The organism is Dactylosporangium sp. NPDC051541 (assembly GCF_044454505.1).
In the GTDB taxonomy this organism is placed as follows: Bacteria; Actinomycetota; Actinomycetes; order Mycobacteriales; family Micromonosporaceae; genus Dactylosporangium.
In genome coordinates, this window is sequence record NZ_JBITDU010000002.1 from 602,423 (window position 1) to 657,827 (window position 55,405).

General features: G+C 73.1%; 55 protein-coding genes and 1 pseudogene (1 of these 56 only partly in view). 28 read left to right on the top strand and 28 right to left on the bottom strand.

Annotation, left to right across the window (positions count from 1 at the left end; all coding sequences use genetic code 11):
- Positions 1–10: 10 nt before the first annotated feature.
- The 5 genes from ACIA8L_RS10865 to ACIA8L_RS10885 form a co-directional block, all read right to left on the bottom strand.
- The gene (locus ACIA8L_RS10865) at positions 11–1,192 is read right to left on the bottom strand and encodes a zinc-dependent alcohol dehydrogenase (protein WP_395902845.1); all 1,182 of its coding nucleotides are present in this window, start codon (positions 1,190–1,192) and stop codon (positions 11–13) included.
- On the bottom strand, positions 1,189–1,992 hold the full coding sequence (locus tag ACIA8L_RS10870; protein ID WP_395902847.1) for an SDR family NAD(P)-dependent oxidoreductase: 804 nt from the start codon (positions 1,990–1,992) through the stop codon (positions 1,189–1,191). The genes ACIA8L_RS10865 and ACIA8L_RS10870 overlap by 4 nt, the downstream gene beginning before the upstream one ends.
- A gap of 94 nt (positions 1,993–2,086) precedes the next feature.
- Complete coding sequence (locus tag ACIA8L_RS10875; protein WP_395902848.1) at positions 2,087–2,551, bottom strand: SRPBCC family protein; 465 nt, start codon at positions 2,549–2,551, stop codon at positions 2,087–2,089.
- A gap of 67 nt (positions 2,552–2,618) precedes the next feature.
- Entirely contained in the window at positions 2,619–3,257 is a 639-nt protein-coding gene (locus tag ACIA8L_RS10880) for a ubiquinol-cytochrome c reductase iron-sulfur subunit (protein ID WP_395902850.1), read from the bottom strand.
- 3 nt (positions 3,258–3,260) lie between these two features.
- Entirely contained in the window at positions 3,261–3,803 is a 543-nt protein-coding gene (locus ACIA8L_RS10885; protein ID WP_395902852.1) for an RNA polymerase sigma factor, read from the bottom strand.
- Positions 3,804–3,904: 101 nt separating this feature from the next.
- Here ACIA8L_RS10885 and ACIA8L_RS10890 point away from each other — a divergent pair, with 101 nt between their 5' ends.
- Entirely contained in the window at positions 3,905–5,089 is a 1,185-nt protein-coding gene (locus ACIA8L_RS10890; protein WP_395902854.1) for a vanadium-dependent haloperoxidase, read from the top strand.
- A gap of 31 nt (positions 5,090–5,120) precedes the next feature.
- Positions 5,121–6,329 (top strand): sugar efflux transporter, encoded by a 1,209-nt coding sequence (locus tag ACIA8L_RS10895; RefSeq protein ID WP_395902856.1) that lies wholly within the window; start codon positions 5,121–5,123, stop codon positions 6,327–6,329.
- On the opposite strand, the gene ACIA8L_RS10900 is transcribed toward ACIA8L_RS10895, so the two are convergent.
- A complete protein-coding gene (locus ACIA8L_RS10900) occupies positions 6,301–7,761 on the bottom strand; it encodes an FAD-dependent monooxygenase (protein WP_395902857.1) in 1,461 nt (486 codons plus the stop codon). The genes ACIA8L_RS10895 and ACIA8L_RS10900 overlap by 29 nt on opposite strands.
- A 21-nt stretch (positions 7,762–7,782) precedes the next feature.
- Here ACIA8L_RS10900 and ACIA8L_RS10905 point away from each other — a divergent pair, with 21 nt between their 5' ends.
- Both ACIA8L_RS10905 and ACIA8L_RS10910 read left to right on the top strand, forming a co-directional pair.
- Positions 7,783–8,367, top strand: coding sequence for a TetR/AcrR family transcriptional regulator (locus tag ACIA8L_RS10905; RefSeq protein WP_395902860.1), 585 nt, complete (start codon positions 7,783–7,785; stop codon positions 8,365–8,367).
- Between the two features lie 5 nt (positions 8,368–8,372).
- The gene (locus tag ACIA8L_RS10910; protein WP_395902862.1) at positions 8,373–8,810 is read left to right on the top strand and encodes a VOC family protein; all 438 of its coding nucleotides are present in this window, start codon (positions 8,373–8,375) and stop codon (positions 8,808–8,810) included.
- A gap of 18 nt (positions 8,811–8,828) precedes the next feature.
- On the opposite strand, the gene ACIA8L_RS10915 is transcribed toward ACIA8L_RS10910, so the two are convergent.
- Positions 8,829–10,037 carry an erythromycin esterase family protein gene (locus ACIA8L_RS10915; RefSeq protein ID WP_395902864.1) on the bottom strand — a complete coding sequence of 403 codons (1,209 nt, stop codon included), beginning with the start codon at positions 10,035–10,037 and terminating at the stop codon, positions 8,829–8,831.
- Between the two features lie 26 nt (positions 10,038–10,063).
- Between ACIA8L_RS10915 and ACIA8L_RS10920 the strand changes: the two genes are divergently transcribed.
- On the top strand, positions 10,064–11,035 hold the full coding sequence (locus tag ACIA8L_RS10920; RefSeq protein WP_395902867.1) for a hypothetical protein: 972 nt from the start codon (positions 10,064–10,066) through the stop codon (positions 11,033–11,035).
- Here ACIA8L_RS10920 and ACIA8L_RS10925 read toward each other — a convergent pair.
- On the bottom strand, positions 11,008–12,249 hold the full coding sequence (locus tag ACIA8L_RS10925; protein ID WP_395902869.1) for an MFS transporter: 1,242 nt from the start codon (positions 12,247–12,249) through the stop codon (positions 11,008–11,010). The genes ACIA8L_RS10920 and ACIA8L_RS10925 overlap by 28 nt on opposite strands.
- A gap of 114 nt (positions 12,250–12,363) precedes the next feature.
- Here ACIA8L_RS10925 and ACIA8L_RS10930 point away from each other — a divergent pair, with 114 nt between their 5' ends.
- From ACIA8L_RS10930 to ACIA8L_RS10945, 4 genes are read left to right on the top strand one after another with little or no spacing between them, the layout of a single operon-like run.
- Positions 12,364–13,383 (top strand): chemotaxis protein CheB, encoded by a 1,020-nt coding sequence (locus tag ACIA8L_RS10930; RefSeq protein ID WP_395902872.1) that lies wholly within the window; start codon positions 12,364–12,366, stop codon positions 13,381–13,383.
- Positions 13,380–14,117 (top strand): ATP-binding protein, encoded by a 738-nt coding sequence (locus tag ACIA8L_RS10935; RefSeq protein WP_395902874.1) that lies wholly within the window; start codon positions 13,380–13,382, stop codon positions 14,115–14,117. The genes ACIA8L_RS10930 and ACIA8L_RS10935 overlap by 4 nt, the downstream gene beginning before the upstream one ends.
- A 9-nt stretch (positions 14,118–14,126) precedes the next feature.
- Positions 14,127–15,983 carry a CheR family methyltransferase gene (locus tag ACIA8L_RS10940; RefSeq protein ID WP_395902876.1) on the top strand — a complete coding sequence of 619 codons (1,857 nt, stop codon included), beginning with the start codon at positions 14,127–14,129 and terminating at the stop codon, positions 15,981–15,983.
- A gap of 22 nt (positions 15,984–16,005) precedes the next feature.
- On the top strand, positions 16,006–17,136 hold the full coding sequence (locus ACIA8L_RS10945) for a SigB/SigF/SigG family RNA polymerase sigma factor (RefSeq protein WP_395902877.1): 1,131 nt from the start codon (positions 16,006–16,008) through the stop codon (positions 17,134–17,136).
- Between the two features lie 39 nt (positions 17,137–17,175).
- On the opposite strand, the gene ACIA8L_RS10950 is transcribed toward ACIA8L_RS10945, so the two are convergent.
- Positions 17,176–18,570: an aldehyde dehydrogenase family protein gene (locus tag ACIA8L_RS10950; RefSeq protein WP_395902880.1), complete on the bottom strand. Its 1,395-nt coding sequence runs from the start codon at positions 18,568–18,570 to the stop codon at positions 17,176–17,178.
- Positions 18,571–18,674: 104 nt separating this feature from the next.
- Between ACIA8L_RS10950 and ACIA8L_RS10955 the strand changes: the two genes are divergently transcribed.
- The 11 genes from ACIA8L_RS10955 (at position 18,675) to ACIA8L_RS11005 (ending at position 30,257) form a co-directional block, all read left to right on the top strand.
- Entirely contained in the window at positions 18,675–20,357 is a 1,683-nt protein-coding gene (locus ACIA8L_RS10955; RefSeq protein WP_395902882.1) for a carbamoyltransferase, read from the top strand.
- Positions 20,354–21,241, top strand: coding sequence for a glycosyltransferase family 2 protein (locus ACIA8L_RS10960; RefSeq protein ID WP_395902884.1), 888 nt, complete (start codon positions 20,354–20,356; stop codon positions 21,239–21,241). Before ACIA8L_RS10955 ends, ACIA8L_RS10960 begins: the two co-directional genes overlap by 4 nt.
- Positions 21,238–22,797: an HAD-IIIA family hydrolase gene (locus ACIA8L_RS10965; RefSeq protein ID WP_395902886.1), complete on the top strand. Its 1,560-nt coding sequence runs from the start codon at positions 21,238–21,240 to the stop codon at positions 22,795–22,797. Before ACIA8L_RS10960 ends, ACIA8L_RS10965 begins: the two co-directional genes overlap by 4 nt.
- Positions 22,794–23,738 carry a glycosyltransferase gene (locus ACIA8L_RS10970; protein ID WP_395902889.1) on the top strand — a complete coding sequence of 315 codons (945 nt, stop codon included), beginning with the start codon at positions 22,794–22,796 and terminating at the stop codon, positions 23,736–23,738. Before ACIA8L_RS10965 ends, ACIA8L_RS10970 begins: the two co-directional genes overlap by 4 nt.
- Positions 23,723–24,919, top strand: a complete 1,197-nt coding sequence (locus tag ACIA8L_RS10975; RefSeq protein ID WP_395902891.1) for a glycosyltransferase — start codon at positions 23,723–23,725, stop codon at positions 24,917–24,919. Before ACIA8L_RS10970 ends, ACIA8L_RS10975 begins: the two co-directional genes overlap by 16 nt.
- The gene (locus ACIA8L_RS10980) at positions 24,916–25,494 is read left to right on the top strand and encodes an SIS domain-containing protein (protein WP_395902892.1); all 579 of its coding nucleotides are present in this window, start codon (positions 24,916–24,918) and stop codon (positions 25,492–25,494) included. Before ACIA8L_RS10975 ends, ACIA8L_RS10980 begins: the two co-directional genes overlap by 4 nt.
- Complete coding sequence (locus tag ACIA8L_RS10985) at positions 25,491–26,846, top strand: PfkB family carbohydrate kinase (RefSeq protein WP_395902895.1); 1,356 nt, start codon at positions 25,491–25,493, stop codon at positions 26,844–26,846. Before ACIA8L_RS10980 ends, ACIA8L_RS10985 begins: the two co-directional genes overlap by 4 nt.
- Before the next feature lies 1 nt (position 26,847).
- On the top strand, positions 26,848–27,528 hold the full coding sequence (locus ACIA8L_RS10990) for an SDR family oxidoreductase (RefSeq protein ID WP_395902898.1): 681 nt from the start codon (positions 26,848–26,850) through the stop codon (positions 27,526–27,528).
- On the top strand, positions 27,525–28,487 hold the full coding sequence (locus ACIA8L_RS10995; RefSeq protein ID WP_395902901.1) for a glycosyltransferase family 9 protein: 963 nt from the start codon (positions 27,525–27,527) through the stop codon (positions 28,485–28,487). The genes ACIA8L_RS10990 and ACIA8L_RS10995 overlap by 4 nt, the downstream gene beginning before the upstream one ends.
- A gap of 97 nt (positions 28,488–28,584) precedes the next feature.
- Positions 28,585–29,442: an alpha/beta fold hydrolase gene (locus ACIA8L_RS11000; RefSeq protein WP_395902904.1), complete on the top strand. Its 858-nt coding sequence runs from the start codon at positions 28,585–28,587 to the stop codon at positions 29,440–29,442.
- Positions 29,443–29,525: 83 nt separating this feature from the next.
- Complete coding sequence (locus tag ACIA8L_RS11005) at positions 29,526–30,257, top strand: hypothetical protein (protein WP_395902906.1); 732 nt, start codon at positions 29,526–29,528, stop codon at positions 30,255–30,257.
- Between the two features lie 44 nt (positions 30,258–30,301).
- Here the strand turns inward: ACIA8L_RS11005 and ACIA8L_RS11010 are convergent, their stop codons facing one another.
- The 3 genes from ACIA8L_RS11010 to ACIA8L_RS11020 form a co-directional block, all read right to left on the bottom strand.
- Complete coding sequence (locus tag ACIA8L_RS11010) at positions 30,302–31,447, bottom strand: RNA polymerase sigma factor (RefSeq protein WP_395902909.1); 1,146 nt, start codon at positions 31,445–31,447, stop codon at positions 30,302–30,304.
- 6 nt (positions 31,448–31,453) lie between these two features.
- Positions 31,454–31,861 carry a YciI family protein gene (locus ACIA8L_RS11015; protein ID WP_395902911.1) on the bottom strand — a complete coding sequence of 136 codons (408 nt, stop codon included), beginning with the start codon at positions 31,859–31,861 and terminating at the stop codon, positions 31,454–31,456.
- Positions 31,862–32,004: 143 nt separating this feature from the next.
- Positions 32,005–34,311 (bottom strand): putative bifunctional diguanylate cyclase/phosphodiesterase, encoded by a 2,307-nt coding sequence (locus ACIA8L_RS11020; protein ID WP_395902913.1) that lies wholly within the window; start codon positions 34,309–34,311, stop codon positions 32,005–32,007.
- A 100-nt stretch (positions 34,312–34,411) separates the two neighbouring features.
- Here ACIA8L_RS11020 and ACIA8L_RS11025 point away from each other — a divergent pair, with 100 nt between their 5' ends.
- Positions 34,412–35,278 carry a Rieske 2Fe-2S domain-containing protein gene (locus tag ACIA8L_RS11025; protein WP_395902916.1) on the top strand — a complete coding sequence of 289 codons (867 nt, stop codon included), beginning with the start codon at positions 34,412–34,414 and terminating at the stop codon, positions 35,276–35,278.
- 14 nt (positions 35,279–35,292) lie between these two features.
- On the opposite strand, the gene ACIA8L_RS11030 is transcribed toward ACIA8L_RS11025, so the two are convergent.
- The 14 genes from ACIA8L_RS11030 to ACIA8L_RS11095 all read right to left on the bottom strand — a co-directional run bounded on the left by ACIA8L_RS11030 (position 35,293) and on the right by ACIA8L_RS11095 (position 48,199).
- Positions 35,293–35,763, bottom strand: a complete 471-nt coding sequence (locus ACIA8L_RS11030) for a chemotaxis protein CheX (RefSeq protein WP_395902918.1) — start codon at positions 35,761–35,763, stop codon at positions 35,293–35,295.
- A gap of 58 nt (positions 35,764–35,821) precedes the next feature.
- A complete protein-coding gene (locus tag ACIA8L_RS11035) occupies positions 35,822–37,408 on the bottom strand; it encodes a methyl-accepting chemotaxis protein (RefSeq protein ID WP_395902920.1) in 1,587 nt (528 codons plus the stop codon).
- A gap of 57 nt (positions 37,409–37,465) precedes the next feature.
- On the bottom strand, positions 37,466–38,674 hold the full coding sequence (gene manD / locus ACIA8L_RS11040; RefSeq protein ID WP_395902922.1) for a D-mannonate dehydratase ManD: 1,209 nt from the start codon (positions 38,672–38,674) through the stop codon (positions 37,466–37,468).
- Position 38,675: 1 nt separating this feature from the next.
- Positions 38,676–39,503: an ABC transporter permease gene (locus ACIA8L_RS11045; protein WP_395902924.1), complete on the bottom strand. Its 828-nt coding sequence runs from the start codon at positions 39,501–39,503 to the stop codon at positions 38,676–38,678.
- A complete protein-coding gene (locus tag ACIA8L_RS11050; protein ID WP_395902926.1) occupies positions 39,500–40,372 on the bottom strand; it encodes an ABC transporter permease in 873 nt (290 codons plus the stop codon). The genes ACIA8L_RS11045 and ACIA8L_RS11050 overlap by 4 nt, the downstream gene beginning before the upstream one ends.
- Positions 40,372–41,424, bottom strand: coding sequence for an ABC transporter ATP-binding protein (locus tag ACIA8L_RS11055; protein WP_395902928.1), 1,053 nt, complete (start codon positions 41,422–41,424; stop codon positions 40,372–40,374). Before ACIA8L_RS11055 ends, ACIA8L_RS11050 begins: the two co-directional genes overlap by 1 nt.
- The gene (locus tag ACIA8L_RS11060; protein ID WP_395902930.1) at positions 41,421–42,611 is read right to left on the bottom strand and encodes an extracellular solute-binding protein; all 1,191 of its coding nucleotides are present in this window, start codon (positions 42,609–42,611) and stop codon (positions 41,421–41,423) included. The genes ACIA8L_RS11055 and ACIA8L_RS11060 overlap by 4 nt, the downstream gene beginning before the upstream one ends.
- Before the next feature lie 19 nt (positions 42,612–42,630).
- Entirely contained in the window at positions 42,631–43,617 is a 987-nt protein-coding gene (locus ACIA8L_RS11065) for a LacI family DNA-binding transcriptional regulator (protein ID WP_395902932.1), read from the bottom strand.
- Positions 43,618–43,874: 257 nt separating this feature from the next.
- On the bottom strand, positions 43,875–44,573 hold the full coding sequence (locus ACIA8L_RS11070) for a hypothetical protein (protein ID WP_395902934.1): 699 nt from the start codon (positions 44,571–44,573) through the stop codon (positions 43,875–43,877).
- Between the two features lie 52 nt (positions 44,574–44,625).
- Positions 44,626–44,817, bottom strand: a complete 192-nt coding sequence (locus ACIA8L_RS11075) for a CsbD family protein (protein ID WP_395902936.1) — start codon at positions 44,815–44,817, stop codon at positions 44,626–44,628.
- A 44-nt stretch (positions 44,818–44,861) separates the two neighbouring features.
- Entirely contained in the window at positions 44,862–45,854 is a 993-nt protein-coding gene (locus ACIA8L_RS11080; protein ID WP_395902938.1) for an aldo/keto reductase family protein, read from the bottom strand.
- A 263-nt stretch (positions 45,855–46,117) separates the two neighbouring features.
- Entirely contained in the window at positions 46,118–46,366 is a 249-nt protein-coding gene (locus ACIA8L_RS11085; protein ID WP_395902939.1) for a hypothetical protein, read from the bottom strand.
- Positions 46,363–47,304, bottom strand: coding sequence for an LLM class F420-dependent oxidoreductase (locus ACIA8L_RS11090; protein WP_395902941.1), 942 nt, complete (start codon positions 47,302–47,304; stop codon positions 46,363–46,365). The genes ACIA8L_RS11085 and ACIA8L_RS11090 overlap by 4 nt, the downstream gene beginning before the upstream one ends.
- A 49-nt stretch (positions 47,305–47,353) precedes the next feature.
- Complete coding sequence (locus ACIA8L_RS11095; RefSeq protein ID WP_395902943.1) at positions 47,354–48,199, bottom strand: helix-turn-helix domain-containing protein; 846 nt, start codon at positions 48,197–48,199, stop codon at positions 47,354–47,356.
- Between the two features lie 102 nt (positions 48,200–48,301).
- Between ACIA8L_RS11095 and ACIA8L_RS11100 the strand changes: the two genes are divergently transcribed.
- Genes ACIA8L_RS11100 through ACIA8L_RS11110 form a run of 3 tightly spaced genes read left to right on the top strand, consistent with a single transcriptional unit; the run spans position 48,302 to position 50,980 of the window.
- The gene (locus ACIA8L_RS11100; RefSeq protein WP_395902945.1) at positions 48,302–49,159 is read left to right on the top strand and encodes an oxidoreductase; all 858 of its coding nucleotides are present in this window, start codon (positions 48,302–48,304) and stop codon (positions 49,157–49,159) included.
- Between the two features lie 44 nt (positions 49,160–49,203).
- Positions 49,204–49,542 carry an STAS domain-containing protein gene (locus ACIA8L_RS11105; RefSeq protein WP_395902946.1) on the top strand — a complete coding sequence of 113 codons (339 nt, stop codon included), beginning with the start codon at positions 49,204–49,206 and terminating at the stop codon, positions 49,540–49,542.
- A gap of 28 nt (positions 49,543–49,570) precedes the next feature.
- The gene (locus tag ACIA8L_RS11110; protein ID WP_395902948.1) at positions 49,571–50,980 is read left to right on the top strand and encodes an adenylosuccinate lyase family protein; all 1,410 of its coding nucleotides are present in this window, start codon (positions 49,571–49,573) and stop codon (positions 50,978–50,980) included.
- Here ACIA8L_RS11110 and ACIA8L_RS11115 read toward each other — a convergent pair.
- Positions 50,911–51,138, bottom strand: coding sequence for a hypothetical protein (locus ACIA8L_RS11115; RefSeq protein WP_395902950.1), 228 nt, complete (start codon positions 51,136–51,138; stop codon positions 50,911–50,913). The two genes, ACIA8L_RS11110 and ACIA8L_RS11115, sit on opposite strands and share 70 nt — an antisense overlap.
- Positions 51,139–51,379: 241 nt before the next feature.
- Here ACIA8L_RS11115 and ACIA8L_RS11120 point away from each other — a divergent pair.
- Both ACIA8L_RS11120 and ACIA8L_RS11125 read left to right on the top strand, forming a co-directional pair.
- Positions 51,380–51,700: pseudogene (locus ACIA8L_RS11120) on the top strand (cellulose binding domain-containing protein); the annotation flags it as partial.
- Positions 51,701–51,937: 237 nt separating this feature from the next.
- Positions 51,938–52,915 carry a GDSL-type esterase/lipase family protein gene (locus tag ACIA8L_RS11125; protein ID WP_395904186.1) on the top strand — a complete coding sequence of 326 codons (978 nt, stop codon included), beginning with the start codon at positions 51,938–51,940 and terminating at the stop codon, positions 52,913–52,915.
- Here the strand turns inward: ACIA8L_RS11125 and ACIA8L_RS11130 are convergent.
- A complete protein-coding gene (locus ACIA8L_RS11130; RefSeq protein WP_395902952.1) occupies positions 52,898–53,656 on the bottom strand; it encodes an SDR family NAD(P)-dependent oxidoreductase in 759 nt (252 codons plus the stop codon). The genes ACIA8L_RS11125 and ACIA8L_RS11130 overlap by 18 nt on opposite strands.
- Before the next feature lie 84 nt (positions 53,657–53,740).
- Here ACIA8L_RS11130 and ACIA8L_RS11135 point away from each other — a divergent pair, with 84 nt between their 5' ends.
- Together ACIA8L_RS11135 and ACIA8L_RS11140 are read left to right on the top strand one after the other, a co-directional pair.
- Positions 53,741–54,340, top strand: a complete 600-nt coding sequence (locus ACIA8L_RS11135) for a TetR/AcrR family transcriptional regulator (protein WP_395902954.1) — start codon at positions 53,741–53,743, stop codon at positions 54,338–54,340.
- 481 nt (positions 54,341–54,821) lie between these two features.
- Positions 54,822–55,405, top strand: partial view of an RDD family protein gene (locus ACIA8L_RS11140; RefSeq protein ID WP_395902956.1) — the start only. The gene runs 949 nt beyond the window's last position; only the first 584 of its 1,533 coding nucleotides appear in the window; it begins with the start codon at positions 54,822–54,824; the stop codon falls past the right edge of the window.

The following is a 55,405-nucleotide window of genomic DNA, read 5'->3' on the forward strand; positions in this document are numbered from 1 at the left end:
ACCAGCCCCGCTAAGGCTTGAAGAGCACTTTCACGGTGCCGTCCTTCTTCTCCTGGAACGCCTCGTACGCGCCCGGCGCGTCCGCGAGGGGGACCCGGTGGGTCGCGAAGCTCTCCACGCCCAGCGGGTCGCCGCTGCCGGTCAGCAGCGGCATGATGTCGTCGATCCAGCGCTTCACGTTGGCCTGCCCCATGCGCAGCTGAATCTGCTTGTCGAACAGCACCATCATCGGCAACGGATCGGCTGTACCCCCGTAGACTCCGGACAGGGAAACCGTCCCGCCGCGCCGCACCGCGTCGATGGCGAGGTGGAGGGCGTTGAGGCGGTCCACGCCGGCCTTGTCGATGAACTTGCGGGCGGCCGCGTCCGGCAGGAACCCGGCCATGGTCTGGGCCAGCTTCCCGGCCGGGGAGCCGTGCGCCTCCATGCCGACGGCGTCGATGACGGAGTCGGGGCCGCGGCCGTTCGTCAGCTCCCGCAGCGACTCGGCGACGTCGTCGTGCTCGCCGAGGTCGAGGGCCTCGACGCCGTTGGCCCTGGCCCGGGCCAGCCGCTCCGGCACCAGGTCGACGCCGATGGCCCGGTAGCCGCGGTAGGAGGCGATCCGGGTGCACATGTCGCCGATCGGGCCGAGGCCGAGCACGGCGACGGTCCCGCCGGGCGGCACGGCGGCGTACTCGACCGCCTGCCACGCGGTGGGGAGCACGTCGGAGAGGTACACGAAGCGGTCGTCCGGCGGGCCCTCGGGCACCACGATCGGGCCGAACTGGGCCTGCGGCACCCGCAGGTACTCCGCCTGACCGCCCGGCACCTGGCCGTAGAGGCGGGTGTAGCCGAACAGCGCCGCGCCCTTGTCCTCGGCCCGCACCTGGGTGGTCTCGCACTGCGTCATCAGGCCCTGGGTGCACATGAAGCAGTGCCCGCAGGAGATGTTGAACGGGATCACCACCCGGTCGCCGGGGCGCACGTTGGTGATCTCCGGGCCGACCTCCTCGACGATGCCCATCGGCTCGTGGCCGAGGATGTCGCCCTCGGCCATGAACGGCCCGAGGACCTCGTAGAGGTGCAGGTCGGAGCCGCACAGGCCACTGGAGGTGATCCGGACGACGATGTCGTTCGGCTGTTCGATGCGGGGGTCGGGGACCTCGTCGACGCGCACGTCGCGCTTGCCGTGCCACACGACGGCCCTCATGACGCCGACCCCGGCTCGGCCATCTTGCGGTGCATCTCGGCCTTCGCGGTGTCCGGCACGACCTTGCCCGCGACCGCCTGGACCTTGTTCATGAACGAGCCGGCGACCACGTGGTCGTCGCCGTCCATGAGGGCCTTGAAGCCCTGCTCGGCCACCTTCGCCGGGTCGTCCTTCTTCCCGGCCCCGACCTTGGTGTCCATCATGTCGGCGCGCTCGAAGAAGTTCGTGTCCGTCGGCCCGGGCATCAGCGCCGTCACCGTGACGCCGGTGTCCTTGAGCTCGTTGCGGACCGCCTCCGAGAACGACTGCACGAACGCCTTCGACGCGTTGTAGACGGCCTGGTAGGAGCCGGGCATCGTGGAGGCGATCGAGGACGTGAACAGCACCTTGCCGGCGCCGCGCTGGACCATGCCGGGCAGCACCCGCTTGGCCAGGTGCACGGTCGAGGTGACGTTGACGTCGATGATGTTCAGCTCGTCGCGCAGGTCGGTCTCGCGGGTGAAGTCCCCACCGGCGCCGCGGCCGGCGTTGATCGCGACGGCGTCGATCGGCCGGCCGGTCGCGGCGATCGCCTGGCACAGCGTCTCGACGCCCTCGTAGGTGGCCAGGTCGGCGCGGCAGGTCTCCACCGCGGCCCCGCCGTCGCGGCGCAGCTCCAGCCCGGCCGTTTCCAGGCCGCTGTCCTCGGCCGCGATGAGCACGTCGAAGCCGTGCTCGACGAACTGTCTGGCCAGTTCATATCCGATGCCGCTACTCGCGCCGGTGACGACGGCGAGCGGGCGTTCCGTCACCTGGTTCATACTGGGCCGGTACCCGGGCGGTTCACCCGAAAACAAAGACGGCCGCACGCGAAACGGCCCCGCACGAGGCGGGGCCGTTCACTGCGACAGGCGATTACACGCCGGGGCGCGGTACGTCGCCGCGCCACGTGCCGGTGGCCTGGCCGCGCTGCTCGATGAACTCCTTGAAGCGCTTCGTGTCGGCCTTGACCTGCATCGAGTCGACGCCCACGGCGCTGCCGGCCTTCTCGACCAGGCCCTGCGGCTGCCAGTCGAGCTGGACGGTGACCCGGGTGTCGGTGTCGCCGAGGCGGTGGAACGTCACGACGCCGGCGTGCTTCGTGTCGCCGGTGGTGCTCTTCCAGGCGATCCGCTCGTCCGGGTGCTGCTCGGTGATCTCGGCGTCGAACTCGCGCTCCACGCCACCGATCTTCGTCACCCAGTGGGTGCGCCGGTCGTCGAGCTGGCGAATCGACTCGACCCCGCTCATGAACTGCGGGAAGGACTCGAACTGGGTCCACTGGTCGTAGGCCGTGTGCACGGGAACGTGCACGTCAACGGACTCGGTGACCGTGCTCATGTCAACCTCCTTGCATCGCGTACTCCTATCGAGTGCCCGGCACAGGACGGTGAAAACGTAAGCGGCGTCACGAAGTGCGCGGCACGAAGACCTCGATCCGCCCGTCGGTCTCGCGGGCCTCGATCAGTGGCAGGCGGGCCGGGGCCGGTGACAGCTGCGAGCGCAGGACCGTGCCGTCGAAGCCGAACGCGGTGCGGTGGCAGGGGCAGTCGAGGCGTTGCTCGGGCTGGTTGAGGCGCAGGCGGCAGAACTGGTGGGTGCAGATGCCGGAGCGGGCCGACACCTGGCCCGCGCTCCGGCTGACGAACCCGGACACGATGCCGGTGTCGAACGCGAGCGCCGCGCCCTCGGCCAGCTCGTCGGATCCGAACACGGGGTGCCAGACGCCGTCGTTGGGGCTCAGCGCGGTCAGTCCGGGCGGCCCGCCGATCAGGGCCCGGTCGACCACCACGGCCGCCGTCGCCGCCGCGGCGGCCGCACCCGCCCCGGCCAGGAACACGCGGCGCCCTTTGCGAGCCGGCTCCATCCCGGCGACGCGGTCGGCCACGCGTTCCCGCAGCGACGCGACGAACTCGGGCCGCACCGAGGACTCACCGCGCAGCGCGATCGCGGCGCGCATGGCCGCGGCCTCGTCGTCGGTGGGGACGAACGGGCGGGGGCGGCGGCCGTCCAGCAGGCGCTGGACGAAGGCGGTGACACGGCGCACGGCTCAGCTCCCATCCGAGTCGAAGAGTCCCGCTGCGTGACGCAGCGCACGGCACTGCAGGACCTTGGCGTTGGCGATGCTGACACCCATCTGGCGGGCCGCCTCGCGGATCGTGGCCGACTCCAGGAACCGCAGGCGCAGGATCGTGCGGTACCGCTCCGGCAGCGCATCGAGGACCCGCCGCACCTGCTCGGCCCGGTCGGGCCGCGGGTCGGGGGCGGCATACTCGTCGGCGACCGCCTCCAGGTCGATCTCGGTGACCTGGCGGCCGAGCGTGCGCCGCCAGTGCTCGGCGAGCACGGTGCGGGCCACACTGAGCAGGTAGGCGCGGACCTCGCCGATGCTCAGGTCCAGCCGCACGCGCGGTACCGCCGCCAGAAAGACCTCGGCGGTCAGGTCCTCGGCGTCCTGGCGGTCGCCGACCCGGGCGAACATGAGCCGGTAGAGCCGCTCCACGTTGTCCGAGTAGGCGTCCTCCCACGAGCCGTACGCGGCCTTCGGCACCAGCCGGAGCAGCTTCGCGGGCCGTGGGTTCGGCGCGGTCACTGGCACTCACCTCCGCTAGGAGATACGGGCCCGGGTTACACGCACCGTCCGACCGTAACCCGGTCCCGTATCTGTTCTCGACCGAGCATTGGAGGTACAAGATGACGGGAATCCGACGCCGAAGCCTGATCGTGGCCGGTGGTGCCGCGGCGGCCCTGCTCACGACGGGTGCACCGGCATTCGCGGGGGCGCGCCGGCCCGAGCCCGGCGGTGAGCTGGTCACCGGCTGGAACGCCGAGCTGCTCGCGGCCGTCCGCACGCCGGGCACGCAGCCGGCCACCGTGCACCCGACCCGCGGTTTCGCGCTCATGCACCTGGCCGTGCGGGACGCGACAGTCGTGTGCGACCGCCGGGCGTCACCGGCCGCGGCCGCCGCCCAGGCCGCACACGACGTCCTGGCCGCCCTGTTCCCTTCGCGGGCCGCGGTGTTCGCCGAACGCCTGGCCCGGGACCTGGCCGCCGGGCCCGACGGCACCGCGAGAGCCCGTGGCATCCACAATGGACAGACAACGGCGGCGGTGGTACTGCATGAGCGGGCCACCGATGGATCGAGCGCGACGCCACCGGCGATCCCCGCGGGCACCCGGCCCGGGCAGTGGCGCCCGGCCCCGCCGTCCTTCGCCGCGGCCGTCTTCACGCACTGGCCGGACGTGCGCCCGTTCGCCCTGGCCCGGGCGAGCCAGTTCCGCCCGGCCCCCTATCCCCCGCAGTCCGACGCCCTCATCCGCGAGGTGCGCCTGCTCGGCCAGGACACCAGCACCGCCCGCACCGTCGACCAGACCGAGCAGGCGAAATTCTGGGCGGCGCCGATCTGGAATTACTGGTTCGAGATCGCGCAGGGCCTGACCACCCGGCACCACCTCGGTGTCGTCCCGGCCGCGCACGTCTTCGCGCGGCTGGCCACGGTGCTCGCGGACACCGTGATCGCGTTCTACGACGCGAAGTACCACTTCCGGATCTGGCGCCCGATCACCGCCATCCGGGAGACGTCCGACCCGCAGTGGACGCCCCTGGCGGCGACCCCGGCCGATCCGTCCTACGTCGGTGCGCACAGCGCCGTCGGCCAGGCCGCCGCGACCGTCCTGGCCGCGACGTTCGGCTCCCGCCCGGAGCTCACCGTGACCTCCGAGTCGCTACCCGGGGTGACCCGGACATTCCGGACACTGCAGGCCGCGGCCGACGAGGCCGGGCGCAGCCGTATTTTCGCGGGCCTGCACACCCGGGTCGACCACCAGGCCGGGCAGGAGCTGGGCCTTCACGTGGCGCGATACATCCGGGTGTCGTAAATCAGTTGTCCTGACCGGTAAAGTACCGGCCGTGACGACGACCGCCGAAAGTACCACCGGGCGGCGGCCCGGGGGCCTCGCCCGGACCCTGCTGCCGCTGAGCGTGATGTTCCTGGCCGTCGGCATGGGCACGGCCGTGGTGTTCCCGTTCATCGCCCTGTTCCTCAGCACCGAGGTGCACGCCGGCCCGGCCCGGGTGACCGCGTTCCTGGTCGCCTCGCCGCTGGCCGGCGTGCTCGTCACGACCCTCATCGGCCGGTTGTCGGACCGCGGGCCCTACCGCCGGCTGATCCTGATCGCGGCGGCGCTGGGCGGCGTGGCCTGCACCGGCCTCTACGCGGTCGTGCGCGACTACTGGGTGCTGCTGGCGCTGTCGGTGACCGCGTTCGCGCTCTCCGGCTCCCTGTTCCCGCAGACCTTCGCGTACGCCCGCCAGGTCCTCGAGCGCGACAGCCCCGACCGGGCCGCGTTCGGCATCAGCGCCATGCGCACCGTGTTCTCCCTGGCCTGGGTCGGCGGCCCGGCCCTCGCCGCGCTGCTGCTGGAGATCGGCGGGTTCCGGCTGCTGTACATCGCGGCGGCCGCCCTGTATCTGAGCGCCGCCCTGGTCGCGGCGCTGCGCCTGGAGACGCTCCCGGCACCGCCCCGCGAGCGGACCGACGACGAGTCCTCGTCCCCGCTCACCGTGGCCCGCTGGCAACTCTGGGCCACCGTGGCCGCGTTCGTCCTGCTCCAGACCCCGATGACCCTGGCCGTGCAGGCGCTGCCGCTGTTCATCAGCAACGACCTGCACGGCGAGGCATCCTCCGCCGGCCTGATCCTTGGCCTGTGCGCGGCCCTGGAGATCCCGCTGATGCTCGGCCTGGGCGCCCTGACCACCCGCTACCGCCTGAGCACGCTGATCCGCATCGGCGCCGCCTGCGCCGTCGTGTACTACGCGATCGGCTGGGCCACCCCCAACCTGTGGGTCCTCGCCGCCGCCCAGCCCGTCAACGCCGCCTTCATCTCCGCAATCTCCGGCGTCGGCATCACCTACATGCAGGACATGATGCCGGGTCGCCCCGGCCACGCCACGACCTTGTTCACCAACACGTTCCCGATCGGCGCGATGCTGGCCGGCTCGCTGCTCGGCGTCGCCACCCACGTCGGCTACCGCTCGGCCTGGGCCATGAGCACCGGGCTGTGCCTGGCCGGCCTCGTGCTGCTGGTGCTCACCCGGGCGCGGCGAACGGAGCGATGACCAGGGCGGCGCTTGAGCCGAACCAGGTCGTGAGCGCCTTCTCGAGGCCGTCGGTGCCCTCGCCACCCCAGGCCACGATGCCGTCCGGGCGGATCAGCAGGTTCTCGGGGCCCGGGACGGTCCGGACCCGGCCCGCCCACCGCGCGGCCAGTTCGGTCGCGGACCGGTCCGGCGTGGCGTCCAGGAGCAGGCCGCCGGGCTCGCGCAGCAGCTCCCAGAGCCGCGTGGCACCGATGGGGCGGTCGGCGACGATCCGGCCCGCCTGGGGGTGGTCGCTGTCGATGGCGTACGGCCGGTCGACGCCGCTCATGAGGCGGGTGAGGTGCGCGTTGGGTTCGTCGTAGGCGAGGAGGTCGGTGAACACCGCGCGCAGGGCGGCGCTCTGCGGTCCGGGGCGCATCAGCGCGACCTGGGCCCGGGTGTTGGCCAGGGCCGCCGCCGCGACCGGAGCGCGCTCGTCGTGGTACGTGTCGAGGAGGCCTTCGGGTGCCCGGCCGTTGATGGTGGCGGCGAGCTTCCAGCCGAGGTTGACGGCGTCCTGGAAGCCGAGGTTGAGCCCCTGGCCCCCGAACGGCGGGTGCACGTGCGCCGCGTCCCCGGCGAGCAGGATGTTGCCGCGGCGGTACGGTGCCGCTTGACGCGTGTTGTCCGTCCACCGGGTGCCGGTGATGAGCCGGTCCACCACGACGGCGCGGCCGGAGACGCGGCGCAGCGAGCCCTCGATCTCGGCCCGGTCCAGCGGCCGGTCCCGGTCGGCGGCCGGCGGCGGCCCGTCGAACTCGACGGTGAGCACCCGCTGCGGCCCCGGCCCGAACACGATCACGCCGGTGTCCGTGTGGTGCCAGCCCTTGTCCAGGGGGTTGGGCTCGGCCAGCTCGACCAGGGCCTGCCGGCCGGTGATCGTCGCCGGTGTCCCCGCGAACGCGAACCCGGCCAGCCGCCGCACGGTGCTGCGCCCGCCGTCGCACCCGACCACGAACCGGGCCCGCAGGTGCACCGTCGCGCCGTCGTGCTCGGCCGTGACCCGCTCCCCGTCGAGGCCGGTCACCTCGTAGCCGCGCAGCACCGGGAGGCCGAGGTCGCGGGCGTGCGCCTCCAGGACGGCCTCGACCTCGGGCTGCGCCGCGAAGATCGGCAGGGTCCGCAGCTCGGGCGCGCCCCGCAGCAGCCACAGACCGGCGAAGTGCCCGACCGGCAGGTTCTTGGGGAACATGCTCAGGTCCGGCTGGGCGAACCGGTCCAGCAGGCCCCGCTGGTCGAAGATCTCCGCCGACGGCGACCCGACGGACCCGGCCTTGATCTGCTGCGAGGGCTCGGCCAGCCGCTCCAGCACGGCCACATCGACACCGAACCGGTGCAGCTCCGCGGCGAGGAACAGGCCCACGGGCCCGGCGCCGACTACGATGACGTCGTACGAATTTTTGAGTAGCACAAAATTTAGGGTAACCCAAAAATGCTCCGTGAGGAAAAGAAGGCCCGGGCCCGGGCCGCGATGGCCGACGCGGCCGCCGAGCTGTTCGCCGCGCACGGCTACGACAGCGTGGCCATGGCCCAGGTCGCGCGGGCCGCCGGCGTGTCCGAGCAGACGCTGTACAACTACTTCCCGACGAAGGAGAGCCTGGTCTTCGACCAGGCCGACGCGTTCGAGGCGACGATGCTGGCCACCCTCGCCGCGCGCGGCCCGGACACGAGCGTCGTCGACGCCTACGGCCGCTGGCTGCAGGCGTTCCTGCTCGGGCCGGACGCCCGCCGGGCCGTCGAGACGCCCGGCGGCATGGTCCGCCAGATCGCCGTCAGCAACACCCTGCACCGGGCCATGCTCGACCTGGCCCACCGCGTCGCGACCGTCCTCGCCACGCGCCTGCGCGCGGCCGAGGGCTACCCGCCGGCCGCGGCCACGACCCTGGCCGACGCCCTGATCGCGGTGTTCGTGCGCACGGTGGAGCGGCTGAGCACGGCCCCGAGCACCCGGGCCATCCCGGCGATCAGGCGGCAGGCGCGGGAGGCCGTCGAGGCCCTCCGCCCGCTGTTACGGTGATGACCATGGAACAGCGGATCACGCTCGTCACCCTCGGCGTCACCGACCTGGCCCGCTCCACGGCGTTCTACGAACGGCTCGGCTGGCGCGGCCAGGAGAGCGACGCCACCGTCTTCTTCCAGGCCGGCGGCTCGGCCTTCGTCCTGTGGGGCCGCGACAAGCTCGCCGCCGACTCCGGCGTCGCCGACCCGGCCGCGGGCTCCGGCGCGTTCGCCGGCTTCACCCTCGCCCACAACGTCCGCACGCCCGCCGAGGTCGACACGATCCTGGCCGCGGCGGCCGAGGCCGGTGCCACCGTCACCCGCCCGGCCGCGGAGACGTTCTACGGCGGCTACGCGGGCTGCTTCGCCGACCCCGACGGCTACCTGTGGGAGATCGCGCACAATCCCGGCTTCCAGCTCAACGAGGACGGCTCGCTGACGCTGCCCGACTTCGGCGCCTGACCCGGCCCGCAGCGCCGGTCAGGCGGTGACCTGCTCGGTGGTGGAGCTGTGCGGGAGGTTGGCGACGAAGTCGTAGGCGTCGGCGATCGGCGCCTCCTGGTAGCTGTTCATGATGCGAATCCGGTCCGGTCCCCCGGCCCGGCCCCGGGTCGCGCGCAGGTCGGTCAGGGACGAGACCGGGTAGGCGGCCTCGACGCTGCCGTCGACCGGGGGCTCCAGCTCGGCCGCGGCGATGGCCACGCCGCTCGGGGCGTCCGGGTCGGCGCGGTGCGACGAGGTGGTGCCGGCCGCGGCGGTCACGGCGATCGTCAGATACTCCTCACCGAGCTGGTGGGCCAGGTGGTGGCCCATCGCGGACAGGGCGAACGCGGGGGTCCGCACCGGGGTCCGCTGGATGTGGCTGTTGTGTGCGCCGAGGACGATGCGGGTGTCCGGGCCGAGGTTGTCCAGCAGCCACCGGACCGACTCGGCCATGCCGAGATCGCGGGCGGCGACCTTCGGGTGGCTGGTGTCGCCGGACACCCGGGCCGCGTAGCTGCGCAGCGCCTGGTCGAGGAGCGCGGCCAGGCGCAGCTCGTGCCGGGCGACCCGGTAGCCGTACGGTCCCGAGAAGCCGGTGTATTCGGTCTCGAGCGCATCGAAGCGGGCCGCGAGCTCGGCGAACCCGGCGGTGATCCGGTCCCGCACGGCGGGCTCGAGGGCGGCGTAGGCGGCGTGGGAGCGCAGCGCGTGCTCGCCCGCGTACTGGGCGACGTCCTCGGTCAGGCGCCGCACCGAGGGCAGGGCGTCGGGGTCGGTCGCGGTGAGGTACCGCTCCACGCCCCGCAGGCCCGGGAGCGGGGACGCGGTGGAGCCGGGCACGTCGACGCCGAAGAACCGCACCCCGCTCGATCGCATCCAGCTCAGGTGCTCGCGCATCTCCGGGCAGCGGCCCATCGTGTAGGTGATGTGGTCGCGGGCCAGCGCCTCCAGATCGCCGGGGCCGCCGCGGACCCAGTCATCGACGGCCAGGCCCTCGCTGAACCCGGACTCCATCGCGAACACGGTGAAGCCGCAGCGCTCGGTCAGGAAGCGCAGCAGCCGGTGCCGGAACCGGTAGAACTCGTGGACCAGGTGCGCGCTCTCGCCGATCGCCACGACCCGCGCGTGCCGCACCGCCTCGGCCAGGGGTTCCAGGTCGTCGAGCGGCGCGGACGGATCGACGGTGGCCAGGGTGATCGTTTCCACGAGCGGACCCTATCTATCGTGTTGGCATGAGCGCGGAGCAGGTCCTGCAGACCTCCACCACCGCCTCCGGCCACACGCGCACCCTGGCTATCGCCGTCGGGGGCGAGCCGCCCAAGCTCAAGTTCACCGAGAAGTACACCGGCGAGGGCACCGGCTGGATGGGGCGGTTCACCGCGTTCCACGTGGAGGCGCTGCTGGACGCCGCCGATCCCGCGCCGCTCGTCGCGGCCGTCGAGGACGTCGCCCGGGCCGGCCGGCTGCCGCCGGGGAAGGCCCGGGAGCGGGTCGCGGGGCTGCTCGCCGCGACGGGGCTGCTGGTGCGGCGCACGAGCAGCATCCCGTGGGTCCACCTGGACAAGGACGCCACGCTGACGATCGCGCCGGACGGCAATCCCCCGGCCATCACGTTCGCCCGCTACGGCGCCGAGAAGCGGCACGTGGTCATCGAGTACGAGCACCTCGACCGGCTGACCGAGCACCTCACCGGGGCCCGCGCACTGTCCACGGAGGATCGCATCGGCCGGTTCGTCGACGCGTTCGCGGGCATCACGACGCTGGAGCGGGTCGTCGAGCTCTACACCGCGGCCGGCGTGGAGTTCGAGGAGCGCTCCGAGCACCGCTACCCGCTGCTGCGCACGAACCGGACCAGCACGGACTGCCTGTTCACGCTGACGCTGCTGGTGTCGTCGATCGAGGACAGGATCTCGTTCACCGAGTTCTACGACTACGGCGGGCGCCCCGGCGACGCGGGCCGCGAGTACGGCTACAGCGCCGTCACGTCGTACTCCTCGCTGGAACCGCTGCTCGCCTACCTGCGGGCGCACCTCGGCCTGGACGAGCCGGCGACGCTCGACGCGTGCTTCCGGGAGCTGCTCGCCCGGGGCGTCCTCGGTGACGGGCACGCGATCGAAGGCAACCGCGACACCGTGGGCGAACTGTTCACGGCGGCCGGCGTGCGGTACACCCCGGATCATTGGGTCTGGTTCAACAGTGACTGACGTTCGGCCGCCGGTGCCACCCGGCGCAGGTGGCGCACGGCCGGGATGCACAGCAGCGCGACGCAGCCGAGGGCGCTGACGGCGACCGACGTGCCGAGCACCGCCTCCGCGCCGACCAGCACCGCGACCGGGCCGGCGAGGGCCTGACCGATCGGCAGGCTGCCGTCTGAGCCGAAGACCTCATACGAGGTGATCCGGTTGAGCATCGCCGGTGGCACGTTGGTCTGGACGCTCGTCTGCCACATCACCGACCAGAACGACCAGGCCGCGCCGTTGACGGCGGCCGCGCCGAGCAGCACCGGCAGCGTCGCGTGCAGGGCGATGGCGAGCGGGAGCAGCCCGTAGCCGAACATGGCGAGCGCGCCGGCCGCGAGGGGGCGGCCCGGGCGCAGGCGCAGGGCGAGCAGGCCGCCGACGATCGCCCCGGCGGCCAGGCCGGACTCGGTCCAGCCGTATGCGGGGGCGCCGAGCCGGCCGCTGATGAGCACCGAGCCGAGCGGGATGAGCGGGCCGAAGAGCAGCACGCCGTAGACGATCCAGACGAGGATGACGCTCCAGATCCACGTCCGGGACCGGAACCCGTGCCAGCCCTCGACGAGGTCGCGCAGCGGCGACGAGCCGGACGCGGCCGGGGTGCCCCGCAGCCGCAGGCCGGCCAGGCAGAGGCCGCTGATGGCGAAGGTGGCGGCGTCGACGGCGTAGAGCGGGCCGGCCCCGAGCAGCCCGAAGAGCAGACCGGCGGTCGCCGGGCCGAGCAGCTGCGCGATGGACGTGGAGATCTTGATCGTGGCGTTGGCCCGGTGCGGGTCGTCGGTGACCAGGGGCATGATGCCGTTCACCCCGGGCTGGAAGGCGGCCGCGGAGATCCCGCTGACGGCCGAGCAGACCATCAAAAGCCACATTTGGGGGGTACCGCCAAAAAACGCCGCCGCGACCGTTCCCTGCGCCACCAGCCGGACGAGGTCGGCCCCGAGCATCAGCGGCCGGGCCCCGATCCGGTCCGCGAACACCCCGCCGAACAGGATGCTGGCCAGGAACGGCACGGTGTAGGCGGCCAGGACCAGGCCCACGCCGGTCGCGCCGTAGAGGTGCCCGACGGCGAGGGCCGAGGCGACGACCAGCATCGCGTCGCCGTAGACGGACACGGCTCGAGCGACGAAGTATCGCGTGAAGTTCCCGGTCCACAGCACGACCCCGACCCCATCATGATCCACGCCGCGGCGCCACCCGGAATCGTGCTGGTGACATTCCGAACGGTTTAACCCCGCGGCGTGGAGGGTAACTGGCGACCCCGTGATCGGGTCATGGACGGCGTAGCATTCATGAGTATGGCGGAGCCCCGCGGGATCGTCGTCGTCGGTGCGTCCGCCGGGGGCGTCGAGGCGCTGCGTGCCTTCTGCGGCGGGCTGCCCGCCGACCTGCCCGGTGCGGTGTGCATAGTGCTGCACATCCCCCGGGCCGGTGGCACCGCGCTGCCGCACATCCTGAGCCGGTCCGGGCCGCTGCCGGCCGAGCACCCAAGCGACGGCGCGGCGCTGGAGTCCGGGCGGGTCTACGTCGCCCCGCCCAACCAGCACCTGCTGATCCGCGACGGACGGATCCGGCTCTCGCACGGCCCGGTGGAGAACGGCCACCGCCCCGCCGCCGACCCGCTGTTTCGCTCGGCCGCGCGCTGGTGGGGCGCGTCCGCGCTCGGCGTGGTGCTCTCCGGCAACCGCGACGACGGGTCCTACGGCCTGGCCGAGCTGGCCCGGCAGGGCGGCGTCGCGCTGGTCCAGGACCCGCACGAGGCGCTGTATCCGTCCATGCCCCGCCACGCCGCCGCGCAGGTGCCCACCGCCCGGGCGCTGCCCGCCGCGATGATGGGTGCGGCGCTGGCGGAGTTGCTGGCCGGGCTGCCGGGGCCGGCGCCACGGGACGCCGTCGAGCAGGCGGCGCTGGATGCGGAGGATGCCATGGCCGGGATGGAGGCCGTGACGGCCGACCAGATCGGCGGGATACCCGCCGGCTTCGGCTGCCCGAACTGCCACGGTGCGCTGTTCGAGATGCCGCCACCGGGCGGCCGGTTCCGCTGCCGGGTCGGGCACGCCTGGTCGGCCGCGGGCCTGCTGGAGGAGCTCGGCGGGGCCCTCGAAGGCGCGCTGTGGATGGCACTGCGCAGCCTCGAGGAGAAGGCCGCCCTGAGCCGGCGGATGGCCGACTCGGCGCTGGTCGGCGGGTTCAAGCCGACCGCACAGCGCTACTCGGAGGCGGCCGGTGAGGCCGAGACCGCCGGCAAGACGATCCGGCAGCTCATCGAGCGGCTCGGAGACCTGTCCGGGGACGTGCCGGAGGACGCACTGTCATGACGATCGAACACGAACTGACCTGCACCCACGAGCCGGACTTCCCGGTGGCGGTGGTGCACGCGGCCGGGCGGCTGACCTTCGCCACCGTGCCCATGCTGCGCAACGCCGGCCAGAAGGCGCTGACGGACCAGCCGGAGGTGCTGCTCATCGACGTGTCCGCGCTGGAGGCCGTCGACGACATCACCCTCACGGCGTTCCCGATGATCGCCCGCAACGGCGTGGAGACCGGCACCGACGTGATGCTGGTCGGGCCCGGTCCGGCCCTGGTCGAGCAGCTGGAGCGGCTCGGCGTCGCCCGCCAGGTCCCGGTGCACGCCGGCCTGGCCGAGGCGATCGCCGCGCACGGGCGGCTGCCCGGGCCCCGCCGGGTCGAGCTGGCGCTGCCCGCGCTGCCGGCGGCCACCGCCTCGGCCCGGGAGCTCGTCGACCAGGCCTGCACGACGTGGCGGCTGCCGCACCTGGCCGACACCGCCGCGCTGATCGTGACCGAGCTCGTCGCCAACGCCGTCGAGCACGCCGGCACGCCGATCCGGGTCACCGTCGCCCTGCGCGACCGGCATCTGCACCTGGCCGTGCGCGACGAGAGCCCGCTGCCCCTGGAGCGCTCCGGCGAAGACGAGGAGCCGGGGCGGGGCCTGTTGATCGTGGAGGGCATGGCCTCGGCATGGGGTTGTCTGCATACCGCGGGCGGAAAGGTGGTGTGGGCGACCCTGCGGCGCGAGCCCAAGCGGTAGCGTGACGCGGTGACCCAGACCGATCCGGACTTCGAGGCCCTCCTGGTCTATCTCAAGGAGGCCCGCGGCTTCGACTTCACCGGCTACAAGCGTTCGAGCCTGGTGCGCCGCGTCGAACGGCGGATGTCGCAGGTGCCGCCGGACGACTACGCCGAATACCTGGACTACCTGCAGGTGCATCCGGACGAGTTCACGGCCCTGTTCAACACCATCCTGATCAACGTGACCGGGTTCTTCCGCGACCCGGACGCCTGGTCCGCCCTGAGCCGCGAGGTCCTCCCCCGCCTCATCGACGAGCACGAGGGTCCCCTGCGCGTGTGGAGCGCCGGGTGCGCGTCGGGCGAGGAGGCGTACACCCTGGCCATGGCCCTGGCCGAGGCGATGGGCGCGGAACGGTTCCGGGAGCGGGTCAAGATCTACGCGACCGACGTCGACGAGGAGAGCCTCGCCCACGCCCGGCAGGCCACCTACGGTGAGCGCGACCTCCAGCACCTCGAGCCCGAGCTCCTGGAGCGCTACTTCGAGCCCGCCGGCGGCCGCTTCACCTTCCGCAAGGACCTGCGCCGCTCGATCATCTTCCGCCGCAACGACCTTGTGCAGGACGCCCCGATAAGCCGTATCGACCTGCTGGTGTGCCGCAACGCGCTGATGTACTTCAACGCCGAGACGCAGACTCGGATCCTGTCGCGCTTCCACTTCGCCCTCGCCCCCGGCGGCGTGCTGTTCCTCGGCAAGGCCGAGATGCTGCTCAGCCACGCCAACCTGTTCACGCCCCTGGACCTCAAGCGGCGGATGTTCCGCAAGGTGTCCCGGCCGGTCCTCAACGGCGGGGCCTACCTGGCCGAGCCGACCCACACGCCGCCGCGCACCGAGCTGTTCGGGCTGGACCGGCTGCGCAACGAGGCGTTCATGGCCAGCCCGGTCGCACAGGTCGTGGTCACCGCCGACGGCCTGGTCGCGCTGACCAACCGGCACGCCGAGACGCTGTTCGGGGTGTCACCGCGCGACATCGGCCGGCCCTTCCGCGACCTCGACCTGTCCTACCGCCCCGTCGAGCTGCGCGGATACATCGAGCAGGCCCAGGTCGAGCGGCGGGTCACCCGCATCGACGACGTGGAGCTGGCCACCGGCGCCGGCGAGAAGCAGTTCCTGAACATCCTGATCCACCCGTTGATCGACTCCGACGCGGGGCTGCTCGGCGTCGTGGTGATCTTCCAGGACATGAGCGCGTCGCGGCGCCTGCAGGACGAGCTCGAGCACGCCAACCGGCAGCTGGAGACCGCCTACGAGGAGCTGCAGTCCACCAACGAGGAGCTGGAGACCACCAACGAGGAGCTGCAGTCCACGGTCGAGGAGCTGGAGACCACCAACGAGGAGCTCCAGTCGACCAATGAGGAGCTGGAGACGATGAACGACGAGCTCCAGTCGATCAACGACGAGCTGCGGGAGCGCACCGCCGAGCTCAACGACGCCAACTCGTTCATGGAGGCGATCCTCACCAGCCTGCAGGCCGGCGTGGTGGTCCTGGACCGCGAGATGCACATCCTGGTGTGGAACCGCCGCTCCGAGGACCTGTGGGGCCTGCGCCCCGACGAGGCCGTCGGCCAGCACTTCCTCAACATCGACATCGGATTGTCGACCGGCCAGCTGCGTCCCCTGATCCGCGATGTGCTCAGCGGCCGATCGGAACGGGAAGAATCGGAACAGGCCGCGGTGAACCGCCGGGGGCGTACGGTCGAGTTGAGGGTGGTGTGCACACCGCTGACGAGTGAGACCGCCGGGGTCATCGGGGCGATTCTCGTGATGGAAGTGGGCACGGGTGCGAATCCGGCGGCTCACGGTGCACTGCCGCCGACATCGGCATAGCGTGGGGGGCAAGGGGGCGGTCATGGACTTGACGATCTTGGTATCGCAGCGCCCGGACGCGACGCTCCTGGAGTGCTCCGGGGTGCTGGACTACGCGTCAGCGCCATACCTGCGGCAGATCGTGTTCGAGCAGTTCGACGCGCGGACGGCGCAGATCGCCGTCGACGTGCGGCAGGTCCGGCTGATCGACGCGGCCGCGATCAAGATCCTGGTGTACCTGCAGCACCGCGGCGAGCAGCTCGAGGCCGAGCTGCACGTGTGCGGGGCGACCGGGGTCGCGCTGTCGGCGCTGGAGATCGCGGGCGCGGCGAAGCAGCTCGGCGTGTACGAGCCGCTCGACTGGCCGCTGCGGGAGCGGGAACGGCGGGCCGTCGACCTCGAGCAGGTCGAGCTCGGCCACGGCCAGTGGCCGGCCGGGGTCACCGAACGCCTGCTGCGCATGGCCCAGCTCGACCCGGCCGACCCGGCCCGGGCCCGGATCCGCGGCCAGGTGATCGAGCAGTGCCTGCCGGCCGCGCACCGCCTGGCCCGCCGCTACGACGGCGGCAGCGAGCCCGCCGCCGACCTGGCCCAGGTCGCGGCGCTGGGCCTGGTCAAGGCCGTCGACGGGTTCGACCCGCAGCACGGCACGGAGTTCGGCACCTACGCGACCCCGACGATCACCGGCGAGCTCAAGCGGCACTTCCGCGACCGCTCCTCCGGCGTCCGGCTGCCGCGGCGGCTGCAGGAGCTGCGGATGGCCGTCAACCACGCCCGCGACGCGCTCACCCAGCAGCTCGGCCGCTCACCCACGGTGCCCGACATCGCCGCGCACACCGGCCTCAGCGAGGAGCAGGTGATCGAGGCCGTCGGCGCGACCCAGGCCTACCGCCCGCTGTCGCTGGACGTGCCCACCCCCGGCATGGACGACGAGAGCACCATGCTTGACACGCTGGGCGGCGAGTCCCCGGAGTTCGCCCTGGTCGAATACCGCGAGTCGCTGCGCCGGATCATCGCCCGCCTGCCCGAGCGCGAGCAGCGCATCCTGTCCATGCGCTTCTACGGCAACCTGTCCCAGCTGGAGATCGCCAAGCAGGTCGGCCTGTCGCAGATGCACGTCTCCCGCCTGCTGGCCCACGCCCTGGGCTTCTTGCGCCGCCACCTGGCCGAATAGTCCACCGGGCCGAAGAGCGTCGACACCCGCCGGGCGCCGTCACCAGCCGCCGGGCGGGGACTCCAGGTGGACGACCTTCGTGGCGGTCATCTCGTCGAGCAGTTCGGGGCCGTAGCCGAAGCCCTGGCCGCTGCCGCGGCGGGGGTGGGCCGCGCCGCCGGGGGCGCCACCGAAGACGGCGTTGATCTTCACGGTGCCGACCTCCAGCTGCTGCCAGGCCCAGTGGGCGTTGCTCATCGACGCGGTCAGGACGGTTGCGGCCAGGCCGTACGGTGATCTTGCCGCGCAGCGCAGGGCCTCGTCGAACGACGCCACCGTGACCACCGGGGCGACCGGGCCGAACGTCTCCGTCTCCACGACCCGCATCTCGTCCGTGCAGCCGGCCAGGACCGTCGGGGGGTACCAGGCGCCCGGGCCGTCCGGGATCACGCCACCGGCCAGCAGCCGCGCGCCCCGGTCGACCGCGTCGACGACCTGGCCGTGCACGCCGCCGCGGTGCCGCACGTCGACCAGCGGGCCGATCTCGGTCGCGGCCGCCTCCTTGACCAACGCCGTGAGGAACTCCTCGGCGATGTCCGCGTGCACGTAGATGCGCTCGACGGACACGCAGATCTGCCCCGCGTTGGCGAACGCGCCCACGGCGGCCTGCGCGGCCGCCCAGGCCGGATCGACCCCGGCGTCGACGATGAGCGGGTCGCAGCCACCGTTCTCCAGCAGCGCCTTCGCCCCGGTGCGGGCGGCCGCGGCGGCGATCGCGCGGCCGGTCGCGGTCGAGCCGACGTGCGCGACGACGTCGACGGCCGACTCGGCCAGCGCCGCGCCGGTGGAGCCGCCGCCGGCCAGCATCGACAGCACGCCCGGCGGGACGTGCGGGGCCAGGAGCTTCGTGAGCAGCCAGCCGGTCGCCGGGGTCCGCTCGCTGGGCTTGTACACGACCGCGTTGCCGGTCGCCAGCGCGGCCCCGAGCAGGCCGCACGAGACGGCCACCGGATCGTTCCAGGGGGTGATGGCGGCCACGACCCCGCGCGGCTCCCGGACCATCAGATCGAGGGCGCCCGGGTCCCCGCCGAGGGTCCGGCCGGAGTGTAGCTGACCCAGCTCGGCGTACTGCCGCAGCGTCCCGACGCCGGCCGCGATCGACCCGGCCGCCTCCGCCTCGGGCTTGCCCATCTCCGCTGACATCGTCCGCGCGAGCACGTCGGTGGCCTGCTCGACGGCGTTGGCCGCGGCCCGCAGCGCCTCCGCCCGGGCCGCCGGTGCCGTCGCGGCCCAGTCCGGCTGCACCGCCCGCGCCCCGGCCACGGCCGCCGCGACCTCGTGCGGCGTGGCCGCCGGGAAGCTCGCCACCGGCTTGCCGATGAACGGGTCGATCACGTTCGACAGGTCGCCGCCGGCGGACCACCGCCCGGCGATCAGGTGCTCAACGATGTGCATGAGGAGCCCAGCTTCCCGCATCGGGAACTGGTCAAACGCTTCTGCGGCAGAACCGTTCCCAGAAGCCGGAATCGGTTCTGCCGGAGAACCGATTTGGTTGGCCGGTGCGGCCCCGGGTAGGCGGCTGGGGCATGAAGGTGCTGGGAGTCAACGCGATCTTCCACGACCCGGCGGCCGCCCTGGTCATCGACGGACGCACGGTCGCCGCGGCCGAGGAGGAGCGCTTCAGCCGCCGCAAGCACGGCAAGCGGCCGGTGCCGTTCTCCGCCTGGGAGCAGCCGGAGCTGGCCGCCGCCTGGTGCCTGCGGGAGGCCGGGCTGCGGCCGGAGGACCTCGACGCGGTCGCCTACTCCTTCGACCCGGCCCTGTGCGGCGACCTGACCGCGATGGGCGTCGACGACCCGGCCGACGCGCTGCGCGTCGACTACGCGCGGCGGGCCCCGCAGTTCCTGGCCGCGGCCCTGCCCGGGCTCGACCCGCAGCGGGTCCGGTTCGTGCCGCACCACGTCGCCCACGCCGCCTCCGCGGGGCTGGCCGCCGGTGGTGACGGCGCGGTCCTCGTGCTCGACGGCCGCGGCGAGGCGGCCAGCCACCTGGCCGGGGTGTACCGCGGCGGCGAGCTGACCACCCTGGCCGCGCAGCGCCTGCCGCACTCCCTGGGCCTGCTGTACGAGGACCTGACCCGGCATCTGGGGTTCCTGCACTCCAGCGACGAGTACAAAGTGATGGCCCTGGCCTCCTACGGCCGCCCCCGGTTCCTGGCCGAGCTGCGCGAGCTCGTGCACACCACCGGCGACGGCGGCTTCCGGGTCGGGCCGATCGACTGGCCGGCCCTCGCCAAGGCCCGCGCGGCCGACGGCGAGATGACCGACGACCACGCGGACCTGGCCTCCTCGGTGCAGACGCGGCTCGAGGAAGTACTGCTGGAGCTGGCGCATTGGCTGCATGCGGCGGCCGGCGGGCCCTCGACGCTGACGATGGCGGGCGGGGTCGCGCTGAACTGCGTCGCCAACGCGCGGATCGCGGCTGAAGGGCCGTTCCAGCGGGTCTGGGTGCAGCCCGCGGCCGGGGACTCCGGCACCGCACTCGGGGCCGCGCTGCACCTCGCCGCCGCGGCCGGCCCGGTCGAGCCGATGCGCGGAGCCGACCTCGGCCGCGGCTGGAGCGACACCGAACTGGAGGCGGAGCTGCGGCGGGCGGCGCTGCCCTACACCCGCCCGGCCGACATCGCGGCCGAGGCGGCCGAGGTCCTCGCCCGCGGCGGGATCGTGGCCTGGTATCAGGGGCGCAGCGAATACGGGCCGCGGGCGCTCGGGCACCGCTCGCTGCTCGCGCACCCCGGCGAGCGGGAGATGACGGCCCGGATGAACGACGTCAAGGGGCGCGAGCAGTTTCGCCCGATCGCGCCGATGGTGCGGGCCGAGCGCTTCGGTGACGTGTTCGACGGGGTGTACCCGAGCCCGTACATGCTCTTCGTGCACCGGGTGAAGCCGGACTGGGTGGCGCGGATCCCGGCCGTCGTGCACGTCGACGGGACGGCGCGGGTCCAGACAGTACACCCGGAGTCCGAACCCTTGGTGGCGAGACTGCTGGCCGAGTTCGAGGCCCGCACCGGCCTGCCGGTGGTCGTCAACACGTCGCTCAACACCGCCGGGCGGCCCATGGCCGACACCCCGCGGGAGGCGATGGAGCTCTTCGGCTCCGCCCCGGTCGACCTGCTCGCACTGGGGCCCTTCGCGGTCCACCGGGCGGCGGTGTGCACGACAGCCGGCGGCGACGCTCGGTGAACGTCAGTATCGTCGTGCCGACCGTCGGCCGGTCCACGCTGGGCCGGCTGCTCGACGCGCTCGGGCCGCTGCCGCCGGAGGTGGAGCTGCTCGTCGTCGAGGACACCGAGCGGCGCGGACCGGCCTGGGCCCGCAACACCGGCTGGCGCTCGGCGAACGGCGAGTGGGTCGTGTTCCTCGACGACGACGTCATCCCTGGCCCCGGCTGGTATCGGCGGCTCGTGCGCGACCTCGACGTCCGCGCCGACGTCGGCGCGGTCCAGGGCCGCATCCGGGTGCCGCGGCCCGCGGGGCGCCGCCCGACCGACTGGGAGCGGGTCACCATCGGCCTGGAGGACGGGGCCTGGCTCACCGCCGACATCGCCTACCGGCGGCCGGCCCTCGCCGCGGCCGGCGGCTTCGACGAGCGGTTCCCCCGCGCGTTCCGCGAGGACGCGGACCTGGCCTACCGGGTCCGGCGGGCCGGCTGGCGGCTGCTGCGCGGCGAGCGGACGGTCACCCACCCGGTGCGCCCGGAGAGCCCGTGGGTCAGCCTGCGCACCCAGCGCGGCAACGCCGACGACGCCCTGCTGCGCCGCCTCTACGGGCCGCGCTGGCGGGCACTCCTGGAGATCCCACCCGGCCGCCGGGGCCGGCACGCGCTCATCACCGCCGCGGCCGCCGGTGCGCTCGGCGCCGCGCTGCTGCCCGGCCGGTGGAAGTGGCTGGCGGCGGGCCTCGCGTTCGCGTGGGCGGCGGGCACGGCCGAGTTCGCCACGGCCCGGATCGCGCCCGGCCCCGCGGACCCGGCCGAGGTGGCCACGATGGCCGTCACCAGTGTCCTCATCCCCCCGCTGGCGGTCGGGCACTGGCTGGCCGGCCGGTGGAAGTGGCGAGCGGCATGAACGTCTACGACGCCGTGCTGTTCGACCGCGACGGGACACTGATCGCGGACGTGCCGTACAACGGCGATCCCGCGCTGGTCCGGCCGATGCCGGGAGCCCGCGCCGCCCTGGAACGGCTGCGCGCCACCGGCCTGCGCCTCGGGGTCGTCACCAACCAGTCCGGCCTGGCCGCCGGCCGGTTCACCGCCGAGCAACTGCGGCTCGTCAACGCCCGGGTCGACGAGCTGCTCGGCCCGTTCGACACCTGGCAGGTCTGCCCGCACGCCGACGCCGACGGCTGCCCCTGCCGCAAACCCCGGCCGGGCCTGATCCACGCGGCCGCGGCGGCGCTGCGGACCACGCCCGAGCGGTGCGTCGTCGTCGGTGACATCGGCCGCGACATGGCCGCCGCCCTCGCCGCCGGAGCCGCCGGCATCCTCGTCCCGACACCGGTCACCCGGCCCGCGGAGGTGGCCGCGGCCCCGGCCGTCGCCGCCGACCTGCGCGACGCCGTCGAGCTGATCCTGCGCCGCGACGAGCTGCACCCGACCGGCGTGCGCCACCCCCACACCGCGGCCACCGTCCTGGTCGTGCGCCCCGACTCCGCCGGCGACGTGCTCGTCACCGGCCCCGCCATCCGCGCGGTCGCGGCCGCCGCCGGCCGGGTGGTGCTGCTGTGCGGGCCGCGCGGGCGGGCCGCGGCCGAGCTGCTGCCCGGCGTCGACGAGGTCGTCGAGTGGCGGCTGCCGTGGATCGACCCCGCCCCGGACCCCGTCGACCGGGCCGGCACTGACGCGCTCGTCGCCCGCCTGGCCGCCGTCGGCGCCGACGAGGCCGTCGTCTTCACCTCGTTCCACCAGTCGCCGCTGCCGACCGCGCTGCTGCTGCGCCTGGCCGGGGTCGAGCGGATCAGCGCGATCAGCGACGACTACCCCGGCTCGCTGCTGGACGTGCGGCACCGGGTGCCGCCGGGCGTCGCCGAGGCGGAGCGGGCCCTGTCCCTCGCCGCCGCGGCCGGGTTCCCGCCGCCGCCCGGCGACGACCTGCGGCTGCGGATCCGCCAGGTGCCGGCCGCGCCCGAGCCCGGGCCGTTCGTCGTCATGCACCCCGGCGCGTCGGTGCCGGCCCGGGCCTGCCCGCCGGACGTGTCCGCGCGGATCGTCGCCGCGCTGGCCGCCGCCGGGCACCGGGTGCTCGTCACCGGCTCGGCCGCCGAGCGGGAGCTCACCGCCGGCGTGGCCGGCGGGCACGGCGTCGACCTCGGCGGCGCGTTCGCGCTGGCCGGCCTCGCGGGCCTGCTCGCGGCCGCGGACTGCGTCGTGGTCGGCAACACCGGCCCGGCCCACCTGGCCGCGGCCGTCGGCACCCCGGTCGTGAGCCTCTACGCCCCGACCGTCCCCTTCGGACAGTGGGCGCCGTATCGGGTGCCCCTCGCGCGCCTCGGCGACGCGGCCGCGCACTGCCGCGACAGCCGGGCCGTGATCTGCCCGGTCGGCGGCCACCCGTGCCTGGCCGGGGTCGACCCGGCGGCCGTCGTCGACGCCGTCGAACTGCTCAGCGCGAGGAGGCACGCGTGAACATCCTGCTGTGGCACGTCCACGGCTCGTGGACCACCGCGTTCGTCCAGGGCAAGCACCAGTACCTGCTGCCGGTCACCGACGACCGGGGGCCGTGGGGTCGCGGCCGGGCCCGGACCTGGGACTGGCCCGAATCCGTGCGGGAGGTCCCGTTCGAGGACATCGCCCGGACCCCGATCGACCTCGTCGTGCTGCAGCGCCCCGAGGAGCTGGAGCTATTGTCCATGTGGGCTCCGGCCGCGGTGGCGCCGAAGGTGTACCTCGAGCACAACACCCCGACGGGTGACGTGCCCGCGACCAGGCATCCGATGGCCGACCGGGACGACCTCGCCATCGTCCACGTCACCCACTTCAACGCCCTGTTCTGGGACTGCGGCGGCACCCGGGCCACGGTCATCGAGCACGGCGTCGTCGAGCCCGCGGCCCGCTACACCGGCGAGCTGGAGCGCCTCGCGATCGTCACCAACGAGCCGGTCCGCCGGGGCCGGGTGACCGGCACCGACCTCTTCCCGCGCTTCGCCGCGGCCGCGCCCCTCGACGTCTTCGGCATGGGCGTGGCCGGACTGGCGAGTGAGCGCATCGCCGTCTTCGACGACCCGCCGCAGGCCGCGATGCACGCCGAACTGGCCCGCCGCCGCGCCTACCTGCACCTGTGCCGCTGGACCTCGCTCGGGCTGTCCTTGATCGAGGCGATGACCATCGGGGTGCCGGTCGTCGCCCTGGCCACCACCGAGGCCGTCGAGGCCGTGCCGCCGGACGCGGGTGTGCTCTCGACGAACGTCGACGCGCTCGTCGACGCGGCCCTGTGGCTCATCGAATCACCCGAGGACGCCCGGCGCCTCGGGGCCGCCGGCCGGGCCGCGGCGCGCCGCCGCTACGGCCTGGACCGCTTCCTGGCCGACTGGGACCACCTGCTGGAGGAATTGTGCGCATCGCGTTGATCTCCGAACACGCCAGCCCCCTCGTGCCGCCCGGGGCGCAGGACGCCGGCGGGCAGAACACGCACGTGCGCGAGCTGTCGACGGCCCTGGCCGCGCTCGGCCACGACGTGCGGGTCTACACCCGCCGCGACGCCACGGGCCGCCCGCCCACGGTGGCGATGGGCGACGGCGTGTCGGTCGTGCACGTCCCGGTGGGTCCGGCGGAGGCGCTGCCGAAGGACGCCCTGCTGCCCTACATGGGCGACTTCGGCCGCTGGCTGGGCGCGCAGTGGGACCGTGACCCGTGGGCGCCGGACGTGGTGCACGCCCACTTCTGGATGAGCGGGCTGGCCGCGCTGACCGCCGCCGGGCCGCTGCGGCTCCCCGTGGTGCAGACGTTCCACGCCCTCGGCATCGTCAAGCGGCGGCATCAGGGCGCCGCCGACACCAGCCCGCCGCAGCGGATCGGCTTCGAACGCCACATCGGCCGCCATGCCGACCGGGTCGTCGCACAGTGCCGCGACGAGGCCCGCGAGCTGACCCGCCTCGGCGTCCCCCGCAACCGCATCGCGCTGGTGCCCTCCGGAGTCGACCTGGACCGCTTCACCCCGGACGGCCCGCCGGTCGCGCTGGCCCCGGCCGGCCGCCGCATCGTCTCCGTCGGGCGGCTGGTGGAGCGCAAAGGATTCGCCGATCTGATTCGAGCCCTGCCATTGGTACCGCATGCGGCCTGCCACATCCTCGGGGGCCCGGCCGACGCCGAGGCGGCCCGCCTGCGCCGCGTCGCCAAGGAGTGCGGCGTCCTCGAGCGGGTGCACCTGGAGGGGCCGGTCCCGGCGGCCGAGATGCCGGCCTGGTACCGCGCCGCCGACGTCGTCGCCGCGGTCCCCTGGTACGAGCCGTTCGGCCTCACGCCCCTGGAGGCCATGGCCTGCGGCCGCCCGGTCGTCGCCACCGCCGTCGGCGGACTGCTGGACACCGTCGTCGAGGGCGTCACCGGTGACCTGGTGCCGGCCCGCGACCCGCACGCCATCGGCCACGCCCTGCGCCGACTGCTCGACGACGACATGCGCCGCTACGGCTACGCCGCGGCCGCGCTGGACCGGGCCCGGACCCGATACTCCTGGCGGCGCACGGCGGAGCAGCTGGAGGCGCTCTACCGCACGACCGCCGGTGCCCACGCCGAGGCGGTGGCCGGATGAACCCGCTGCAGGCCCACTTGGCCGCGCTCGCCGCGGCGATCGGCCCGTTCGGGCAGGCCGCCGACCGGCTCGAGCGCTGGGGCCGGCACCTGGCGAGCGTCCTCGGCGACGGCGGGCGGCTGCTCGTGTGCGGCAACGGCGGCAGCGCGGCCCAGGCCCAGCATCTGGCGGCCGAGCTGACGGGGCGGCTGCGGGAGGAGCGCATCCCGCTGTCGGCGATCGCCTTGTGCGCGGACTCGTCGGCGGTGACGGCCATCGCCAACGACTACGGGTACGAGGAGGTCTTCGCCCGCCAGGTCCTCGCACACGGCCGCTCCGGTGACGTCCTCATCGCCATGTCGACCAGCGGCCGCAGCCCCAACGTGCTCGCGGCCGTGACCGCGGCCCGCGGCGCCGGCCTGCACACCTGGGCCCTGACCGGCCCCCGCCCCAGCCCGCTGGCCGAACTGTGCGACGAGGCCGTGCGCTGCCCGGGCGACGGACCGGTCGTGCAGGAGCTGCACCTCGTGGCCGCCCACGTGATCTGCGAACACGTCGACGCCGAGCTGCGCCAGCACCGCCTGGTCGCCTCATGAGCGCGCGCCTGGTGGTCGTCGGCGACACGCTCCTGGACCGGGACGTGGACGGCAGCGTTCGGCGGGTCAGCCCGGACGCGCCCGCGCTGGTCCTCGACGAGGAGTCCACTGTGGACCGGCCGGGCGGGGCCGGGCGGGCCGCGACGCTGGCCGCCGCCGACGGGCTGGACGTGACGCTGGTGACCGCGCTCGCCGACGACGCCGGGGGGCTGCGCCTGGCCGAGCTGCTCACCGCCGCGGACGTGCGGCTGCACGCGGTGAGGCTGCCCGGCGCGACACCCGAGAAGGTCCGGCTCCGGGCCCGGGGCCAGGTGCTGCTGCGCCTCGACCGCGGCGGCGCCGACCCGGCACCCCCGGCCGACCCGGGTGACCTGCGGCCGCTGTTCGACGCGGCCGACGCCATTCTGGTCAGCGACTACGGCCGCGGACTCACCGCGCGGCCGGGGCTGCGGGCGGCGCTGACGGAAACCGGCACGCCGATCGTCTGGGACCCGCACCCGCGCGGCTCGGCGCCGGTGCCCGGGGTGCGCCTCGCCACGCCGAACGAGGCCGAGGCCCGCCTGCTCAGCGACGACGCCGGCGGTGGCGGGCGGATCGCCGCCGCCACCCGGGCCGGGCAGGAACTGCGGCGGCGGTGGCGGGCCGGCGCCGTGGCCGTCACGACCGGCGCGGCCGGGGCCGTGCTGTGCCACGCCGGGCCGACACCGCTCGTCGTGCCCGCCCCGCAGGTGGCCGAGGGGGACACCTGCGGGGCCGGCGACCGGTTCGCCGCCACCGCCACCGCCGCCCTGGCCGCCGGGGCGCTGCCGTCGGAGGCCGTGGCGGCCGCGGTCGCCGCCGCCACCGCGGCGATCGGCCTCCACCGGGTCGACAACACCGTTGTGCCGGCCGGACCCGTGCACGACGTCGTCGCCCGGGTCCGGGCCGCCGGCGGGACCATCGTGGCCACCGGCGGCTGCTTCGACCTGCTGCACGCCGGGCACATCGCCACCCTCGAGGCGGCCCGGGCGCTCGGCGACTGCCTGGTCGTCTGCCTCAACTCCGACACCGGCGTGCGGTCGCTGAAAGGCCCGGACCGCCCCGTCGTGGCCGAGGCCGACCGGACCCGGCTGCTGGAGGCGCTCAGCTGCGTCGACGCCGTCGTCGTGTTCGACGAGCCGACCCCTGAGGCGACCCTGGCCTGGCTGCGCCCCGACATCTGGGTCAAGGGGGGCGACTACACCGACGGCGGCCCGGCCCTGCCCGAAGCCGGACTCGTCAAGCAGTGGGGCGGGCAGACCGTCATCGTGCCGTACCTCGACGGCCGCTCCACCACCGGACTCATCTCGACCGCACGCTCGAAGGGACACTGACATGAGTCGCGCGCTGCTCATCACCGGAGGCTCCAGCGGCCTCGGCGCCGCCGTCGTCGACGCCGCGCGGCGCTCCGGCGACCGGCCGTACGTCATCGACCGCCGGCCCCCACAGGACGGGGTGCCCTGGCTCGAGTGCGACCTGGCCGACACCCGGGCCGCCGAGGCCGCCACCCGCAAGGCCGTCGCCGAGCTCGGCGGGCTCGACGGTGTCGTCACCGCGGCCGGCATGGACGTGCCCGGCCGCCTCGGCGACGTCGCGGCCGAGGTGTGGGAGCGGGTCGTCACCGTCGACCTGCTCGCCACCGCCGCCGTTATCCGGGCCGCGCTGCCCGCGCTGACCGAGGCCCACGGCAACGTCGTCACCATCGCCTCCACGCTCGGCGTCAAGGCCGTCAGCGACGCCACCGCCTACTGCGCCGCCAAGTTCGGCGTCGTCGGGTTCACCCGGGCCCTGGCCGCCGAGCTCGCCGGCCAGGTCGGTGTCACGCTGGTCGTGCCCGGCGGCATGCGGACCCGGTTCTTCGACGACCGGGACGAGCAGTACAAGCCCGGCCCCGACGCGATCCTCAACGACCCGGCCAACGTCGCCGCGGCCGTCATGTTCGCCGTCGGCCAGCCCCGCGGCTGCGCCGTGCGCGAGCTCGTCGTGTGCGCGGAGCGGGAGACCTCGTACCCGTGATCCTGGTGCTGCGGGCCCTCGGCGTCGGCGACCTCGCGACCGCGGTCCCGGCGCTGCGGGGCCTGCGCCGGGCCCACCCGGACGAGCCGGTCGTGCTGGCCGCCCCGCGCTGGCTGGCCCCGCTGGCCGAGCTCACCGGGGCCGTCGACGAGCTCCTGCCCTGCGACGGCCTCGGCGGCACCCTGCCCGAGCTGCACCCGGCCGTCGCCGTCAACCTGCACGGCCGCGGCCCGCAGTCGCACAGCCTGCTGCGCTCCACCCTCCCCCGGCGCCTGCTGGCTTTCGGCACCTCCGGCATCTCCGGGACTACTCGCACCTCCGGCACCTCCGGCATCTCCGGCGGCCCGCAGTGGCGGCTCGACGAGCACGAGGTGCTGCGCTGGTGCCGGATGCTGCAGTGGTACGGCATCGACTGCGACTGCGACGACCTCGCCCTGGACCGCCCCGCCTCCCCACGCCCGGGCGCCACCGTCGTGCACCCCGGCGCCAAGTCCGGCCTGCGCCGCTGGCCGCCGGAGCGGTTCGCGGCGACCGCCCGGACCCTGGCCGCCGCCGGCCACGACGTCGTCGTCACCGGCTCGGCGGCCGAGGCTGGACTCGCCCGCGGCGTCGCCGAACAGGCCGGGCTGCCGCCGACAGCCGTCCTGGCCGGGGTCACCGGCCTGCGCGACCTGGCCGGGCTGGTCGGCCACGCCCGGCTCCTGATCAGCGGCGACACCGGCATCGCCCACCTCGCCACCGCCTACGGCACCCCGTCGGTCGTCCTGTTCGGGCCGGTACCGCCGCGCCTGTGGGGCCCGCCGCCGGACCGCCAGCAGCACGTGGCCATCTGGCGGGGCCGCCGAGCCGAGCCGGGCGACACGCTGAGTGACCGCCCCCACCCGGCCCTGCTGGCCGTCGAGGTCGGCGAGGTCATCGCGGCCGCCCACCGCATCGCCCGGACCGCAGCCACGCACTGAGCGTCGAGCTCGCCACCGGCGGGTGTTCGGGTAGGGGTGGGAAGGGCTGGCGATCTTTATTCGAACCATTCGGCGGTGGCGACCGTACGATCGGGCAGTGGCGATCTTCGAAGCTTTCGACGGCACCGTGCTGGCCTTCCATCGGATGGGGGCCGGGCGGCCGCTGGTGTGCGTGCCGGGCGGGCCGATGCAGGCGTCCAGCTACCTGGGCGACCTCGGTGGGTTGGCTCGGCGGTGGCCGTTGCTGGCCCTGGACCTGCGCGGGACCGGGGACTCGGAGGAGCCGGCCGACCCCGGGACGTACCGCTGTGACCGCCAGGTCGACGACCTCGAGGCGCTGCGGGTCCACCTCGGGTTCGACACCATCGACCTGCTCGCCCACTCCGGCGGGGCGACGCTCGCGATGCTCTACGCGGCCCGCTTCCCCACCCGGGTCGGGCGACTCGCGCTCGTCACGCCCAGCCCGCGGCCGGTCGGCATCGAGGTCACCAACGACGACCGCCGGGACGTGGCGGTGCTGCGCCGGGACGAGCCGTGGTTCCCGGAGGCGTTCGCGTCCCTGGAGCGTATCTGGGCCGGCACCGCGACCGACGCCGACTGGGTGGCGATCACCCCGTTCGTGTATGGCCGATGGGACGACACCGCGCGGGCGAACGCCGAGCGGGCCGAGTCGTTGACGAACCGGGCCGCGGCCGCCGCCTACTACGCCGACGACGCCTTCGATCCGGTCGCGGTCCGGGCCGGGCTGGCCCTGCTGACCGCGCCGGTACTGATTCTGGCCGGCGAGTTCGACGTGCAGCTCGGGCCGAAGCACGCCGCGGAGTATGCCGCGTTCTTCGGCTCGCCGCTCGCCCCGCCGGCCGAGGTCGCCGTCATGCCGGGCGCCGGTCACTTTCCGTGGCTGGACGACCCCGAATCGTTCGTCGCCCGGCTCACGCAATGGCTGCGCGGATAGGGTTGTCGTTAACGAATGCAGACGCTTCGGCGAAATGGGGTGTCGGGGCTGAACCGCCGCGCGGCTTCTGGCAAACTGCCCGAATGCAACGACCGGCGAATCGCTGGACCGTCGGACCCCTGCCATCCTCCGTCTACTGGCGGCGCCGCGCCATGGTCGGGGTCGTCATCGTCGGCGTCCTGCTGCTCGTGTGGATCCTCACCCGCGGCGGTGGCGGTGGCACGCCGCCGACCGCGACCAGCGCACCGGCCTCGGGCCAGGGCGGCGGCCAGACCGTCGGCGCCACCACGACCGGCCCCGGCGGCGGCGCGGGCGCTCCCGGCCCGTCCACCGACCCGTCGGCGCCGCCGCAGATCATCCCGGCCAGCCCCGACGCGAGCGGCCAGCCCGCGGCCCAGCACAGCGCGCCCCCGGCCAACATCGCCGCGTGCACCGACGACCAGATCGCGGTGACGGTGACGGTGCTGCCCTCCCCCGGGCCCCTCGGCGGCACCTTCACCTTCAACATCAGCATCGCCAGCAAGGCCGCCGACTGGTGCAGCCGCGACCTCGGCGGCGGCGCCCAGGAGATCCAGATCCTGCGCGCGGGCACGCTGCTGTTCTCCTCCGACGACTGCAACACGAAGAAGGACACGGACGTGCGGGCCTTCGCCGCCGGCGACGCGGTCACCTACCGCATCCAGTGGAACAGCTACCGCGCGACGCCGCACGTCTGCGCCGTCGGCACCACTCCCGCCCCGGAGGGCACCTACCAGGTCGTGGCCCGGGTCGGCTCCAAGCTCAGCCCCGCGACGGACTTCGCCATCAAGCGCTGACGACCCGGCCGCGCCGCCCGGCACTGAGCCGGGCCGGCCCGGCCTCAGCCGCGCAGCTCGGCGTTGAGGCGCGCCGCCCGGCGGGTCAGGTGGTCGCGCTCGGCCCGGTTGAGCGCTTTGCGAGCGGCCTCGGCGTAGAGGCGGGCCGCGGTGCGCCGGTCGCCGTCGCGTTCGTGGAGATACGCGGCCACGGCCGTGTAGCGCGGCAGCGTGTCGCTGAGCTCGGCGAGGGCGGCCAGGCCGGCCCGCGGGCCGTCGGCCTCACCGACGGCCACGGCCCGGTTGAGGCGGACGACCGGGCTGTCGTTGAGGCGCAGCAGCTCGTCGTACCACTCGACGATCTGCACCCAGTCCGTCTCGGCCGCGGCCGGGGCGTCGGCGTGCAGGGCGGCGATCGCGGCCTGGGCCTGAAACTCGCCGAGCCGGTCGCGGGACAGCGCCCGCTGGAGGATGTCGACGCCCTCGGCGATCGCCGTGGTGTCCCAGCGACTGCGGTCCTGCTCGGCCAGGGGCACCAGGCTGCCGTCGGCCGCGGTCCGGGCCGCCCGGCGGGCGTGGTGCAGCAGCATCAGGGCGAGCAGGCCGGCCACCTCCGGGTGGTCGATGACGGCCGCGAGCTGCCGGGTGAGCCGGATCGCCTCGGCGGCCAGGTCGACGTCGCCGGAGTACCCCTCGTTGAAGACCAGATACAGCACCCGCAGCACGGTGGCGACGTCGCCGGCCCGATCGAGGCGGACCCCGGAGACGGTGCGCTTGGCCCGGCTGATCCGCTGCGCCATCGTGGCCTCGGGGACCAGGTAGGCCTCGGCGATCTGCCGGGTCGTCAGGCCGCCGACCGCGCGCAAGGTGAGGGCGACGGCCGACGAGGGCGTCAAGGTGGGGTGCGCGCACAGGAAGTACAACCGCAGCGTCTCGTCCTTGGTCGTCACCGGGCCCCCGGGCGGCTCGGCCTCGACCGTGTCCTCGCGCCGCCGCCGCGCCGTGTCGGCCCGCGCCGCGTCGAGGAACTTGCGCCAGGCCACGGTGATGAGCCAGCCCTTCGGCTCCCGCGGCGGGTCCGCGGGCCAGACCCGGACGGCCTCGAGGAGCGCGTCCTGCACGGCGTCCTCGGCCGCCGCGAAGTCGGCTCCGCGGCGGACGAGGACCCCGAGCACGCCCGGGACGAGACTGCGCAGCAGTGCGTCCTGCATGTGCGGCTACTCCGTGACGGTCGGGGGCTCGGCCAGGAACGGGCGCAGCTCGAGCCACTCGTGGATCGGCTTGCCACCGGCGCCGGGCGCGGCCGACAGCTCGCCGGCGACCTCGACGGCCCGCTCGTAGCTGTCCACGTCGACGATCATCCACCCGGCGATGAGATCCTTGGTCTCGGCGAACGGCCCGTCGGTGACCGGCGGGCGGCCCTCCCCGTCGTAGCGCACCCACGCCCCCTCGGGCGCGAGGGCCTGCCCGTCGACGAACTCCCCGGTCCCCTCCAGCCGCGCCGCCCAGTCCCGCATGTACTGGATGTGCGCCGAGATCTCCTCCGGCGTCCACTCGGTCATGGGCACGTCGTTGACCGCCGGCAGTCCGCCCCGGTAGTGCTTGAGCAGCAGGTACTTCGCCATCTCGGATACTCCTCGAACCGTCTGCGCGACCCGTCTCTGAGGTCGCCTTCGCCGCGGGGACGGAGCCGGACCCGGGTCCTCGACATGTTTCCCGGACCTTCTCGCGGGAATTTTATTGCCGACAACTACTACTCCGACAACGCTCAGCGCAACGCCACCGACCTGGCCGCTCTGCTCGACTCCGACCGCACGAGCGCGGCGATCCCGGCCGGGGGCATGGGGCGGGCGAAGTGGTAGCCCTGGGCCTTGCGGTAGCCGAGCGCGGCCAGGCGGTCGGCCTGGTCCTGCTCCTCCACGCCCTCCGCGACGATGTCCAGGCCCACCACCCGGGCGAGGGCCAGCACCGCGGCCGGCATCGTGCCGCGGCGGCCGGACTCGTCGCGCTGGACGAACGAGCGGTCCAGCTTCAGCTCGTCGACCGGCAGGTCCTGCAGCAGCGTCAACGATGACTGGTCGGTGCCGAAGTCGTCCAGCGACACCCGGACGCCCAGACGGCGCAGCTCCTCCAGGCGGGTCACGGCCGGGCCCAGGGCCACGGCGGCACTCTCCGTGATTTCCACGGTCAAACGCTGCGGGGGTACTGCGAAGTCGGCGAGCGCCGCGGCGACCTGGTCGGTGAACGTGGCCGCGGCCAACTGCCGGGCGGACACGTTGACGTGCATGACCTCAGGGGCGTCCGGGCCGAACTCGGCGATCCAGGACGCCAGCTGCCGGCAGGCCTCCCGCAGGACCCACTCCCCCAGGGGCACGACGAGGCCGGTGCGCTCCGCGACCGGGATGAACTCGATCGGCGCGACGGGGCCGCGGGCCGGGTGGTTCCAGCGGACCAGGGCCTCGACGCCGGCCAGGCGGTGCCCATCGAGGGTGACGATCGGCTGGTACTCCAGGAACAGCTCCCCGCCGAAGATCGCCTGGCGCAGCTGCGCGCCGAGCGCGGCCGAGCCCGCCACCGCGCCCGCCATGCCGGGGACGTAGCGCCGGTAGCCGCTGCCGCCGTCGTGCTTGGCGGCGTACATCGCGATGTCGGCCAGGCGCAGCAGCTCGCCCGGTGCGTCGCCGGTGCGGCCGTCGGCGATGCCGATGCTGGCCCGGACCAGCAGCTCGTGGCCGTCGGCCAGGACGGGATCGGCGAGCGCGGCGACCATCCGCTGGGCGACCAGTTCGGCCTCGGCGGGGTCGATGGCGTCAAGGAGTACCACGAACTCGTCACCGCCCAGCCGGGCGACCAGGTCTCCGGGGCGGACGCTGTCGGCCAGCCGCGCGGACACCGCGACGAGCAGCGCGTCGCCGGCGCCGTGCCCGAGCGTGTCGTTGACGAGCTTGAAGTCGTCCAGGTCGACCAGGGCGACGCTGACCGGCCGGGGCGCGCCGGGCGCCTCGAGGACGGCCGCGAGGCGCTGGTTGAACAGGGCGCGGTTGGGCAGGCGGGTCAGGGCGTCGTGGGTCGCGTTGAAGTCGAGGCGCTCGACGAGCGTCGCGTTCTCCCGGAACGCGTTGACCTGCCGCCACACGACGAGCCCGGTGAGCACCACGGCGGCGACCGCGGTCACGGCCAGGTCCCCGGAGCCGGCCGCGATGGACAGCAGCAGCAGGCCGTCGATGGCGGCGACGGCCAGGTACGGCAGCACGCTGAACGGCCGCCGGGCCGCGTCCCGGGTCACCTCCGGGTCGAGCAGCGTGCGGTACTGCCGCCGCGCGCCGAGGGTCACCACGACCAGGATGACCGGCACGGCGAGCTGGGGCAGGCTCAGCTGCGGCCGGTCGAGGACGAAGCGCTGGGCCACGCCGCTGAACGCGCCGCCGAAGAGCCCGAGGGCGAAGAGCCGCAGCGTGCCCCGGGCCACGTAGGTGTGCCCGGACAGGACCACCTTCACGATGACGAACACCGCCACGAGCTCGAGCACGAGCGTGAACCCGGCCACGGCCAGGGAGCCGGCCCGGTAGCCGTCGGTCACCAGCAGCGGCTCGGTCTGGAAGTGCCACATGAACACCGCCGCCGCCACGAGCACCGTCGCCGCGTCGAGCCCGATCCGCAGCCGCTCGGCCGCGCTCGTGGTGCCGATCGGCAGCCGCCACAGCGCCCACAGCAGGGTCAGGACGGCCGAGCTGTACGCGCACACGGTCAGCGTCGAGAACTGCTGGCTCGGCACCGGCCCGCCGATGGCGTCGACGGCGTTGCTGACGGTGCCGAGGCCGGCCAGGGTCAGGATGACGGCGACGTGCCGCCAGAACCGCCGGGTCGGCCCCGCGAACGCCGCGGTCCGCGCGATCCGCACCGCGGCGAGCACCGGCAGCACCGCCGACAGCGGTGCCACCAGCCACATCAGCCACAGCGGGACCCGGGTGTGGCCGTAATTGAGGGCGAACGCGGCGGCGGCGTACACGGCCAGCACCACCGAGCCGAGGACCGCGCGGTCCAGCCTGCGGGCCACCATGTCGTTGCGAAGCACGTCGCCTTATCGGCTGACACCGCACGGTTGTTGAGCGTTGAACGGTTGCTCGCCGGTCGCGAATTCGTTTTGGCCGGTCGCCCCGGGGCAATCGGTCACCATGCGTACGTTGCTCGCCCGCCTGGAGGCCGCCCGCCCGCTCGACCGGTTCGCCGACGCGCTGCGCCGTGTCGCGCAGGCCACCGCCGGCCGCGGCCGCCTCGGCGACCTGCTGCACGGCCGCCCGATCGGGCACCCGCTGCACCCCGCCGCCGTCCAGTTCCCGGTCGGCGCCTGGATGAGCACCGCGGTGCTCGACGCCCTGCCCGGCCGCGACACACCCGGCTCCCGGCGCGCGGCCGCCGCCCTGCTGACCGCCGGTACCGCGGCCGCCCTGCCCGCGGCCGCGACCGGCCTGGCCGACTACGTGACGCTCACCCCGCAGCAGCGCCGGGTCGCCCTGGTCCACGTGACGGCGAACGTCAGCGCGCTGGGCTTCTTCGCCGCCTCCATCGCGGCCCGGGCCCGCGGCGACCACGCCCGCGGCCGCCTGCTGTCGTTCACCGGGCTGAGCCTGGCCGGGGCGGGCGCGTACCTCGGCGGCCACCTCGCCTTCGCCCAGGGTGCCGGGGCCAACCACGCCGCGGCCGCCCTGCCGCTCGTCCCGTCCGGCTGGCACCGCCTCGACGCGGTGAGCGCGATCGCCGAGGGCAAGCTCTCCTCCTACACCGTCGGCGAGGTGCCGATTCTGGTGTACCGCGAGCACGGCGACTTCAGCGCCCTCATCGGACGGTGCGCCCACCAGGCCGGCCCGCTCGCCGAGGGCCGCCCGCTCGAACAGGGCGGCGAGGCGTGCGTCGAGTGCCCGTGGCACGGCAGCATCTTCCGCCTCAGCGACGGCCGCGCCCTGCGGGGCCCGGCCGCCTCCGACCAGACCGCTCTGCGCACCCGGGTCCGCGACGGCCACCTCGAGGTCGCCCAACCGTAGAAACGCGACCTCGATCAATCTCGGCGTGGGGGGACGCCCTCCAGGAGTTCGACCGTCACCTGGTGGCCGTCCCAGCCGACCACGACCCGGCTCAGCCGGCGGGTGCCCGGCCACAGTACCTCCGCCCGGCCGACCACCACCTGCGGCAAGGCCAGGTGGCTCGGCTTGGGCAGGAAGCTTTTCACGTTCCCGGCCACGATGTTCATCAGCTCGCCCGTGGCGTCCTGGATGTCGTCGGGCTTGACCGACGCCAGCTCCAGCATCTCCGCCGCGATCGCCGCCGCCGCGCCCAGGTCGCTGCGCAGCACGACCGTGCCGAGCCACGCCCCGGCGACGCCCACGCTGGCGGTGATCTCGGCGGCGGCGCTGTGGAGCTCGTCGTCGGAGGCGACGGTCGGGCTGGTCCCGAGGTACGCCGTCCAGACCTGCCAGATGATCCCCTCGAGGTCCTGCGGGGTCAGCGGCTCTTCGGCGGCACTTGTCATGGAAACCCAATCAACGTCGGGGTGACCCCGATCAACGGCGGGGAGATCCGGGAGGCGATCACACGAGCTGGAAACGCGACACGATCTGCTGCAGGTCGCCGGACATCCGGGCCAGCTCGTCGGCGGCGGTGCGGGCCTGCACCACCCCGTCGTTCGTGACCTGGCTGGCCCGGGCCACGCCGGTGATGTTGTCCGCGATCTGCCCCGCGTTGCCGGCCGCGAACGCGACGCTGCGGTTCATCTCGCCCGTCGTCGCGCTCTGCTCCTCCACGGCGGCCGCGATCGTCGTGGCGTAGACGTTCGTCTGGTCGATGACCTCGGCGATCTCGTTGACCGCGCTCGCCGCCGCGGTCGCGTCGCGCTGGATCGCCTCGATGCGGGCCGCGATGTCGCCGGTCGCCTTGGCCGTCTCCTGGGCCAGGTCCTTGACCTCGCCGGCGACGACCGCGAAGCCCTTGCCGGCGTCGCCGGCCCGGGCCGCCTCGATTGTCGCGTTCAAGGCCAGAAGGTTCGTCTGCTCGGCGATCGCTGTGATGGTCTTGAGGACGTTGCCGATCTCGGCGCTGGAGCGGCCGAGGCTGCCGATGGTCTCGGTGGCGGACTGGGCGGTGGTGACGCCGGCCCCGGCGACCCGGGCCGCCTCGGCCGCGTTGCGGGCGATCTCGCCGATGGCCGCGCCCATCTGTTCGGTGCCGGCGGCGACCGTCTGGACGTTGCTGGAGACCTCGTCGGCGGCGCCCGCGACGACGGCGGCCTGGCTGCTGCTCTCCTCGGCGCTGGCCGCGATCTGGTTGCTGACCGTGGACAGCTCCTGGGCGGCACCGGCCAGGGTGGAGCTGCGGGCGCCGACCGCCTCCACCGACCCCCGCAGGTCGGTGATCGCGGTGTTGAGCTCGCCGGCCATCGTGCCGAGCTCGTCGCGGCCGCGGACCGTGGCGACCCGGGTCAGGTCGCCCTTGGCCAGGCCGGCGACGACGTGGCCGACCTGGGTGACGGCCCGCACCAGCAGACCGGCGACCATCAGCGCGAAGAGGATGGCGAGCACCAGCCCGACGCCGAGCAGGCCCCAGGTCCAGATCAGGGCGCTGCGATAGGCCGACTCGACCTTCGCTTGGCGGGCCCGGCCGACCGCGGTCTCGTCCGCGGCCATCTTGGAGATCAGGTCGAAGGCGGTGGTGGCCAGGGAGGCGGTGACATTGTCGCGAATGCGCTCGGCCTCGGCCAGGTTGCCGGACCGGCTGGCCGTGAGCAGCTGGCTCCACAGCGCGGACCGATACGTGGTGAACGCGTCGGCCAGCTGGTCGGCCTGGGCCGGGTCGTTGGTGACGGCCCGATACCTCGCCAGGTCCGTACCGAACTTGTCGGCGGCCGTCGTGGCGGCCTGTTCCCACTTGTCCTTGCCCGCCGCGGTCGTGCTGATGACGTGGTTGAGCACGTTGACCCGCAGGTTGGACAGATCGGCGCGGACGTCGATGAGGTACGTCAGCGGCACCAGCCCGCGGTTGTACAGGCTTCCGGCCTCGGTCCTGACCTGGCTCAGCCGCATCGTCGCCGCCACGCTGCCGGCCAGCGCCACGATGCCCAGCACCGCGACCACGAGCAGAACCTTCGTCCGCACGGACCGGTTCGCCAACCACCCCAGCATGTCCGATCACCCCTCTCCACCCGCCCAATCGGTTGCGGAGAGGGGCCCTTAAGTGTTTCACCAGGAGTGCATTGTGCCGTCCAGGAGCCGATTGACCGGAAGCGCGGCGGGCCGGTACGGGTACTGCGCGGCCAGCTCCTCGTCGATGTCGACGCCGAGCCCGGGCTCCTCGGACGGGTGCAGGTAGCCGCCTTCGAAGTGGTACCCGTGCGGGAAGACGGCGTCGGTCTCGGGCGTGTGCCGCATGTACTCCTGCAGGCCGAAGTTCGGCACCGCGAGGTCGAGGTGCAGCGCGGCGGCCATGCACACGGGCGACAGGTCGGTGGCGCCGTGACTGCCGGTGCGCACGTGATACAGGCCGGCCAGGTCGAAGATGCGGCGCAGGTGGGTGAGGCCGCCGGCGTGCACGACCGTGGTGCGGATGTAGTCGATGAGCTGCTCGCGGACCAGCTGCTCGCAGTCCCAGACGGTGTTGAAGACCTCGCCGACCGCGATCGGGGTGGTGGTGTGCTGGCGGATGAGGCGGAAGCCGGCCTGCAGCTCGGCCGGCACCGGGTCCTCGATCCAGGTCAGGGCGTAGGGCTCGAGGCTCTTGCCGAGCCGGGCGGCCTCGATCGGGGTGAGCCGGTGGTGGACGTCGTGCAGCAGTTTGAGCCGCGGCCCGAACTCCTCCCGGACCCGCGCGAAGACGCCGGGGACCGAGGAGAGGTACGCCTCCGTCGACCACGTGGCCTCGGAGGCGATGGCGGCGTCGGCCGGCTCGTAGAAGAGCTTGTCCCGGCTGACACCGTAGGTGGTCTCCAGCCCGGGCACGCCGGTCTGCACCCGCACGGCCCGATATCCCAGGTCGGCGTAGCGGGCCACCTCGACCAGGACGTCGTCGACGGTGTCGGCGTTGGCGTGGCCGTACACCGTGACGCCCTCCCGGCTCCGCCCGCCCAGCAGCTGGTAGACCGGCAGACCGGCGACCTTGCCCTTGATGTCCCACAGGGCGGTGTCGACCGCCGCGATCGCCGACATCGTGACCGGGCCCCGCCGCCAATAGGCGCCTTTGTAGAGGTACTGCCACGTGTCCTCGATCCGCGCCGGATCGCGGCCGATCAGGGCCGGGATCACGTGCTCGGTGAGGTAGGAGGCGACGGCCAGCTCGCGTCCGTTGAGCGTGGCGTCGCCGACCCCGGTGACCCCCTCGTCGGTGATGATCTTGAGGGTGACGAAGTTGCGGCCGGGGCTGGTCACGATGACCCGGGCGTCAGCGATGCGCACGTCAGTCGACCTCTTCCTTCACACGGGCGACGAGCTGGGTCGGGTTGACGATCCGCAGCGCCAGGACGAGCAGGACGAGCATGGTGGCGGTGTAGACCACCGCCATCGCGTCGATGGACTGCTGGGCCCGGATGCCCGGCGACGCCATCTCGGCGTAGAGCTTGACGACCAGCGTCGAGGACTCCTCGTCGGCGGTCAGGAACGTCAGTTCGAACATGCCGATGGTACGGACGAGCACGAGGATGGACGCGGCGAGGATGCCGGGGACGAGCAGCGGCGCGAGGATGCGCACGAACACCTGACGGGTCCCGGCGCCGCACATCCGGGCCGCGCGTTCGATGGCCGGGTCGATCTGCTCGATGAACGGGGTCATGGTGAGGATGACGAACGGCACCGACGGCACCAGGTTGGCCAGGATGACGCCCGACAGGTGCCCGGCGAGGTCGAACTTGTAGAGCACCGTCGCCAGGGGGATGCCGTAGGTCATCGGGGGCATCAGGATCGGCAGCAGGAACGCGAGGTACACCAGCCGCTGCCCCGGGAAGCGCCGCCGGGCCAGGACGTAGGCCGCGGGCACGCCCAGCAGCAGCGAGACGACCACGACGGCGAGGGAGACCTCCAGGGTCACCAGCAGCACGTGCAGCAGGCCGAACTCGTCCCAGGCCTGGGCGTACCAACTCGTCGTATAGCCGTTTGGCAGCCAGGTGTCGAACCACTGTTTGCCGAAGGAGCTCACCAGCACCGACCCGACGACGCCGAGCAGGTTGAGCATGAAGAACAGCACGGCGCCCCAGACGATCCACGCCGTGACCGTGTGCGGCCGCCTCATCCCTTGCCTCCCGTCGGTCCGGTGTAGAAGAGCGAGCGTGCCCCGAGCACCGCGCCGATGACGACGAGCTCGACGAGGCCCATGACGATCGCGATCGCCGAGCCCTGCGCGAAGTCGTAGTGCTGGTAGCGGGCCTGCCAGGCGGCGTAGGCGATGACCCGGGTCTCCCCGGCCGGGTCGCCGACGAGGACCGCGGACGGGAACACGCTGTAGGCCAGCACGAACGTCAGGCAGAACGTGGTCGCCAGGCCCGGGGCGAGCAGCGGCAGCGTGATCCGGCGGAACCGTTGCCAGGCACCGGCACCCAGCGTGGCGGCCGCGCGCTCCAGTGACGGGTCGATGCCGGAGAGGTACGACAACACCAACAGGAAGGCGAACGGGAAACCGGTGATGACCAGGGACAGGAATACGCCCCACGAGTTGTGGACGAGCCGGATCGGGGTGTCGACGAGGCCGGCGTCGAGCAGGACCCGGTTGAGCCAGCCGGTCGGGCCGAGGTAGTTGAGCAGGCCCTGCGCGGTCAGGACGGTCCCGAGCGTGATCGGCACGACGAGCAGCGTGGTGACGGCCCGCTTGCCGCGGAACCGGCCGCGCATCCGGTAGGCGATCGGCACGGAGGCGGCGACGTTGAGGATCGCGGCCGGCAGTGCGATGCGCAGCGTGATCCAGATGGTGTCGCGGTCGTAGGCGTCGGCGAAGAAGCTGCGGTACGCCTCGAACGGCCCGCCCTTGTCCGGCTGGAACGACAGGCCGACACCGTATGCGAACGGATAGATGAACAGCAGTACCACGAACGCCGCGGCCGGGGCGAGCAGCCACAGCTGCCGGTCGACGCCGCGTTCGGCGAGCCGGTGACGAAGCGCGACCATCAGCCGCCCCCGTCCGCCGGATACACCAGAACATTGCGCAGGTGTACGGTCAGCGAGTCCTCCGGCGCGAGCCGCGCGGTGGTCCGCAGGTGCAGCACGAGCCCGTCACCGGTGCGGGCCTCGGCGGCCATCTCCCGCCCCTGATACTCCGCGACGTCCACGGTGCACGCGAGCCCGTCCTCGCCGGGGACCACGTTCTCGGGCCGGACGGCCGCCACGACGTCGTCGCCGGGCCGGATCGCGCCGACGGCCGCGCCCGTGAACGGCACCCCTTCGACGGTGAAGTGCACCCGGTCGTCGACGACCTGCTCGGCCCGGGCGCGCAGCAGGTTGCGGAAGCCCATGAAGTCGGCCACGTGCGCGTTCGCGGGCCGGTCGTGCAGCTCCTCCGGGGTGCCGATCTGCTGGACCTCGCCGGCGCGCAGGACGACGAGCCGGTCGGCGAGGGACAGCGCCTCCTCCTGGTCGTGGGTGACGTACACCGTGGTGAGGCCGAGGCGCTGGTGCAGCCGCCGGATCTCGGTGCGCATCTCCAGCCGCAGCTTGGCGTCCAGATTGGACAGTGGCTCGTCCATGAGGACCAGCGACGGCGACACGACGACGGCCCGGGCGATCGCCACCCGCTGCTGCTGGCCGCCGGACAGCTGTCCGGGCAGCTTCGCCGCGTGCTCCTCGAGGCGGACGAGGCGGATCGCGTCCTCGGTGCGGGACCGGACCTCGGCCCGGGGCAGGCGGCGCATCTGCAGCCCGAACGCGATGTTGCGCCGGACGCTCAGGTGCGGGAACAGCGCGTAGTTCTGGAACACCATACCGAACCCGCGCCGCTCCGGTGGCAGCGTGTCGAGGCGCCGGTCGTCGAGCCAGATCCGGCCCTCGGACAGCGGCAGCAGCCCGGCGAGGCAGTTCAATGCCGTGGATTTCCCGCAGCCGGACGGGCCGAGCAGGGCGATGAACTCGCCCCGCTCGATGTCCAGGGTGAGGCCGGCAAGGGCGGCGTGGCCCGCGAACCTGCGGGTCACGCCCTCCAGCCGCAAGGTGTTGAACTCGGTCACTTGTTCACCTTCGCGCCGCCGATCTCGCGGTCCCACTTGTCGAACGCGGCCACCAGCGCCTTCGCGTCCAGCGGCGTCTCGAGGGGGTTACCGGCGATCAGGGCCTCGTACTCGGGCCGGCCGAAGTCGGCGATGGCCTTCTGGCTGTCCGCGGGCGCGATCGACAGGGGTACGTCCTTGACCGCCGGGCCCGGGTAGAAGTACCCCTTGTCGTAGGCCTTCGCCTGTTGTTCCTTGGTGAGCATCGACTGCAGCAGCAGGTAGATCGCCGACTGCTTGTCCGCCGAGACACCCTTGGGCACGGTGACGTAGTGGGCGTCGGTGACCCAGTGGAAGCCCTGCAGCGAGCCGATCGCCGCCTCCTTCGGCACCTGGCCCAGGACGCGCGGGTTGATGTCCCAGCCGGTGGTGCTGGCGATGATCTTCGCCGAGCCGTTGGCCAGGCTCTTCATCGTCTCACTGGTCGTGGACGGGTAGAGCGTCACCGACTTGTTGAGCTCGGACAGGTACGCCCAGGTCTTCTCCCAGCCGTTGACCGGGTCCTTGGGGTCCTTGTCGCCGAGCAGGTAGGGCAGGCCCATCAGGAAGGTGCGCCCGGGTCCGGAGTTGGCGGGCCGCGCGTACTGCACCGCACCCGGGTTGGCCTTGGCGTAGGTGAGCAGGTCGGCCGCGGTCTTCGGCGGGTTCGGCACCTTGGCCGGCAGGTACTCGATGAGCGGCCCGGACGGGTAGTAGGTGACGGTGACGCCGAACTCGCCGGCCAGCTTCTGCATCGCCGCCGCGCCGGGCAGGTAGTCGGCCTTGGCCTTGCCCGCGATCGGCAGCCACAGGTTCTGGTCGATCCCGGCGGCGAGGCCGTCGACCCCGGTCAGGACGAGGTCGATGTCGACCCGGCCGGCGTCCTGCTGGGCCTTGATCTTCCCGGCCAGTTCCGGGGCGGTCGCCTTCGAGTAGGTCACCTTCGAGATGACCTTCGGGTTCTTCTGCACGAACTCGTCGATCATGCCCTGGGTCAGCTGGAGGTTTCCGGCCACGTCGAGGATGGTGAGGGCGACCGGGGCGCTCGGCGTGTCGGGCACGGCGCCGCCGGTGTCGGTGTTGTTCGCGCCCGGCTTGTCGGGGGCGCCGCAGGCGGTCAGCAGCGCGCAGGCTGCGAGCAGGGCGATGGATGTGTTTCGCAGGGACATGGCGGATTCCCTTCTGGTGCTAGGGATGTGACGCGGGTCCGGTCGAGTCGCGGACCATGAGGTGTGAGTCGAGCTCGCGGCGCTGGATCGGGTGACCCGGGTCGTCGAGCAGTTGCAGCAGCAGGTCCACCCCGGCCCGGCCGGTGGACTCCTTGGGCTGGGCGAGGGTGGTCAGGGCCGGGCTGACCATCTCGGACAGGACGATGTCGTCGAAGCCCAGGACGCTGATCCGCCCGGGCACGGCGACACCGCGGGCCGCGAACCGGCTGAGCATGCCGATCGCGACCAGGTCGTTGTAGCCGATGACGGCGCTCACCCCGGTGGCGAGCACCTGGTCGGCCGCGGCCACCCCGCCGGAGAAGCGGGGCACCACGTTGCCGGTCTCGACGAGCTCGACCCCGGCCTCCGCGGTGACCTGGCGCAGCCCCCGCAGCCGCTCCCGGTTGGACCAGGAGGCCTTGGGCCCGGGCACGTAGGCGACCCGCCGATGCCCGAGCGCTGTGAGGTGCCCGACCGCGTGCCGCAGCCCGTCGACGCTGTTGACCGTCACCGACGGCACCCGCCCGACCCGCCGGTTGAGCAGGACGATCGGCGTGTCCCCGGTCAGGGCCCGGACCTCGCCCTCGCTCATCCGCGGCGAGCACAGGATGAGCCCGTCGACCTGTTTGCTGAGGTTGCGCACGAGCCCGGCCTCGGCCGCCGGGTCCTCGTCGGTGTCGGCAAGGAACACGGCGTAGTCGAACTCGCGGGCGCGGGCCTGCACGCCCTTGACGACGCCGGGGAAGAAGGGGTTGGCCAGGTCGGGCACGAGCAGCCCGAGGTTGCCGGTGCGCCCGGTGATCAGCCCGCGGGCGGCCCGGTTGGGGTGGTAGCCGAGCTCGGCAACCGCCTGCCGGACCCGCTCCCGGGTGTCGACGTGCACGAGATCGGGCGAGGCCAGGGCCCGGCTGACGGTGGACGCCGACACCCCGGCCGCCCGCGCCACGTCCTTGATCGTAACCGGCACCGATGCCTCCCATCGATCACCGTCGAGTCTGCAAACCTTTTCAGAATCTTGTCAAGGACCGAGTTCGTTTCGAAACACGCCGATCCCCAGGACGCGCGGTCCTGGGATAGGCTCAAGCGCAAAAAACCACGAGCGACAAGCCTCAAGCAGCGGATTCCGAGGCCGCTTCGCTCCCGCCCCGGGCAAGGGGCTCCGCCCCCTGCACCCCCGAACCCACACCGAGTCGACGACACCGCCGAGAACTCGCAACGCCACGATCAAGCGGTGCGGCGCCGGCAGCAGCCGATGGCGCAGCCAAGGCTCATGAATGCTTCGCGCAACAACCGGATCACGTCGTTGCGATGGCCACCGCTGAGGCCGACGGCCGGTGGATGCCCGTGGTCCGCGCCGCGCAACTCGCGCTGTTCCGGCGGCGGCAGCGCGACGGGACGTGGGCGCGGCTGCTGACCGTGCTGCAAGCGATCGCCGAGGCGGGCCGGCGGACCTCCCAGCACCCGGCCCGACCAGGTCCTGGCGGACAAGGCCCACACCTCCCGGGCCAACCGCCGCTCCCTACGCCGCCGCAGGATCAACGCGCGCACCCCGCCCAACGTTGACTTGCGCATGTTGACTTGCTCGACGTCGACCTGGCTCCACGTCGACTTGCGCGGGTTGACTCGCTCACTCGACGTTGACCCGGCTCCACGTCGACTTGCGCGGGTTGACTCGCTCACTCGACGTTGACCCGGCTCCACGTTGACCTGCGCAGGTTGACTTGCTCGACGTCGACCTGGCTCCACGTTGACCTGCGCATGTTGACTTGCTCGACGTTGACCTGCGCACGTTGACTTGCTCGACGTTGACTTGGGCGGGTTGAGTTGCTCGACGTTGACTCTGGGCGGGTTGAGTTGCTCGACGTTGACTCTGGGCGGGTTGAGTTGCTCGACGTTGATTTGGGGGATGTTGACGAAAATCAACGTCGCCCCGTCGATGTTGACGAGGCGACGTTGATTGTTGGTCTTGGTTGGCTTAGCTGAGGGCGTCCTTCACGTCGTGGGCGGCGTCCTTGACCTTGTCGCCGGCCTGCTTCACGTTGGCCTCGTCCTGGTCGGCCCGGCCCTCGGCGCGCAGGTCCGGGTCGCCGGTCGCGGTGCCGTAGCCCTCCTTGGCCTGGCCCTTGACCTCTTCCGCCTTGTGCTCGACTTTGTCACCGAAGCTCATCGTCATCTCCCAGGTCGACGTTCCCTACCCATAGAGATGCCCGTTCAGCGGCGCCGTACACCTTCCTGAGCAAATGTTGCCAGAGTCGGCCCGCTGATCGGCACGTCGCCGAGTGCGGCGTCGATCTGGGCGAGGATGTCCGGAGCCAGCTCCACCCCCGCGGCCTCGGCGTTCGCGTGGACCTGTTCGGGCCTCGACGCGCCCGTGATCGCCGACGCCACCTCGGAGCGCCGCAGCACCCAGGCCAGCGCCAACGTCGGCAGCGAGATCCGCAGCTCCCCGGCGATCGGCACGAGCCGCTGCACCGCCTCCAGGAAATCGTCGCGCAGCACGAGGCCCTTGGCCCCGCTCATCGCGTCGCTGGCGAACCGGGAACCCTCGGGGATCGGCTGGCCGGGCTTGTACTTGCCGGTGAGCACGCCCTGGGCCAGCGGCGACCAGACGATCTGCGAGATGCCGTTGGCGGCCGACAGCGGGAACACCTCGGCCTCGGGCGCCTGCCACAGCATCGAGTACTGCGGCTGCGACGACACGAACAGCTCCGGGCCGGCGATGTCGATGGCCGCCTGGATCTGCTCGGGCGTCCACTCGCTGAAGCCCAGGTATCGCGCCTTGCCCTGCCGCACCACGAGCTGCAGGGCCTCGATCGTGTCCTCGATCGGCACCGAGGTGTCGAACCGGTGGGCCTGATACAGGTCGACGTAGTCGGTCCGCAGCCGCCGCAGCGAGGCGTCGACCTGCTTGCCGATCTGCTCCGCGGACAGGCCCTGGTCGGTGTCGGACATCTGCCCCCAGACCTTCGTGGCCAGGATGTACGACTCGCGGGGGTGCTTGGACAGGATCTCGCCCCAGGCCTCCTCGGCGGCGCCGCGCCCGTAGACGTTCGCGGTGTCGAAGAAGTTGATCCCGGCGTCGAACGCGGCCTCGGTGCAGGCGCGGGTCTGCTCGGCCTCGATCCCGCCTGCGTAGGTCAGCCACGACCCGAGGGAGATCTCCGAGACTTCCAGGTCCGAACTGCCCAGTTTGCGATAGCGCATGTCACTCCTCAGTCTTTCCCGGCCCCATACCCAGCGAAGCCCCATACCCAGCATCGCCCCGATCCCAGCATCGTCCGGCGTCACGCGACGCGCCGCACGCCCCGCCGGCGTCACGCAACGCGCCGCACGCCCCGCCGGCGTCACGCAACGCGCCGCACGCCCCGCCGGCGTCACGCAACGCGCCGCACGCCCCGCCAGGCATTACGCAACGCGCCGCACGCCCCGCCAGGCATTACGCAACGCGCCGCACGCCCCGCCAGGCATCACGCGACGCGCCGCAGGCCCCGACGGCACGTCACGACGCGATACCCGTCCTCGAACTCGACCAGCGCATTGTTCCGGGCCCCGAACGCCAGCACCCGGCACCGCCGGCCGACCCGGTCGACGCCGTCCCCGAACCAGGGTGCCCTGACCGCCGGCGAGATGCCATAGGCCGCCCCGAAGCTCCGCGACCGCCACGTCCACACGTAGTCGAACCCGGACGGCGCCGGGGCGGCCGGTTCGATGGTCACGTCAGGCCGGCCGCCCGCAGCCGCGCGTGGAAGGCCTTCGCGACGTCCACGTAGCCGTCCATGTCGTCGACCACATTGGACACGGTCAGGAACACGTGGTCGACGCCGGCGGCGGCGAGGGCGGCGATGTCCTCGACGATCTGCTCGATGCTGCCCGTGTAGGGCGGGCGCTCCTCCCCCGCGACCGCCGCCAGGCTGCCGCCCAGCCCGACCTGGAACGTGCAGGACACGGCGGACGGGTCGCGGCCGTGTTCGGCGGCCAGCTTCCGCACCCGGGCGAGGGTCGCGCCGACGGCGGCCGGCGGCATCCCGGTGGGGAGCCAGCCGTCGCCGCGGCGGGCGACGCGGCGCAGGGCCGCGTCCGAGAATCCGCCCAGATATACCGGAATGCGATGGGTCGGCTTCGGGGCGATCTCGGCCGGGGCGATGCTCCAGCGCTCGTTGCGGTACGACACCGGGTCGGGTCCCCACAGGGCGGCGGCGACGTCGAGGAACTCGTCGAGCGCGGCGCCGCGTTCGGTGACCGGCCGCGGGGCCAGGGCGGCGAACTCGTCGATGCTCCAGCCCGCGCCCACACCGGCGATGAGGCGGCCGCCGCTGGCCGCGTCCAGGCTGGCCAGGGTCCGGGCCAGGCGGGCCGGGACGTGCAGCGGGGCGATCAGCACGCACGTGCCCAGCTCGACCCGGGAGGTGACGGCGGCGGCCAGGGTGAGGGCGACCACGGGGTCGAGCACGCCGCCGTAGCGGACCGGCCACGGCACGTCGGGCATCTGGTACAGGCCGTGCGGGCCGGACTGGTCCGCCGGGAGCATGAACCGCTCGAAGACCCAGACGCTGTCGTACCCGATCTCCTCCGCCGCCCGCGCGGCCCGGACGATCGCGGTGCTCGGGTCGAAGGTCTTGAGCTGTGGCAGGCCGATCCCGACTTTCAGCGGCATGATCGCATCCTGTCACGGCATCGACGCTCGGAAGGGTGCGGGTCGGGCCTCAGACCGCCGAGCCGCGCTCCGCCGGCGGCCCGGCCGGCGTGCACAGCGCGGCCAGCAAGGCCATCGAGTGCTCGGTGGGCGATCCGGGCTCAGCGTGGTACACCACGAGCAGCTGCCCTTGTGCGTCGCCGATCGCGAGCTTCTCGCGGCGCAGCTCCAGGGGGCCGACCTCCGGGTGGCGCAGCCGCAGCGGTGCCCCGGCGAGGGGCTTCACGTCGTGGCGGGCCCACAGGCGGCGGAAGTCGTCGCTGGCCAGGGACAGCTCGCCGACGAGCTGACCAATGCGGGGGTCGGTGACCTCGGTGCCGATGGAGTTGCGGAAGGCCGCGACCATGCCGCCGATGGACTGCTCCCAGTCCGGATACAGGTCGCGCTCGTCGAGGTCCAGGAACGTGTCGCGCAGGCGGTTGGCGCCCACGACGATCCGCGGTGACAGCGCGGTGGCGAGGCGGTTGGCCGCGAGGACCTCGAAGGTGCGGCTCTCCACGAACGCCGGCAAGCCGATGACGTCGAGCAGCTGGCGGATGCCGGCGGCGACGGTCTCGCGGCGGGGGCGGCGCGGGGTGCGCGGGCGAGCGGCGGTGAGGGTCATCATGTACTGCGTCGCCTCCGAGTCGAGGCCGAGCACCCGCGCGATGGCCTCGAGGACCTGCGGCGACGGGTTGCGGTCGCGGCCCTGCTCGAGGCGCAGGTAGTAGTCGGCGCTGATCCCGGCGAGGGTGGCGACCTCCTCCCGGCGCAGGCCCGGGGTCCGGCGCACCCCCACGACCCGCAGGCCGGCGGCGGCCGGATCGACAAGCTCCCGCCGCGCCCGCAGATATTCGCCGAGCGCGTTCGCGGTCACCGGCCCAACCTACCGCCGATACGGTCCGCGCATCCTGGTCCTGTCACTCCCAGGAAGGGCAAGGCTCTGCCACGGTACTGCCAAACGGCGCACGATGAACACATGACAAACGATCTTCCCGGCGGCGTGTACCGCACCGGCGACCTCGAGCTCACCCGTGTCGGCTACGGCGCCATGCAGCTGGCCGGCCCCGGCGTCTTCGGGCCGCCGAAGGACCGCGCGGCCGCCGTCGCCGTGCTGCGGGAGGTGGTCGAGCTCGGCATCACCCACATCGACACCGCCGACTTCTACGGCCCGCACGTCACCAACGAGATCATCCGCGAGGCGCTGGCGCCGTACCCCGCGGACCTGCACATCGTCACCAAGGTCGGCGCCCGCCGCGACGAGCAGGGCGGCTGGCCGCACGCGCGGACCCCGGAGGAGCTCAAGGCCCAGGTCCACGACAACCTGCGCCGCCTCGGCCTGGACACCCTCGACGTGGTCAACCTGCGTGTCGGCGGCTTCGACGCGGCCGAGCCCGGCTCCATCGCCGAGCAGTTCGGAGCCCTGGCCGAGCTGCGGGAGCAGGGCCTGATCCGGCACCTGGGCCTGAGCACCGTCAACGCCGAGCAGCTGGCCGAGGCGCAGACGATCGCGCCGGTGGTGTGCGTGCAGAACATGTACAACATCGCCCGCCGCGAGGACGACCCCCTGGTGGAGCTCACCGCCGCGCAGGGCATCGCGTTCGTGCCGTACTTCCCGCTCGGCGGCTTCTCACCCCTGCAGTCCGAGACCCTGGCCGCGGTGTCGAAGCGCCTCGACGCGACCCCGCTCGCCGTGGCCCTCGCCTGGCTGCTGCAACGCTCGCCGAACATGCTGCTGATCCCCGGCACCTCCTCGGTGGCGCACCTGCGCGAGAACGTCGCCGGCGCGGCCCTGCGAATTCCGGCCGACGCGCTCGCTGAGCTCGACGCCATCTGAGATTGCCGTATATTGTCCCCCGGCTAAATAGGTTGGGGGCGAAGATGACGGGCAGCGACCTGACCGCGGACCGGGAGGTCGGGCGGGACGCCGACGGGCAGGTCCGGGTGGCCATCCGCCTGCGCGGCCTCGTCGACCTGGGCACCCAGCCGATCCTGGAGGAGGCCCTCGACGAGGCCATGGCCGTCCCGGCCGTCCGGGCGATCGACGTCGACCTCAGTGGGCTGACGCTGCTCGACAGCACCGGGATCGCGACGATCCTGCACGCCTACCGGCTCGGCGCCACCCTCAAGATCCGGGTTCGGGCCCACGGCTCCACCGGCATGGTGCACCGGGTGCTCGACATCACGGGGGTGCTGGCCGTCCTGAGCGGCGAGGATTGACATCGGCGATTCGGGGCATGCAAATGTAATGACCCCGTCGCGCTTCACTGATGACACGGTGCCCGAGACCGGCATCGGCAAGCTGTTCACGACGGCGGGGCACTGGCAGCGTTGGCTGGACGTCGAGGCGGCGCTCGCCCTGGCGGAGGCGGACGCGGGTGTGGTACCCCCGGATGCCGCTCAAGCTATTGCCGACGCGGCCCGGCTGGACCGGATCGACAAGGGCCGCGTCCGCGCCGGGATCGCGGCCACCGGGCATCCACTCATGCCGCTGATCACCGAGCTCACCCGGGTCGTCGGCGACGACTACGGCGGCTGGGTGCACTGGGGCGCCACCACCCAGAACATCACGCAGACCGGTGGTGCGCTGCTGCTGCGCGACGCCCACGGCCGGCTGCTGGGTCTGCTCGGCCGGTCTATCGCGGCCGCCGCCGAGCTCGCCGACCGCGGCGCCGACATGGCGATGGCCGGGAGAACGCACGGCCAGCACGCCGTCCCGGTGACGTTCGGGTTCAAGGCGGCCGTCTGGATCGACGAGCTGCTGCGCCACGTCGAACGGCTCCGCCGGTGCGAGCCGCACGTGTTCGTCGCCATGCTCGGCGGCGCGGTCGGCACCCACGCCGCCCTCGGCAGCGACGGCCCCCGGGTCCAGAACGCGCTCGCCGAGCGGCTGGGCCTGTGGCCGATGGAGGTGCCGGCCCGCAGCACTTCGGACGCCCTGGCCGAGTACGTCTGCGTGCTCGCCCTGCTCGGCGGCACCATCGGCAAGATCGGGCGGGAGTTGTACTCCCTGATGCAGACCGAGTACGGCGAGGTCCTCGAGCCGGCAGCCCCGGGTGACGTCGGCAGCAGCACCATGCCGCACAAACGCAACCCCAAGCTGTCGCAGGACATGATGACGATCTCGGCGCAGATCCGGGCCCTGGTGCCGCAGGCCCTCGAGGCGATGCACCAGGACCACGAGGCCGACGGCGCCTACACGGCGATGCTCGACGACGCCGTCACCCGCTCCTGCGTCCTGGCCGGCGACCAGCTGGTCCGGCTCGCGGTGGTCCTCGAGGGCCTGGAGCTGGACCCGGCCCGGATGCGGGCCAACCTGGACCTGACCGGCGGCCTCATCGTGTCCGAGGCGGTGATGCTGGCGCTGGGCAAGGTGATCGGCCGCCAGGAGGCCCACAGCGTCGTCGCCGACGCCGCCCACCGGGCCGCCGCCGGCGACGGCACGTTCGCGGCCGTCCTCGGCACCGACCCGCGGGTGACCCGCTACCTGACCGCCGCCGACCTGACCGCCCTGCTCGACCCGACCCGCCACCTGGGCCTGTCCTCCGACCTGGCCCGCGCGTCCGCCGCCCGCGCCCGGTCCGCGCTTCAGGCCAGCTGGGACGTCAGCCCGGCCGCGAGCACCTCGGCCTGGACGTCAGTGATCTCCTCGCCGTAGTCCCGCACGAGCTCCGCCTTCGTGTACACGATGTGCCCGTCGGCCGCGGCCGCCTCGGCCACCAGCACGACCTCGTCCTGCGCCACGGCGAGCGCGGGGTCGGCCTCGCCCGACTGCGCGAGCGCCCGGATGTCGTCAGCGGTGATAGTCGTCGTCATGCGCCCAAGGCTTCCCGCCCGCCGATTCGGGCAAACATGACGTTCCGCCGCCGAATGTTTCATGGGCCGCTGCGGCGCTTCAGTGCTGGCCAGCCGCTGGTCGGCACGGGTGGCGGGGGTGGGCGGTTTGCCCGCTGTGTTCGGGGCGCACCATACTCGGCGCGTTTTCGAAACAGTTACCCTGCTCGATCGAAGCGCTTCGGAGGTGCGTCGGATGCAGCGTTCCAGGTTCCGGCACGGGATGGCGGTGTTCGCGGCCAGCGCGGTGGCCGCGGGGGTAGGGGTCGTGGCGGCCACCGGGACGGCGGAGGCGGCCACCGGGTGCAAGGTCACCTACTCGATCAGCAGCCAGTGGGCCGGCGGGTTCGGGGCCGGCGTGAACATCACGAACCTCGGCAGCGCGGTGACGAGCTGGCAGCTGACGTGGACGTTCGCGGCCGGGCAGACCGTCACCCAGCTGTGGAACGGGACGGTCGCGCAGTCCGGGGCGCGGGTGACGGTGACCAACGCGGCCTGGAACGGGAGCATTCCGAGCGGCGGGAGTACCGCACTGGGGTTCAACGGCTCGTGGACCGGGTCGAACCCGCTGCCGATCGACTTCGCCGTGAACGGGACGCTGTGCAACGGGCCGGTGCTGCCGTCGTCGGGCTCGGCCTCGCCCTCGCGGTCCTCCTCCCCCTCGGCCTCCGCTTCCGCCTCGGCTTCGGCCTCGGCCAGCGCGTCGCCGTCGGGCTCCACGTCGCCGGGTGGTTTGACGCAGGTGCAGACGCCCGGGCGCGTCCGGACGGTGGGCGCCGTCATGCAGTACACCTGGCCGGGCGTCTATTTTGAAGGCCGCTTCCGCGGGACCAGCGTTGGTGTGAAGCTCAACGACTCCAACAACGACTATGCGGTGCAGGTCGACGGCGCGACCGTGGCGACACTGGTGACGCCGGGGAACACGACCTACTGGGTGACCGGCCTGAGCAACGCCGAGCACACGGTGCGGGTGGCGAAGCGGACCGAGAGCCCGTGGGCGGCCGGCGAGTTCGGCGGGTTCGTGGCCGCGGCCGGCGGGGCGATCCTGGGCAAACCCGCGGCCCGCAGCCGGCAGATCGAGTTCATCGGTGACTCGTGGACGGCCGGCTACGGCAACATGTCGACGTCGCGGGACTGCAGCAGCAACGGCGGGCTGACCCGCAACTCCAACGCCGACGCCGCGTTCCCGGCCCTCACCGCCAAGGACCTCGGCGCCGACTACCAGGTGCAGGCCTGGTCCGGGCTCGGCATGGTCCGCAACTACGGCGGGCAGAACACCGGCACCCTGTTCACCAACTACTACGACACGGATCTGCAGGCGCTGTACAACAGCACGACCTGGCCGAATCCGGGCACCTGGAAGCCGCAGGTCGTCGTCGTCGGGCTCGGCATCAACGACTTCTCGACCGCGCTGACGTCGGGTGAGAAGTGGGCGACCATCGACGCGCTGGCGGCCGACTACCGCACGGCGTATCTGGCGTTCATCGCGAAACTGCGGGACCGGTACGGCCCGAACACGTACATCGTCCTCACGTACCCGGACCTGTCGTATCAGACGACGGCGTTCGCGACGTCGATCCAGCAGATCGTGCAGACCCGCACCAGCCAGGGTGACAGCCGGGTCCGCAGCCTGTACTACGACGACAACGCGCTCGGCCTGGACCACCTCGGCTGCGACTGGCACCCGTCGCAGCACGACGACCGCATCCTGGCCAACTCGCTCATCAGCACCATCAACGCGCTACCCCTGACCTGGTAGCGCGCTCCTTTCGCCGCCGTTGGCGAGCACGACGGTACCGTTGATGTAGCTGCTCCGGTCTTCCACCAGGAACAGCACCACATCGGCGATCTCGTCGGGCTCGCCGACCCGGCCTCGCACATTGGCGTGCGCCTCCATCCCGGGGTTGCCGGCCAGGAGGGGCTCCGTGCCGGCGGTCCGGACCGGGCCGGGCGAGACGCCGTTGACCCGGATGCCGCTCCCGCCGAACTCGCTGGCCCAGGAGCGGGTCAGCAGCTCCACCGCCGCCTTGGACGCGCCGTAGGCGGCACCGACGTGCGCGGCCGTGGTCGCGGCGGTCGACGTGACGTTGACGATGACGCCGCGGCCCCGCTCGGCCATCCCCGGCGCCAGGGCTCCCACCAGCAGGAACGGCGCCCTGGTGTTGACGGCGATGTGCCGGTCGAAGTTGTCGGCCGTGGTGTCGGGCGTCGACGTGAAATCGTAGAGGCCGGCGTTGTTGACCAGGATGTCGACGTCGCCGGCGGCGGCCGCGAGCCGGCCGACCTCGGCGGCGTCGGCGAGGTCGGCGGCGACGAAACGGGCCCGGCCGCCCTTCGCGGTGATCGCGGCCACCACTTCGGCCCCGCGCCGCGGGTCGCGGCCGTGCACGACGACGTCGGCGCCGCGGCCGGCGAGCTGTTCGGCGACCGCGCGGCCGATCCCGGTGGTGGCTCCGGTGACGAGGGCGGTGCGGCCGGCGAGCTCGGTGTTCGTGGACATGCTCGAACCCCTTTCTGGGTTGACCGCCCCATTTTTAGCAGCCGTTTTTGGGTGGCGCAACCCAATCCTGCTAAGGTGGGGCGCATGACACCCCGCCTGACCCGCAAGGGGCTGGCCACCCGGGAACGCATCCTGGACGCGGCCACCGCCCTCATCGCCGCACGCGGCGTGGCCGGGACCGGCACCGAGGACGTACGGCGAGCCGCCGGGATCAGCGGGTCGCAGCTCTACCACTACTTCGAGAGCAAACAGGCCCTGATCCGGGCCGTCATCATCCGCCAGGGCCTGGCACCGCCGGTGCCCGGCCAGCCGATCATGGGCGCGCTCGACAGCTTCGACGCGCTGCAGGCGTGGGCGGACGCGGCCATCGAACACCAGGAGCACACCGGGGGCCGCGGCGAGTGCACGCTCGGGTCGCTCGCCGGTGAGCTCGGCCCGGCCGACGAGGAGTCACGGGCCGACCTGAGCGTGGGGTTTCTGCGGTGGCAAGGGCTGCTGCAGGAGGGACTCCAGGCCATGCGGGACCGCGGCGACCTGCGCCCCGACGCCGATCTCGACTCGCTGTCGCTGGCGCTGCTGGCGGCGCTGGAGGGCGGCATCCTGCTCAGCCAGACGATGGGCACGTCGGAGCCGCTACGGGCCTCGATGCGGGCGGCCCTGGCCTATGTGAACAGCTGCGCTTAGCCGCTCGTGTGAACAGCTGTGCTTAGCCGCTCGACGAGCTCTGTCCAGCCGCTTCAAGCGCTTTCGCTCAGCCGCTCCTGGGATCGGAGCGTGTGCGGTGGACGTCGATCGGGCTGTGGCGGTCTGCGTGCCAGATGTCGATCCGGCATGCAAGGCATGATCGTGCCTGACCCGGTGCACGGCCGGGCGGCAGACGCGGACATTCGGTGGGAGCCATGGATGTCGTTCTGGCCCTAGGGTGAGGCGACTTCTGAGGAAAGGCTCTGCGATGCAGCCCGATCCGCGGTACCAGCAGCCCGCCGCGTACCCGCAGCCCGCTGTTCACTCGCAGCCTGCCGCGTACCCGCAGCCCGATCCGCGGTACCCGCAGCCCGCCGCGTATTCGCAACCCGCCGCGTACCCGCAGCCCGCTGTGTATTCGCAACCCGCCGCGTACCCGCAGCCCGCTGTGTATTCGCAGGCTCCACCGTGGCCGCCGCACGTGCCGGCGCTGCAGCACGGCGCGCCGTTGCTGCCGCCTGCCCTGCCGCCGGGGACTCCCGCGAACTACGTGCCGTCGCCGTCGCCGTCGCCGTCGCCGTCGCCGTCGCCGTCGCCGCCGACGCGGGCCGGGGTCGGGCGGCGGGTGCTCGGGTGGCTCATCGACTACGTGATCGTGATGGTGCCCGGGCTCATCCTGGTCGGGCTCGGCGTGTCGAGCCTCGTGCACGGGCTGCCCCAGTATCTGGGCAGCGTGGCCACCGACTACGGCATCTCCCGGGTTGTCGGGCTCATCACCCACCAGGGCGCGGAGGGCGGACTGCGGGAGATCGCCTCCGAACAGTGGCTGGACATCGCCCAGCCGTTGATCATGGCGATTCTGACGGTACCGCTGCTGCAGTTCCTCTACCAGGTGGCATTGCTCGCGTGGCGCGGGCGGACCGCCGGCAAGATGGTGCTCGACACTCGCGTGAGCGCGCGCGGGCCCGAGGCGCGGCAACGGTTCGCGGTGCGGCGGGCCTTCGTCACGACGTTCGTCGAGACCGGGCTGGTCGGGATCGCGCTGGCGGTCATCGTGTACGGCGA

Excerpts from the sequence above, each read along its gene's own strand:
- ACIA8L_RS10965 (WP_395902886.1), top strand. The coding sequence starts at position 21,238 with ATGAACGTCTACGACGCCGTGCTGTTCGACCGCGACGGGACACTGATC.
- ACIA8L_RS11060 (WP_395902930.1), bottom strand. The coding sequence starts at position 42,611 with ATGTCCCTGCGAAACACATCCATCGCCCTGCTCGCAGCCTGCGCGCTG.
- ACIA8L_RS10980 (WP_395902892.1), top strand. The coding sequence starts at position 24,916 with ATGAACCCGCTGCAGGCCCACTTGGCCGCGCTCGCCGCGGCGATCGGC.
- ACIA8L_RS11050 (WP_395902926.1), bottom strand. The coding sequence starts at position 40,372 with ATGGTCGCGCTTCGTCACCGGCTCGCCGAACGCGGCGTCGACCGGCAG.
- ACIA8L_RS11135 (WP_395902954.1), top strand. The coding sequence starts at position 53,741 with ATGACACCCCGCCTGACCCGCAAGGGGCTGGCCACCCGGGAACGCATC.
- ACIA8L_RS10935 (WP_395902874.1), top strand. The coding sequence starts at position 13,380 with ATGACGATCGAACACGAACTGACCTGCACCCACGAGCCGGACTTCCCG.
- ACIA8L_RS11110 (WP_395902948.1), top strand. The coding sequence starts at position 49,571 with ATGACCCCGTCGCGCTTCACTGATGACACGGTGCCCGAGACCGGCATC.
- ACIA8L_RS10945 (WP_395902877.1), top strand. The coding sequence starts at position 16,006 with ATGGACTTGACGATCTTGGTATCGCAGCGCCCGGACGCGACGCTCCTG.
- ACIA8L_RS11100 (WP_395902945.1), top strand. The coding sequence starts at position 48,302 with ATGACAAACGATCTTCCCGGCGGCGTGTACCGCACCGGCGACCTCGAG.
- ACIA8L_RS10875 (WP_395902848.1), bottom strand. The coding sequence starts at position 2,551 with ATGAGCACGGTCACCGAGTCCGTTGACGTGCACGTTCCCGTGCACACG.
- ACIA8L_RS10930 (WP_395902872.1), top strand. The coding sequence starts at position 12,364 with ATGGCGGAGCCCCGCGGGATCGTCGTCGTCGGTGCGTCCGCCGGGGGC.
- ACIA8L_RS10910 (WP_395902862.1), top strand. The coding sequence starts at position 8,373 with ATGGAACAGCGGATCACGCTCGTCACCCTCGGCGTCACCGACCTGGCC.
- ACIA8L_RS11030 (WP_395902918.1), bottom strand. The coding sequence starts at position 35,763 with ATGACAAGTGCCGCCGAAGAGCCGCTGACCCCGCAGGACCTCGAGGGG.
- ACIA8L_RS11130 (WP_395902952.1), bottom strand. The coding sequence starts at position 53,656 with ATGTCCACGAACACCGAGCTCGCCGGCCGCACCGCCCTCGTCACCGGA.
- ACIA8L_RS11075 (WP_395902936.1), bottom strand. The coding sequence starts at position 44,817 with ATGAGCTTCGGTGACAAAGTCGAGCACAAGGCGGAAGAGGTCAAGGGC.
- ACIA8L_RS11115 (WP_395902950.1), bottom strand. The coding sequence starts at position 51,138 with ATGACGACGACTATCACCGCTGACGACATCCGGGCGCTCGCGCAGTCG.
- ACIA8L_RS11045 (WP_395902924.1), bottom strand. The coding sequence starts at position 39,503 with ATGAGGCGGCCGCACACGGTCACGGCGTGGATCGTCTGGGGCGCCGTG.
- ACIA8L_RS10905 (WP_395902860.1), top strand. The coding sequence starts at position 7,783 with ATGCTCCGTGAGGAAAAGAAGGCCCGGGCCCGGGCCGCGATGGCCGAC.
- ACIA8L_RS10985 (WP_395902895.1), top strand. The coding sequence starts at position 25,491 with ATGAGCGCGCGCCTGGTGGTCGTCGGCGACACGCTCCTGGACCGGGAC.
- ACIA8L_RS11080 (WP_395902938.1), bottom strand. The coding sequence starts at position 45,854 with ATGCGCTATCGCAAACTGGGCAGTTCGGACCTGGAAGTCTCGGAGATC.
- ACIA8L_RS10990 (WP_395902898.1), top strand. The coding sequence starts at position 26,848 with ATGAGTCGCGCGCTGCTCATCACCGGAGGCTCCAGCGGCCTCGGCGCC.
- ACIA8L_RS10950 (WP_395902880.1), bottom strand. The coding sequence starts at position 18,570 with ATGCACATCGTTGAGCACCTGATCGCCGGGCGGTGGTCCGCCGGCGGC.
- ACIA8L_RS10870 (WP_395902847.1), bottom strand. The coding sequence starts at position 1,992 with ATGAACCAGGTGACGGAACGCCCGCTCGCCGTCGTCACCGGCGCGAGT.
- ACIA8L_RS11010 (WP_395902909.1), bottom strand. The coding sequence starts at position 31,447 with ATGCAGGACGCACTGCTGCGCAGTCTCGTCCCGGGCGTGCTCGGGGTC.
- ACIA8L_RS11125 (WP_395904186.1), top strand. The coding sequence starts at position 51,938 with ATGCAGTACACCTGGCCGGGCGTCTATTTTGAAGGCCGCTTCCGCGGG.
- ACIA8L_RS10920 (WP_395902867.1), top strand. The coding sequence starts at position 10,064 with ATGAGCGCGGAGCAGGTCCTGCAGACCTCCACCACCGCCTCCGGCCAC.
- ACIA8L_RS11005 (WP_395902906.1), top strand. The coding sequence starts at position 29,526 with ATGCAACGACCGGCGAATCGCTGGACCGTCGGACCCCTGCCATCCTCC.
- ACIA8L_RS11015 (WP_395902911.1), bottom strand. The coding sequence starts at position 31,861 with ATGGCGAAGTACCTGCTGCTCAAGCACTACCGGGGCGGACTGCCGGCG.
- ACIA8L_RS11090 (WP_395902941.1), bottom strand. The coding sequence starts at position 47,304 with ATGCCGCTGAAAGTCGGGATCGGCCTGCCACAGCTCAAGACCTTCGAC.
- ACIA8L_RS11025 (WP_395902916.1), top strand. The coding sequence starts at position 34,412 with ATGCGTACGTTGCTCGCCCGCCTGGAGGCCGCCCGCCCGCTCGACCGG.
- ACIA8L_RS10865 (WP_395902845.1), bottom strand. The coding sequence starts at position 1,192 with ATGAGGGCCGTCGTGTGGCACGGCAAGCGCGACGTGCGCGTCGACGAG.
- ACIA8L_RS11035 (WP_395902920.1), bottom strand. The coding sequence starts at position 37,408 with ATGCTGGGGTGGTTGGCGAACCGGTCCGTGCGGACGAAGGTTCTGCTC.
- ACIA8L_RS11105 (WP_395902946.1), top strand. The coding sequence starts at position 49,204 with ATGACGGGCAGCGACCTGACCGCGGACCGGGAGGTCGGGCGGGACGCC.
- ACIA8L_RS10890 (WP_395902854.1), top strand. The coding sequence starts at position 3,905 with ATGACGGGAATCCGACGCCGAAGCCTGATCGTGGCCGGTGGTGCCGCG.